The following is a 45882-nucleotide window of genomic DNA, read 5'->3' on the forward strand; positions in this document are numbered from 1 at the left end:
GTCGACGCGGCTCTGCGCGCCCTCGTCGACGGTGGCGTACCGCAGGAAGGCGTAGGCGAGCTTCTTGTTGCCGCTCGCCTCGGTGAGGGCCAGCGAGCTGCCGCCGTTCTCGGCGGTGACCTTGGCCCCGCTCTGCCACTGCGGCATGGGCGCGACGCGCCACTTGCCGGTGCCGCCCTTGACACCGGATTCCAGGGGGCCGGGCATCCAGGCGCCGGTGACCAGCGAGGCGATGGTGCCGTCACCCAGCCCCTGGTACCAGGCGTCGCTCCAGGCGGTGACCGGGGAGAGCAGCTTGCCGCTGACGAGCTGCTGCCAGGCGGCGGTGAACTTCTTGGCGCCGGCCTCCTCGAAGTTCACGCCGACCTGAGTGCCGTCGACGGTGTACGGCTTGCCGCCGGCCTGCCAGATCATGCTGGTGGTGAATCCGGCATCGCCGGTGTCACTGGTGAGGTACGCCTTGGGGTCGGCCGCGTGCAGCTTCTTGGCCGCGGCGAGGTACTCGTCCCACGTCGTCGGCACCGCGATCTGGTACTTGTCGAAGACGTCCTTGTTGTAGAACAGTGCCATCGGGCCGGAGTCCATGGGCAGGCCGTACACGCCCTTGGCGCCGGCGTGCACGGAGCCCCACGGGCCGGGCGTGAAGGTGGAGTTGAGCTGGTCCGCGCCGAAGGCGGTCAGATCGGCGACGGACTTGGCGAGGGTGAACTGCGGCAGGGCGTAGTACTCGATCTGCGCGAGGTCGGGCACGCCCTTTCCGGCCTTGACCGCGTTCTGCAGCGCCGTGTACTCGTCCTTGTTGGTGCCGGCGTTGACCAGCTTGACCTTGACCTTGGGGTACTTGGCCTGGAAGTCGGTGACGACCTTCTGCAGGGTCGGCTCCCAGGCCCACACCGTGATGCTGCCGCCGGTGTCCAGGGCGGCCTGGAGGTCGGCAGCGGACGCGGGCTTCGCGCCGGCCGAGTCCTTGGAGTCGGAGGAGCCGCAGGCGGTCGCGGTGAGAGCGACCGACAGGGCGGCCGCGCCCAGCAGGAGGGCGCGACGGCGGGCTATCGCCATGGAGGTGTTCCTTTTCATGAGGGTGTGGTCAGGCGTGGTCGGGGTGCGGGGGAGGGAGGGTGAGAGGGGGTGTGGGCCGGTCAGCCCTTGACGCTTCCGGCTGCCAGGCCCGACTGCCAGTAGCGCTGGAGCAGCAGGAACGCCACGATCAGGGGCACGATGGTCAGGAGCGATCCGGTGATCACGAGGTTGAACACCACATCCCCGCCGACGGTGGCGGCCTGGGCGTTCCAGCTGTTGAGGCCGAGGGTGAGCGGATACCAGTCGGGGTCCTTCAGCATGATCAGCGGCAGGAAGTAGTTGTTCCAGGTCGCGACCACGTTGAAGAGCAGCACGGTGACCATGCCGGGTGCCAGCATCGGCATGCTGATGGAGAAGAACGCGCGGAACTCGCCGGCGCCGTCGACCCGGGCCGACTCGAGGATCTCCTTCGGGACGGCGTCGGTGGCGAAGGTCCACATCAGGTACAGGCCGAAAGGTGAGATCAGCGACGGGATGATGATCGCCCACGGGGTGTCGGTCAGCCCCAGTTCGGAGAACATCAGGAACGTGGGGACGGCCAGCGCGGTGCCGGGCACCGCGACGGCGCCGATGACGGTGGCGAACACGGCCTTCTTGCCGGTGAAGTCGAACTTGGCCAGCCCGTACCCGGCGAGCGTGGCGAGCAACGTCGCGCCGCCCGCGCCGACCACCACGTACAGCAGGGTGTTGAGCAGCCAGCGGGTGAAGATCCCGTCGTTGTAGGTGAAGGTGTCGGCGATGTTGCCGAACAGGGCGAAGTCGCCGTCGAACCACAGGCCGAAGGAGTCGAACAGCCCCTGCTGGGTCTTGGTGGCGTTGACCGCCAGCCAGACCAGCGGCAGCAGCGTGTAGACCAGCATGATCGCCGTCAGAGCGGTGAGGGTGGCGCTGCGCCGCTTGGGGCGCGAGGAGGGGCGGGCGGCGCGGAGCGTGAGCGGGCCGGACGACCGGGCGTCGGGGCGCCGTGCCGGGCGGGGCCGGTGCCGGAGGCGGGGAGTGGTGGTCGCCATGGTCAGAGTTCCTTCCGCATGCCGCGCAGCTGGACGGCGTAGGCGATGACCATGGTGATCACGCCCATGACGATGGCGATGGTCGCCGCGTAGTTGAACTGCTGTCCGGCGAAGGACAGGGAGAAGGCGTACAGGTTCGGGGTGAAGTCCGAGGTGATCGCGTTCGGCGCGAGGTTCTTGAGGATGCTCGGCTCGTTGAACAGCTGAAAGCTCCCGATGATCGAGAAGATCGTCGCGATGATCAGGGCGCCGCGCAGCGCCGGGAGTTTGATCGCCCGGATGATCCGCAGCTGTCCCGCACCGTCGATCTCCGCGGCCTCGTACAGCGCCGGATTGACCGTTCGCAGCGCCGAGTAGAGGATCAGCATGTTGTAGCCGACGAACTGCCAGGTGACGATGTTGCCGATGGACGTGAGGACCAGGTCGGGGGAGAGCGGGTCCGGAAGGGTGATCCCGAACGCGTCGTTGAGGTTGCCGACCAGGCCGAAGCGCGTCCCGTACATGAAGCCCCACATGAGGGTGGCGACGACGGCCGGCACCGCGTAGGGCAGGAACACCGCGAGCCGGAAGAAGCTCGATCCGTACAGGCGGCCGCTGTCGATGGCCAGGGCGAGCAGGAGCGCGAGGAACAGCATGATCGGCACCTGCACGGCCAGGAAGGTCGCCACCCGCCCGAAGGACGACCAGAACTGCGCGTCGCCGAACGCCTCGGTGTAGTTGTCGGCGCCGACGAAGCTCGTTCCGCCGATCAGCCGGGTGCGGAACAGGCTCAGGTAGATCGAGTAGCCGATCGGTGCGAGGAAGACCAGCGCGAACACCGCCATGAACGGCCCCACGAACTGCCAGCCGGTCCATGACCGCCGTCCGGGGGCCGTTGGCCTCGCGGCGGGTCGGGCCCCCGCCTGGGGTGATGCGGCCACCATGTCGCTCCTTGCTCCTCGCTGCGGGGACACCGGCCGTCCGGGGGACGGCGGGTGTTTACGTAAACATCGTGCTGAGCACAAGGCGCCGACCCAAGCCGTGCGGGGAGGCCGAGCGACCGGGTGGCGCAATGTTTACGTAAACTTGTGCGGTAGCGTGGCACCCGTCACGGCGATCGGTCAAGGTTTCGCGGACGTTACGTTTCCGTGGCCCGCACCGGACGGCGACGAACGGACGGAAACAGGGGTGAAGGGGCGATGGGCCTGAGTGAGCGGGGAGCACAAGATCCTGTTCCTGCCGGCGGCGCGCAGCGCGGCGGCTCGGGCATTCCGGGCGGACGCCGCAAGCAGCGCGTGTCCATGGCCGACGTCGCCCAGCGCGCGGGCGTGTCGTCCCAGACCGTCTCCCGGGTGTCCAACGGCCACCCCGGCGTGATCGGCTCGACCCGCGAGCAGGTCCTCACGGCCATGCGCGAACTGGGCTACCGCCCCAACAGCGCGGCCCGTGCCCTGCGGTACGGGCAGTTCAACACCATCGGCGTGATCCTCCACGGCCTGTCCACCACCGGTAACAGCAACACCGTGGAGGCGATCGCGACCCAGGCCGCCGCCGAGGGATACGCGATCACCCTGATCCCCGTCGACACCCCGACCCAGGACAACGTGCTGGGCGCCTTCACTCGGATGGGTGAACTGGCCGTCGACGCCGTCATCGTCTTCATGGAGATCCACCTGCTCGACGCCGGCAGCGTGGCCCTGCCGCCCGGCGTGCACGTGGTCGTCGTGGACTCCGACGCCGGGGACCGCTACCCCGTGGTCGACACCGACCAGGCGGGCGGCGCCCGGCGTGCCGTCAGCCACCTGCTCGACCTCGGCCATGCGACGGTCTGGCACGTGGCCGGCCCGGAGTCGTCGTACGCCAGCGAGCGCCGGGCGCGGGCATGGCGCACGGTCCTGGAGGACGCCGGACGGCCGGTGCCGCCGCCGCTGCGCGGCGACTGGTCGGCCGATTCGGGCTACGCGGCCGGCCTCGCCCTCGCCGAGGAGCCGCAGTGCACCGCGGTGTTCGCCGCCAACGACCAGATGGCGCTCGGTCTGCTGCGCGCCTTCCACGAACGGGGCAGGGCCGTCCCCGGCGACATCAGCGTGGTCGGTTTCGACGACATCCCCGACGCGGCCCACTTCATTCCGCCCCTGACCACGGTGCACCAGGACTTCGCCGAGGTCGGCCGGCGCAGCGTCCAGGAAGTCCTGCGCCAGATCCGCGAACACGACGTCCCGCGCTCCGGCACCGACATCGTCTCCACCCGCCTGACCGTACGGAACAGCACGGCGCCCCCGCGCGGACCCGCATAGCCGACCAGGGCGCCGTGTGTGGTGGTGGGGGCGGGCGGGGCCCGCCCCCACCACCGGCTTGTCAGTGGTTGACCAAGGTGCGGTCGAGGAGCGGCAGCAGACGGTCCCAATGGTGCTGCAGTGCGGCGGGGTTGAACGCGTCGGTGTCGGACATCGTGAAGCCGTGGACGGTACCGGGATAGATCTCCGAGGTGTAGTCGACGCCCGCCGCGTCCAGCACCTGATGGAGCTCGCCGAGAGCCTCGGGCGTCAGGTCGGTCTCCGCGTGGCCGAAGTGGGCCTGGCCGGTGAGGCGGCGCAGGCTGTCGGGCCCGTCGACGCCCACCGGGCCGTGGAATCCGGCGATGGCGGCCACTTGGCCGGGATGGGCCACGGCGGTGCGCAGGGCCAGCAGGCCGCCTATGCAGTAGCCGGTCACCGCGACCGGTCCTGCGCCGACTTCGGACCGGGTGGTGAGAAACGCGAGGTAGGCGTCAGCGTCGCTCAGGACCCGTTCGGGGGTGTGTGCCTCGATCAAGGGCATCACCTGGGCGATGACCGCGGACCGCACCTCCTCGCCGATGTACGCGGGAAGTTCGATCACCGGTGTCGGGCCGTGCCGGTAGAAGAAGTTGGGGACGAGCACGTAGTACCCGTGCCGAGCCAGTTCGCAGGCCATCTCCCGCACGGTGGGCCGGATGCCGAAGGCGTCCGCGTACATCAGCACCCCTGGGTGCCGCCCGCCACCGTCGGGAAATGCGGCGAGGGCGTCGGCCTGGCCGTCCGCGGTGGGGATGTGCAGCATCTTGGTGGGCATGGGTTCTCCTGTCGTGGGTGACGTGTCGAGCTCTGCATCAGCACGACAGGAGGCGGAGCCCGCGCCGTAGCGCCGGCTCCTCGATCCCACAGCGGGCCGCTGTCGGCCCGTACGGCGCTCAGGGGAGCGCCGGGTCACCAATCCGTGTGTGGCGCAAGGCCGTCCCGGTAGTCATCGCCGCACAACCTAGCCCACGGGACAGGAGCGATGCCAGCCTCCTGGGAGTCCGCGGCGCAGGCCCGCCCCTCACGGGCACAAGGTCCTTGCCCATCGCCTGGGATTTGAGGATACGACTCAGCCCGGGCGGGCTTCGGCCTCGATCTGGGCGATCTGGGCGGCGAGGATCTCTTCGAACGCGGCGCGGCGGTCCGCTCCGAGGGGGCGGAGGTCGCGGGCGAAGTGGGCCAGGGCCGGGAAGCGTTCGGGGTCGGCGCCGAGTACCGCGACGCGGAACAGCTCCATTCCCTGTTCGTGCTCTTGGGGCGTGACGGTGCTGATACCGGCTTCGGAGGCGATCAGGGCGGCGATGAGGACCGCGGTGCGGTGGTAGCGCGCCGGGATCGCCTCGTCGGGCAGGCCCGAGGCGCGCAGCGCCTGCAGGGCCTCTTCCATGACCAGCCGGGAACCGGTGCCGCTCGACGCGTAGCGTCCCCAGATCGCGGCGAGCTGGGGCTGTTCGCCGAAGGCCCCTCTGACGTGCAGGGCCAGGGCCATGAGGCGCTGCTTCCAGTCGCCCTCGGCGTGGTAGCCGTTCATGGCGGCCAGGAGGATCCGGTCGGCGACCGCGCGCAGCAGTTCGGTCTTGCTGCGGAAGTGCCGGTAGAGGCTGGAGGAGTCGGTCCCGAGTGCCGCGGCCAGCTTGCGCACGCTGAACGTCTCGGCGTCACTCGTGCGCAGCAACTCCGCAGCCGCGTCCAGGATCTCTTCGGTCGACCAGCGCCTTCGGCCTGTCATGCGACCCCTCTCGTCGAGATTCACCCTAACGTATGCACTTGGTGTTGCACGCACCGCGTGCATAATGAGGGCATGGGCGTGCCGCCCGGCCCGGCAACAGGCGGGGCGGGCGTGCTGTTCGTGCCCGTTTCCCGGGTCGCACGGCCGACGAGGAGCCGCCCCCGGGGCAGACGAAAGGACGCATGTCGTGAGGAAACCGCTGGATCCCGCGGAGTTGGACGCCGCCATGGAGAACGTCCACCGCGCCGGAATGCCGGGCCTGTTCGCCGAGGTGCGGGACGGCGAACAGGTCTGGTGCGGCGCCGCGGGGGTCGCCGATGTCGCTACCGGTCGCGCCGTCACCGCCGACATGCGGCACCGCGTCGGCAGCATCACCAAGACCTTCACCGCCGCCGCGATTCTGCAGCAGGTCGAGCAGGGCCGGATCGGTCTCGACACGCCGATCGGCCACTACCTTCCGCAGTTGGTCCCCGGAGAACGCGGAAGCGCGATCACGATCCGGATGCTGCTCAACCACACCAGCGGCCTCGCCGAGTACCTCCCGTACGCCTACCCCTCCCTCAAGGCGTTCCCCGTCCTCGCGGACACCAGCCCCCAGAGCCTGGACGACAACCGGTTCACGCGGTTCCACCACGCCGAACTGATCGAGATGGGGGTCAGCGCACCTGCCGTCGGCGCCCCCGGCGGACCGTTGGGGGTGTACTCCAACACCAACTACCTGCTCCTGGTCGAACTCCTGCGACAGGTGACCGGCACTACGGCCGAGCGGTACATCACCCGCAACGTCATCGAGCGCGCCGGCCTTCGACACACCTCGTTCCCTGCCGACCCGTACGTCAAGGGGCCGCACTCGCAGATCTACGAGTCGTGGTTCGGCATGATCGACCCGCCACGCGACTACAGCGTCTACGACATGTCCTGGGTGGGGCCGGCAGCCTCGCTGATATCGACCGTCACGGACCTCAACCGCTTCTTCCGCGAGCTGCTGGCCGGCGAGATCGTCAGCCCGTCGTCCCTGGAGCAGATGCGGCGCACCGTCCCGGTCGTCTCCCAGGAAGGGAAGACGATCGACTACGGCCTCGGCCTGCACCCGACGGAAGCTCCCCATCAGGGCACCTTCTGGGGCCATGGCGGCACTGTCTGGGGTGCGGGAACGCTGAGCATGATCCGTGCCGACGGCAAGCGGCAGATGTCCGTCGCGGTGAACCTGCAACGGTGGAACAAGCTCGACTCCGCGAGCAGGCCGCAGCCCCACCCCATCGACGCCGCGCTGGCGGTCCTCCACCGCGTGGCGATGTACGGATGAACGGCCAGGGGCGCGCCGCCTTCACCTACGGCGCGCCGCAACCGGTCGCCACCTCAACCCAGTCGCCCAGGGCTTCAGTTGCTTATGGTCGGCGCCCGTGGCGCTACCCTGCTGTGTCGTGCAGACGACGCGCCTTGACCTTGCCCGGATCCGGGCGGCCCGCCGAGTGATCGACCCGCTCTTTCTCGACTCTCCGCTGTACCGCTGCGAGGCCCTGGAGCCCGACCTCGGGTGCGCGGTGAGCATCAAGCTCGAAACGGCGAACCCGGTCCGCAGCTTCAAGGGCCGCGGCACCGAGCTGGTTGCGAGCCTGCTCGCCGACCAGGGCTCGCGGGCCGCGGTGTGCGCCAGCGCGGGCAACCTCGGCCAGGCCCTCGCCTGGTCCGGTCGCGGCCGGGGGCTCGACATCACCGTCGTGGCGTCCCGCTTCGCGACCGTGGCCAAGCTCGATCGCATCCGTGCGCTGGGCGCCGGCCTGGAACTGGTGGACGGCGACCACGAGATGGCTCGCGAGCGCGCGGCGGCCATCGCGCGGTACGAGGGCATCCGGCTGCTCGAGGACAGCCTGGACATCGAGACCTGCGAGGGCGCGGCGACCATCGGCCTGGAACTGGTCGACACCCCGCCGTCGTTCGACACTGTCCTGATCGCCCTCGGCGGCGGGGCGCTGGCCACCGGCGTGGGTCACGTGGTGAAGGCCCTGGCTCCCGAAGTCGAGGTGATCTGCGTTCAGCCGCTGGGCGCGCCGGCGCTGACCCACTCATGGCGCCAACGGCGGGTCGTCACCACCGAATCCACCGACACCATCGCTGACGGCGTCGCCGGCCGCTATCCCATCCCGGCCGTCCTGGACGACCTTCTCCTGGTCGCTGACGACGCCGTCCTGGTGCGGGAGGCGTCGATCATGGCCGGTATGCGGATGCTCCTCGAGCATGCCGGCCTCGTGGTCGAACCATCGGCCGCGCTCGGCATCGCGGCGATCCTCGAGGACCGTGACCGCTACGCCGGCCGCCATGTCGTCACCATCGTGTGCGGCAGCAACGTCGACATGGACGCCTATCACCGCTGGGCCGGCGCGGCACCGTCCCGGGCGGCGGGGTCCTGGCCGAGCTGAGGGGGAACGCCCGCGTGGCTGCGCGCGAAGGCCCGCCGGGTCCGGCCGCGCGGGGGAGCGCGGCCGGACCCGGCGGGCCGGAGCTGCGAGGGTCAGCTCTTGGGCAGGGCGTAGGCCCGCGCGGCGGGCACCTCATGGGCCGGTTCGACGGTCACGAGGCCGCCCGGGGCCTGCTTGGAGGGCTTTTGGATGAAGGACTTGTAGGTGGACGGCTTGGCGCGGTCGGAGAAGTCGAAGGACACCCCGAGGATGGTGAGGCTGGACTGCTTGCGGTGGGCTGCGGCGATACCTTCCCGGGTGAGGTCCTTGGCCTTGCACGCTGCCTTGAGGTCCTCACCGAGGACGCTGATGGTGTCCCAGCCGCTGATGACCCCCGTGTCCAGCAGGTCGTTGGGGTACTTGGCCTTGTAGTCGGTGGCGAGCTTCTTGACGCCGGGTTCGTCGGAGCCGAAGGCCGGGCCGGGGCTCACCAGGTAAAGCTGCTTCTCCAGGGCGGGGCCGACCGGCGTGGCCAGCAGCTGCGGTGCGAATCCGGGCGCGTTGCTGAGCACCGGTACGGCGAATCCCAGCGCGGCGGCGGTGCCGACCAGAGCGGCGGTCTGCTTGGGGCCCGCGCTCAGCAGGATGGCCTTGACACCGGCCTGCTTCAACGCGGTGACCTGCGCGGTCAGATCCTGATCGGTGGGCTTGATCTTCTGGCCGACGATGGTCAGCTTGTGCTGCTGGGCGGCGTAGGTGGCGCCGGCGAGGGCGTTCTCCCCGTACTCGCCCTCGAAGTAGACATGGCCGATCTTGTCGCCCGGCTGGAGCTTGGCCGTGCGGACGATGAAGTCGACGCCGTTGATCATGTCGATGTCGTAGGTGGAACCGACCACCTGGATGTACTGGTTGCCCAACAGGCTGGAGGCCCATCCCAGCGGAATCGTCAGCAGGTGCTTGGCCTCGATGTCCTGCCGAAGGGAGGCCACGACCGGAGAGCCGATCACCTGGGACAGGGCGACCACGTTCGGCTCCGTCTCGGTGAACGCGGACACCGCCTTCTGCACGTCGTAGCCGTGGTCCTTGACGGTGATCCGCACCTGGCGGCCGCACACACCGCCGGACGCGTTGAGCTGATCGGCGTAGAGCTGCTGGGCGTTGACGATGCTCTTGCCGAGGGAGGCGTAGGGGCCGGTGAGGTCGGTCAGGGCTCCCAGGGTGATGGTCGTGTCCGTCACACCCGGCCCTGTCTTGAGGCCGTCGCTGCCCGCTGAGTTGGTTCCGGTGTCGCCTTTGGTGCTGCAGGCGGAGGCGCCGAGGGCGAGTACGGCCAGAGCGGCTGCTGCGGGGACGAGGCGAGGGTGTCTCACGGTGTCTGCTCCTTTGAGGAGGGGCCTCCGAGGCCCTGGGGCTCGGAGGTGGTGCGGCTGAGGAGAGGGAAGCGTCTGCTGCGGCGGGTGCTGTTGCCGCGGGGGCGCCGGTGTGCCAGTGCGGCGAGGCCGCCGGGTGCGAAGATCAGGATCAGGACGATCGCGGCGCCGTAGAGATAGCGCGCCGCGTCGCCCGGGGTCACGCCGGATCCGGCCGTCCCGGGGGCGGTGAGCAGCGGCAGGTGGTCGGCGTACTTGGTGAGGAGCTGCGGCATCAGAGCGACGAAGACGGCCCCGGCGACGGCGCCGCCGACCGACCCGAGGCCGCCGATGACGATCATCGCCAGGTAGTCGATGGAGAGCAGCAGCCCGAAGTGGTCAGGGACGACGCGCTTGAACACCAGGGCCAGCAGGGCACCGGCGGTGCCGGCGTACATGGAGGAGACGATGAAGGCGCCGGAGCGGTAGCGGGCGATGGGAACTCCCATGACGGCGGCGGCGATCTCGCTGTCGCGAATGGCTGCCATGGCCCGGCCGGGACGTCCGCGCAGCAGGTTGCGCGCGGTCACGATGGCCACCGCCACCAGCGCCAGGCCGAGGTACCACAGGCGTTCCAGCCCGCCGAAGGGGACACCGAGGACGGCGAGGGGTGTGGCGTCGGTGAAGGAGAACCCGAAGAGCTCCATCGCGGGTACGGCGCGGCCGTTGAATCCGCCGGTGATGTCACGGGCGTTGAGCATCACGTGGTGCCCGATGAAGACCAGGGCGAGTGTCGCGATGCCCAGGTACATACCGCGCAGCCGGCCGGCGATGGGGCTGAACAGCCCGCCCGCCGCGCCGGTGAGGGCGATGGCGAGGACGAAGGCGGCCACGGGTGGCAGGCCGAGCCCGGACAGGTGGGAGGAACCGGTGCCGGACGGGTCCCCAGCCAGCCACACGTAGCCGTAGGCGCCCACCGCGAGGAAGAAGGCGTGACCCAGTGAGAGCTGTCCGGTGGTTCCGGAGAGCAGGTTCAGGCCGATGGCGCCGATGACGGCGGCCATGGCGAACAGCCCGGTCTGCAGCCAGAACGACGAGACGTAGAGGGGGAGGGCGAGCAGCAGCAGTACGGCGGCGGCGAGGGTGCCCGCCCGGGATATGCGGCCGGTGCGGCGAGCGGGGGCGCCACCCGGGCGGGCGGGGGAGGCCGGCGCCGGGGGAGGGGAGACGTTGGGCGACAGTGTTTCAGACACGGGTCAGCTCCTTGGATCCCAGGAGACCGGTCGGCCGTACCAGGAGCACGAGCACCATCACGAGATAGGGCGCCACGTCGGAGATTCCGCCGCCCAGGGCGCTCAGTTCGCTCTGATAACCGGCGGCCATCGCGGAGGTGAGGCCGATGACGAAGCTTCCGATGAGGGCGCCGGCGGCAGAGTCCATGCCGCCGAGGATGGCGGCGGGAAAGGCGCTCAGGGCTACCTGGCTGGTGGTGCGGTCCAGTCCGGGGGCGGGAAAGGCGGCGAGGAACACCGCGGCGACGGCCGCCAGCGCTCCGGCGACGCCCCAGGCGATGAGCCGTACGCGGTTGAGCCGGATGCCCATCAGGGAGGCGGCCTCCGGATCGGCCGAGGCCGCCCTCATGGACAGGCCCCAGCGGGACCAGCGGAACACCGCGAAGAACACGCTGATGAGGACGAGGGCCACCGCGATGGCGGCGAGCCGGGATTCGGCGACGGTGACGCCGCCCAGCCGAACCACCTCGGAGCCCCAGGGATCTCCCATGCTGAGGAAGTCGGCGCCCACCCGGCGGTTGAGTTCGGTGCCGAGCAGGACGTCCACACCGATCGTCAGGATCGTCAGGGTGTGGATCTCCGCCCCGCGCAGCCCCCGCGCGGCCAGCACCTGCACCAGCGCCGCCAGCGCCGCCGCGAGCGCCGCGCCGACGATGACAGCCGCGATGAAGCCGATCCTGTCGTGCAGCCGTGCGACGGCGTAGCCGCCGAACAGCAGAAGCGAGCCGTGGGCGAAGTTCATGACGCCCGAAGCCTTGAAGATCACGACGAAGCCCAGGGCTATCAGAGCGTAGATGGCTCCCAGCGCCAGCCCGTTCAGCATGATTTCGGCCAGCTTGATCACAGGTGTGTCCCTTCGTCGTGCGCGCCGGTGTCCTGGGCGGGGGTGTCCGCGGCGGGTGTGTCCTCGTCCGTCCGGCCGAGGTAGGCGCTGATGACGGCCGGGTCGCGCTGGATCCGCTCGGGCGGCCCGTCGGCGATGCGCCGGCCGAAGTCGAGAACGGTCACCGCGTCGGCGATCCGCATGATCAGACCCATGTCGTGCTCGACGATGAGGATCGAGATGCCCAGGGCGTCGCGGACCATGGCGATGGTTTCGGCCATGGCGGCCCGCTCGGTGGGATGCATGCCGGCGACGGGTTCGTCCAGCATCAGCAGCTTGGGTTCCATACACAGCGCGCGCGCCATCTCCACGCGTTTGCGGTCGCCGTAGGCCAGCGAACCGACCGGCTTGTCGAAGACGGGGCCCAGGCCGAGGAAGTCCGCGATCTCGGCCGCACGCTCCCGGTGGCGGCGCTGTTCCCGTACCACCGAGGGCAGGCGCAGCGCGGTGGCGGCGAACCCCGCCCGGGTCAGACTGTGCCGCCCGAGCATGAGGTTCTCGGCCACGCTCCCGTTGGTGAGCACGATGTTCTGGAAAGTGCGGGCCACTCCCAGCCGGGCGATGCGGTGCGGCGGCAGGCGGGTGAGGTCCTGGTCCGCGTAGCGGACCGATCCGGCCGTGGCGCGGTACACCCCGGACACGACGTTGAAGCAGGTCGACTTGCCCGCGCCGTTCGGCCCGATGAGGGCGTGGATCGTGCCGGGCGCCACCGTGAAGGAGACGGCGTCCAGGGCCAGGAGGCCGGAGAAGCGGACGGTCAGCGCGTCGACCGTCAGGACGGGCACCTGTTCCAGCTCCGGCGCCTGCGCCGGGACCGCTGTCGCGGCGGCCTCGTGTGCCGTGCCGAGGGCGTCGTGGCTCATCCGTTCCACCTGCTCAGTTCGGTCAGTCCTGGTCCGGTCGGGGACAGGGCGCGCGCGGAGCCGGTGGCGGGGACCACGTCCTCCGCCTCCGTGCCGGGGTCGCTGACCTCGCCCAGGTACAGGCGGCGCACCTCGTCGGTGCCGGCGAGGTCGGCCGACGCCCCCTCCAGCCGCACCTGTCCCACGTCCAGCACCGAGGCGCGGTCGGACAGCTCCAGCGCCATGGAGGCGTTCTGCTCCACGAGCAGGACGGACGTTCCCTGGGCGTTGATCTCGCGGATGATCCCGGCGATGCGCTGGACCATCAGTGGTGCCAGCCCCAGGGAGGGCTCGTCGAGCAGCAGCAGCCGCGGGCCGGCCATGAGGGCACGGCCGATCGCGAGCATCTGCTGCTCGCCGCCGGACATCAGCCCGGCGGCCTGCCGTCGCCGTTCGGCCAGCACGGGGAACAGGGCGAAGACGCGTTCTCGGGCCGCCCGCCGCTCGGCCGCACCGCGGCGGCGGGCGCCGAGGAAGCCGGCCCGCAGGTTCTCCTCCACCGACAGGGCGCCGAAGACCCGGCGGCCCTCGGGTACCTGCACCACTCCGGCGGCCACGGACTGCGCGGAGTCGCCCGTCAGACGGGTGTCGCCGAAGTGGATCGTGCCGCTGTCCACCGTGCCCCGATGGAGCGCGAGCGTGCCGGAGACGGCACGCAGCAGCGTGGTCTTGCCTGCGCCGTTGGAACCCAGGACCGCGACGATCCGCCCGTGCGGGACGGTCAGGGACACCCCGTGCAGGGCGCGCACGGACCGTCCGTAGGTGACGTGGAGATCACTGACTGACAGAGATCCGGCTTGCGCCGGTGGAGGGCTCATCAAGGTCTCCTCGTGGGACAGCGGCAAACGAGCGGGGTCGGTGCCAACTGGGCGTTACGAGAGCACGGGCATGGTGGAGAGGTCCATGCCCGCCCGAAGAGCCACTGCCCGCTCCCATCCGGAGGCCTCCCGGCTTGTGACGGGACACAACCTGTCCTGCTCATGGCGCGGAATCATCACGGTTTGGTTGAGCTCTCGCCCCCAGGTAAGCAACTGCTTAGCATGTGGTTTTCGCGGTGTCTCAACGCCCTGTCCATCTGGAGGGTCCATGCAGCACACCAGTTCCATACCCCGCGGCGCCCACACCCCTGCGGGCACCCGCCCCGGCATCGGCCCGCACGCCGACGTCACCACTCTGGGAGAGGAGGAGTACCTGGCCCCGTCCGCCGTCCGGCTCCTCGACCATGCCTGCCGCCACCTTCTGCGGGAGGGCACGGACTTCACCGACTCCGTGGTGGCGAGGATCCGTGCCGAGGTGCCGTACTACGCCGACCCCGTGCTCGCTCCGCCGGACGTGCGGCGGACCGTGGGTCTCGGCGTGCGCCACGGACTCGCAGCCACGCTGGACCCGAGCGTCATCGTGGACATCGAGCGGCACACCAGGGAACTCGGCATCCGACGCGCGGAGCAGGGCCGCCCCCTCGACGAGGTGCTGCACGCCTACCGGGTCGCGGGATCCTGCGTATGGAGCGGGATCGTCTCCGCGGTGGAACATCACGGGCTGGGTGACATCCACCAGCTGGTCCACGTGGCCGAGCTGGTGTGGAAGAGCAACGACCGCGACGCCGTCCTGGTCGCCGACGCCTACCGCCAGGCCGCCAAAGGCGTCGCCAGCCGGCACGGCGAACGCGTCCGCCTGATCCTCGCCGCCCTGCTGGCCAGCCGTAACGAACCGGAGTTCACCCGGGACGCGGCCGCCATCCTCGACCTGCCCGTCGAAGGGCGCTTCGCGGTAGCGGTGGTGACTGCGACCGCCCCGTACGGTCGCGTGCCCACGACGCTTCCGGAGGTCCCAGGCGTCCGGATCCTGCGCCACGCCTACGGCGCCCGCGATGTATTCGTCGCCCACCTGGGCGACCACAGCCTGGACACGCTCGTGGCCGGCCTGTCCGCCGGTCCCGGGGTCCGCATCGGGATCAGCCCGGTCATCCAGGGACTGCAGTGCCTGGCCCGGGCCCGGGACATGGCCGAACTCGCCCTGCGCACCTGCCGGGCCGACGGCGAGATCGCCCGGCTCGACGCCCGTCTGCCCGACGGCCTGCTCATCTCGCGGCCCGATCTCTCCGCCGAGCTGGCCCACGGCATCCTGAGGCCCCTGTACGACCTGGAACCCGCCGATCGCGAGACGTTGTTCGACACCCTCACGATCTGGATCGAGAACGGTGGCTCCGCCGTCCAGGCCGCCCGGCACATGTTCTGCCACCGCAACACCGTGCTCAACCGGTTGCGCCGCTTCGAGCAGATCACCGGACTGGCCCTGTCCCGCCCCCGCGACCTGGTGCACCTCACCCTCGCCCTGGACGCCCACCGGCTGCTGGGGCCGGCCGCCGCGCTGGGGACCACCACCTACGAACCGGAGGTCACCCGCCGACTGCCTGACTGAATGTGCATCAGCACACTGACGCACCGGGGGTTTGGGACCCGGCAACGGCGTGCGCACCGCGCATGGACCGGGCCGACGGCACGTGTTCGGGTGATCCCCGCATGCCGAGGGACACACCCGCCACCCCGCCCGCCCAGGAGACCGTCATGGCCCAGCACTACGCACCCCGCCTCCATCACCGACCCCGGCCGCAGCGTCCGGGCCTGCTCTTCGCCCTGGTCAACGGAGTCGCGTTCGGCGCGCACCTACTGCTCGCGAGCTTCGCCGCAGACCTGCTGGCCACCCGAATCTGGGGACAGACCACCATCGGAATGCTGGCCCTTCTCGCTCAGGGCGCCCTGCTGCTGTTGACGGCGGCGCTGTACGACCGGAGTGCCGGCGCCCGCGACGACGCCCGGAAGGGAGACCGCGATGCGTCCTGAGGTCCTGCTCGCCACGCCCGGCGTCCTGGACCGGGACACCCGCGCCATCGTCCTCATGGCCTTCCTGGCGTTCATCGTCGCCATGTTGTTCATCTGCGTTCTCATCGGTCCGGAAACGGATCGGGTCCACGACTTCTACACCGCCGGTCGCAGGATGCCGCCCCTGCGCGGGGCGCTCGTACTGTCGGGTGTCTACCTGTCCGCGGCCACGGTGCTCGGCACCCCCGGAAGCGTCGCCGTCTTCGGCTACGACGGCCTGTTCATCGCCCTGTGCACTGTGCTGTCACTGGGCGTGCTGCTGCTCCTGGCCGCCCCGTTGCGCGAAAGCGGCCGCTTCACCTTGGGCGACACCTTCGCGCTGCGCGCTCCCGGGCCCGCGGTACGGATCGCGGTCGCCGTCGTGACCTTGAGCGCGTCCGTGCCCTATCTGGTGGTGCAGCTGTCCGGCGCGGGAGTTACCACCACCGTGCTGCTGGGGATCTCCGGGCCCGGCGCCGAACAGGCGGCGATGGTCATGGTCGGCGTGCTGGTCGTCGGCGCCACCGTGTTCGGCGGGATGCGCGGCACGGTCGTACTCCAAGTGATCAAGACGATCCTGCTGCTCGGCATGGCCCTGGCCGTCACCGCTGTGCTGTTCCACCGATTCGGCTGGAGCACCGACTCCCTCGTCGACGCCGCGAGGGACGGGAGCGGCCGTCCCGCCACCTATATGCGCCCCGGACTCCGTTTCGCCGACGCCAGCACCTCCGCGCCCACACTGGACTTCATCGGCCTGATGATCACCATTGTGCTGGGTGTGGCCTGCATGCCCCATGTGGCCCTGCAGCTCAACACCGCTCCCGACGCGCCCGCCGCCCGCCGTACGGTGCGCCACACCATCGCGATCGTCGGGGGATTCTGCCTGGCCACGACGGTCATGGGCCTCGCCGGATCGGCGTTGATCGGCGTTCCGGTGATCAACGCAGCGGATCCGGGGGGCAACAGCACCCTGCTGATGCTCACCGGCGAACTCGCCGGCGGCTCATCCACCCACACGATCGGTGCGTTGCTCGTCGTCCTGGTCGCCTCCGCGATCTTCCTCACCACCCTGGCGGTCGTGGCGAGCGTCACCCTGGCGGCCGCCGGCGCGATCGCCCACGACCTGTACACCCATGTCCTGGGGCGCGGGCGTACGACCGAGGGCCGGGAAGTGGCCGCCGCACGCTGGGCGTCCGCCGCGGTCGGGGCCCTCAGCATCGCGCTGGCGGTCTGGGCGCAGGGCTGGAACGTGTTGATCCTGTCGGTCCTCGCCCTCGCCGTCGCGGCCTCCTGCGTGCTGCCGGCTCTGGTGTACTCCTTCTTCTGGAAGCGCTACAACCGGACCGGACTGCTGTGGACGCTGTACGGAGGCCTCGGCTCCGCCGTCGGACTGCAGATCTGCGGCCCGACCTTCTCCGGATCGCCCCTGGCGCTGTTCCCCGACTGGCACCTCAACTGGTTCCCGCTGCAGACCGTGGTGCTCGTGTCGATGCCCACCGCGTTCCTGCTCGGCTGCCTGGGCAGCGTCATGGGAAAGACGGCGAGGACCGCTGAGCGAGGAGCGGGCCGACGGACGATGGTCGCCAGGGAATGACGGATACGCACCGGGCCGGCACACACCAACAGCGCCACGGCGCAACCGGGATGCGGTGCGGGGGCCGGGAGGTGTGCGGGGCCGGGAGGCCGCCAACCATCCACTTCGCCCCCAGGGCCGCGCGAGACCGCGGGCGCGCGGCCCTGGGGTGGTGAGCTCCCAGAAGATCAGCACGCCGTACTGTCCTCGCATGACGGAATCCTCCACACCGGCACACTCCCGCGGGGACGATACGAGCGTGGCACGCCTGGTCGCCCTGGCCGACGGGATCTACGCCATCGCGATGACGCTGCTCGTCATCGACGTGGCGATTCCCGAGAACCTGAGCGACGCCGCGTTCCACCGGGCCTTGCTGGACGCGCTCCCGAAGATCGGCGCCTTCGCACTGAGCTTCGCGCTCCTCTCCGGATTCTGGCGCGACCACCGCCGCATCCTGACCGGTCTGCCCGCCGCGACCACCGTGGCGACCCGCGTGACCCTCCTGGGTCTCGGCCTGGTGGCGCTGTTGCCGTTCCCGACGTCGCTGCTGGCGGAATACGCCTCGCAACCCGACGCGGTCGCCCTCTACGCGACGACCATGGCCGCGATCCACGCGGTGCATGTCGTCCTGCTGCGGATCACCCAGCACCGCATACACCCCTCGGCCGATTCCCTGGCCGCTACGAACCGCCGTCGCTTCGCCGCCCGGCTCGCCGTCAGCGTACTGATCTTCGCCCTCTCCGTGCCCCTGGCCTACGTCAACACGGCCGCCGCCATGTGGTTCTGGCTCGCACTCATCCCGGCCCAGCAGTTGATCCGCCTGCGGCGCCCGCAGTCGTGAGACGTGGCACACGACCGGACCCCGCCCGGGCCGGCCCGCGCGGGTTGCGGGTTTCGCCCGTCCACCTAAACAGGACTTGCCGACAGGGAAAAGGTGGTGCGTGCCGGCATCACGCCGGTCAGACTCGCGGACATGACTGAGAAGATCACCCGCATCAACCCCGAGCAACTGCACGCGACGCCCGGCTACCACCACATCACCGTGGTGGAGACAGGCCGTACGGCCTATCTGGCGGGGCAGTGCCCACTTGATCGGAACGGTGACCTCGTCGGTCCCGGTTCTCTCGAGACACAGGTCGACCAGGTTGTCGCGAACGCGCTCACTGCCCTGGCAGCGGTGAACGCCCAGCCAGGGCACGTGGTGAGGTCAGTGATCTACGTGCGGAGTGATGAGAGGGATGTTCTCGGAGCCGCGTGGCGTCGCCTCACCGGCTCTGCCCTCGGTCCGGCCTTCACCACCGCCAGCACGCTCCTGGGCGTCTCCCAGCTGGGCTTCCCCGGACAGCTCGTGGAGGTGGATCTCACCGCGGCGCTGCCTGACTGACTTCGCACACCTTCTCGGACTGCGTAGCTCAGCGTAGGAAGCCCGCCCGTACGACCACGTCGCGGAAACGCGGACGGCCTTCCGACCCGCGCTCCGCGCACGTCTTCGGGGCGCGTCGAGCGACGCCCGAACCGTAGGGCCGCGCAGACGCACCGGGGGATCAACGGACGCGGCGGATACGGATCGCACCGCGGACCTTCGTCGGCTCGACGGGCCGGCCGGCCTGGGTGATCTCCACCTCGCCTGCCGCGACCAGCCGCCCGGCCGCGCGGCGGGCGGGTTCCATGAGCTCGCGCCAACCGTCGTCGTCTCCGGCGTACACCGCACGCGCAGCGTCGGAGGGACAGATCGTCGCGGTCGGAGCGCGGTGCTCCAGCAGCTCCAGGATGGCTCGCTCCAGGAGCCTGTCCGTCCGTCGCCCGATGGCCGTCACCTTGCCAGTCTCGCACCGGCGCCACGAACCAGCCCGTCTCGGTCACGCTGTACGGCGCCGAGCGCCGCGTCGGTGTCGGCGCTCACCAGGTCGGCGTTGATGTGGGCCCCGGCCATGGCGCCGGCCGCGGCGGAGGCTCCCACCTGGGCGACCGGGTCGGCGGCGTTGCCCGCCACCCACACGCCCCGCACGTCCGTGGCGCCCGCCATGCCGGTCGCGAAATGGCGGCCCATGGTGTTCGGCAGATCCTGCATCGGCAGGCGCAGCCCGGCGAGCCCGTCGGCACGGGCCTGCATCGTGGTCGCGACCGCCAGGACCCGGCGGGCGACGAACCGGCCGTCTGTCAGCCGCACACCTGCGATGCCGCCGTCATCGGCGGACTCGACCGCGGCCACCGGGGTGTCCACGACACGGATGCCGCGCGCGGCGAAGCGTGCGCGGGTGTCCTGGTCCAGGTCGGTGTCGCGGGCGAAGTAGACCAGGTCGTCGGTCAACTGCCGGAACAGCAGCGCGTGGTGGACCGAGGCCGCGCCCACGGCAAGGACCCCGATGGGTTCGTCCCGTACCTCCCAGCCGTGGCAGTACGGGCAGTGCACCACACCGTGCCCCCAGTGCGGAGCCAGCCCCGGAACGTCGGGCAGTACGTCGCGCAGGCCGGTGGCGACCAGCAGCCGGCGCGCCCGCACGACGCTGCCGTCGGCCAGGGTCACGGCAAAGCGCGGATCGCCGTCGGGGGTGGGATCGGAGGCTGCTGCGGCGATCACCTCGCCGGCCACGATCCGCCCGCCGTACTGGCGCACCTCGTCCCGCCCCCGGCGCAGCAGCTCCGCCGGAGCGATCCCCTCCAGGCCGATCAGGCCGTGCACGCCTTCGGCCGGTGCGTTGCGGGGCGTGCCGCTGTCGACCACGACGACCGTGCGGCGCGAGCGGGCGAGCATCAGCGCGCCGTTCAGTCCCGCGGCGCCGCCGCCGATCACCACGGCGTCGACGGTCTCCCCGGGTGCGATGGTCGCGTACTCCTCAGTTGTCACAGACATGGACGTGGCCTTTCGTGAGGCGAACGAGCCCTGAGCGGGCCCTACGCGTCTCACGCTAGGCATGGTCTGCGCACGAGGCATACAATCTTGCCTATGACGCAAGACGATGGTGAGCTCGACAGCCTGGTACGCAAGCGGATCCGCGCCCTGCGGGTGGCGCAGGGCTGGTCGCTGGACGAGCTGGCTGCCCGCGCCCGGCTCAGCCCCTCCACCCTCAGCCGGATCGAGACAGGTCACCGCCGGCTCGCGCTGGACCAGCTCGTCACCCTCGCCCGTGCCCTGGACACCTCGCTCGACCAGCTCGTCGAGACGGCCGCGGACGACGTCATCATCAGCCCGGTCATCGACGCGGCCCACCAGCTGATGCGGTGGCCGGTGCGAGCGGACCCGGGCATGACGGTCGTCCGGCAGCGGATGACGGGACCGCCGCCCGACAACCCCGCGCGCATGCGGGCCCACCCCGGTCACGAATGGCTCGTGGTCCTGTCCGGCACCGCGATCCTGCTGCTGGGCAACCGCCGCTTTCGCGTCGAGACCAACCAGGCCGCTGAGTTCCCCACCATGCTGCCCCACGCCATCGGCGCGGAGGGCGGCCCGTGCGAAACCCTGGGCATCTTCGACCGAGACGCCCGGCGCGGGCACCAGGCCGGCGACAAGCCGGGAGGAACCAGCCGCCCGTCGCCGTAAGCGGAAGGGTCCGGGCCCGGCCCGTACGTGACCGCGAACGCACCGCTCGGCAGGCGGCAACCGTCCCTCCCCAACCCGGTCCCGCCAACCGAATCGGAACCGGGTTGGACGCGAAGGACGTGCTCATCGCCTGCGATCATCAAGCGATACGAGTCGAAGAAGAAGGGTCGCACGATGTCGCCACGGTTGCGCGCAGCAGGTCCCGAGGACGCCGAAGGGATAGCGCTGCTGCACGCCGACAGCTGGCGTCGGCACTACCGCGGCGCCTACAGCGATTCGTACCTGGACGGCGACATCCTCACCGACAGGTTGTCCGTGTGGTCTTCGCGGCTTGTCGCCCCGACCCACAGCATGACGGCCGTCGCCGAGGATCACGCCGGGCTGGCGGGCTTCGTGCATGTCGTTTTCGACGACGATGACCTCTGGGGCAGCCTCGTCGACAACCTGCACGTCGCCCACGATCGTCAGCGCACCGGTGTGGGCATGACGTTGCTCGCCCGCGCAGTCGAGGCCGTCGCCCAAGAGGCGACCGGAAAGTCCCTGTATCTGTGGGTGCAGGAGCAGAACGTCTCCGCACAGCGATTCTACCGGGCCATGGGCGGCAACTGTTCGGAAAGAGCACCGATTTCACCACCCGGCGGCGTGCCTTCCCGGCTGAACGGGAAGCCCGACAAGCTCCGCTTCACCTGGCCCGACACCTCCGCACTGGCTCGCACCACTGATCGCTGATTCCCCGGAGTCATCGAACAACACCTTGGCGGACGGACCCTCCCTCGCGGCCCACTACACCTCGTTCCCCGCGATGGACCGGGAGGTGCTCGCCTCCCACACCGCGCTGGGCCCCTTGGCCGAGCCGGATCACCGGGCTGATTCCGTCGACGAAAGCTGCGGCCTCCCAAATGCCGCGTTCAGAAAGCCAGTTGAGCGGTGAACTCCTGTGCGAGGATGCCGGGCATGATCGGCTATGTGGTGAGTTTCCTGCTCGGCCTGGGGGTGGGCGGGCTTTACCCGATGTTGCGCCGTCGCCGAGCCGCCGCCGTGGAACGGTCCGTAGCGGTGGCGGAAGAACTGCCGGCCGCGCTGCGGGAGGCGGTCGCCGCCCTTGCGGAGGAGGTGTCCGCCGTGGCGTTCGATGCCGACGACCCCCAAGCCACCCCCGCCGTCCTGAAAGAACACCGGGCGGCGTTGACGGCGTCCCGCCTGGCCGGTGCGGCGCGCACGGAAACCGACGCGCTGATCGCCCTGCATGGCGGCCGCGCCGCCATGATTCGTCTCGACGCCCGACTGCAGGGCCGGCCGGTCCCGATCGATGCCCTTCCCTCGGCCGCCGACGTCGGCCGTCCGCAAGCGGTCACCGGCACCGGAGAGCGATATGTGTTCACGGGCGCCGGTGAGGGGAGGACCGAGGTGCTCATCGACCGGCCCGAGCCCGGCCGCCCGGCCCTGTTGGATGCCCATGTCACCGGCAGCGGCTCCTTCAACCTTCAGACCATGACGCGCACCGAGCAGGAGACCGACACCGGCCTCCACCTGCTCATTGTCATCAACGAGTACCACGGCCGCCGCTACCTGCCCGTGGACGACGCCACCCATCTGCGTGTCACCACCACAGACCGGAACGACGACTGCCGGTGGTCGATCCGTCTCGTCCCGCTGTCGGCAGCGACCGCGCTCGACCCCGAACACCGAGGCTACGGCGAAGAGGTGCTCCGCTACGACGGCGGTCCGGCGGTACTCACCGTTCAGTTCCAGACCGACCACACGTGGGAGGTCCGCTACGTGTGCCAATGCCAAGTGTCCAGTTCATACTGCGATTGCCCCCCACTCGCATGGCCCAAGAACACCCCTGGTGACCACCGGAGCACCGACGTGTACTGCCATGGGGAAGGGCGCCGTACGCTGCGCCTGCCCCGCCCCGGCTTCCTGATCGTCAAGGAGACCCATGGCGGAGGCTCCTGGTACCTGACCACCCAGCCGGTGGACATCCCCCCGCCGCCCCCGCCCGGGCGCAGACGGCGCCGCTGACCCGGCCCGGTCATCACGGCGTACCCGGCGTCCGCCTCGGCCCCGGCACGGCAGCTCAGAAGAGGGACTTCGTTCGGGTGGCGTCGGCTATCGAGAGCGACACCCCATCGGTCAGGCATCTATGAGCCACCGTCATGTTCAGCACGCGTCCGCCGGTGACGGTGCCGACCAGGCCCCAGGAGCGTATGGCTGCGGACAGTTCTCGATACCAGTGGTCGGTCAGGGCGCGCTTTGCCTGCGGGAGTTGCTGCACGCGGGCGAGGATCTCCAGCCGTTGGAGCCGTTTCTCTGCGCGGTGGTACTCCTCACCGCCACCGCTGTACCGGCGACCGGCGCACCACCCGGTTCCCCGCACTCCGCCCGGCAGGGCGCTACCGTCGTACAGACCGACCACGGCCTGCTACGTGGTGTGTCACACGGCTCGTACACCACCTTCGACGGCGTTCCCTACGCCGCACCGCCAACCGGACCGCTGCGCTGGCGCGCCCCGGTGCCGGCCGCCACGTGGTCCGGTGTCCGGGATGCGACGACGGCGGCTCAGCGCTGTGTGCAGATGCCGACGCCCGGTGGGAGCGCGGTCCTCGCTTCGGAGGACTGCCTCTACCTCAACGTCACGATGCCCACACCGCCGACGCCGGTCGGGCACGGGCGGCCCGTGCTGGTGTGGATGCACGGTGGTGCGTTCCTGGGCGGTGCCGGTGAGTCCGCGGGTGCCCTCAGCATCTGCGCACACCTCACCTCACCGACGGCCGTCGGTCTCTTCCAGCGGGCCGTGCTCAGCAGCGGTTCCTGCCTGATGTCCTTCCCCCGCGGCGCCCTGGGACCGGGAACACCGGCGTACGAGCCGTTCGCCGCACAGCGCGAAGTCCAGACGGCCGGTGCACAAGCCGCCCGGCAACTGGGCTGCGCGGCCGGCGGCGGAGACGAGGTGCTGGCGTGCCTGCGCGGACGCGGCACGGATCAGCTCGCCACCGCGCAGCTGATGCAGTCCTTCAACCGGCCCGCCTTCGGCAATGCGCTGCTGCCTGTGGCGCCGGACCGGGCGCTGGCGTCGGGACGCTTCCACCGGGTGCCGGTCATCCAGGGCACCAACCACGATGAGATGCGGATGTTCGTCGGCCTGTCGCTCACCGCGTTCCCGATCCGCACCGAGAACGACTACCGCGCGCGTCTGGTGGACGCCTTCGGGTCTGCCGCCCCGGCCGTCGAGGCGCAGTACCCGGCAGCAGAGCACCCCACGCCCGCACTGGCCTGGGCCGCTGTGCTGACCGACCGATCCCTCACCTGCACGACCTTGGCAGCCGACCGGGGCATCGCCGCTCACGCCCCTGGCTTGCCTCTCTACGGCTATGAGTTCAGCGATCCGGACGCTCCCGTTCTCGCCGGTCTGCCGGCGAACCAAGGCTTCCCCTACGGTGCGGCGCACGGCTTCGAGATGCCGTACCTGTTCTCGTCCTTCCCCACTGAGCGGCCGCTGACCGACGCCCAGCGCGCCCTGTCCGACCGGATGGTCGACTACTGGACGAACTTCGCTCACACCGGCAACCCGAACACCCCCGACGCCCCGCACTGGCCCGCCCAGCGCTCCTCGTCACCCCTTGCGCAGCCGGTGCAGTCGTTGGCTCCCGGACCCGGCGGAATCCACCCCGTCGATGTCGGTGCCGCACACCACTGCTCGTTCTGGGACCGACTGCCTCAGTGATGGCTGATGCTCCCGTGTCGCGCCGACCGGGTCCCGCTGTCGGCACGACACGGCGGCCACCCCCTCGCTGACCGACGGCCGGCCGTGCTGCGGGCAGCGGGGGAGGGGCGTTCTCTGCGCAGTGGTCAGGCCTCAGGCCGAGGTCCTAGCCCTCGCCGATGACGTTGCTCTGGGAGGCCGGGAAGCAGGTGGGCTCGCCCTTGGCCAGGAGGACTTCCATGGAGCCCATGATGTTGGGGTGCTGGGCGCCCTTGAGGTTGGCCTGCACCAGGACCAGGCTGTCCCCGTGGGGGATGGCGCTGGGCCGGATCACCATGAGTCGTCCGTTCTTCGGATCCTCCATGGAGACCGTCTCGAGGTTGGCATTGTCGGTCTGGACCTTGGTGGGGCAGGAATCCGACACCCGCAGGACCACCGCGGGCACGCCCAGGCTGCGCAGCGCCGCCTGGAGCCCGGACACCTCTGCGCCCGTCACCAGGATGGTGACGGTGCCGTCCTTGCGGAGCGTCACGGTGTAGGCGGCGTTGCTCAGGACCGGCGCACCGCCGCCCTGCACCTGGGCGCTCGGGTCGAGTCCAGCCTGCGGGGTGGTGGTGGGGGCGTTGTGCGGGATCAGCATCACCGTGGCGGCGGCTGCGGCCAGTCCCAGCGCGGTGACCGCGATCCGCCGGGTGTGGCGCGCCCGTACGGGCACCGCCGCCGTGGGCGGCAGGGCTTCGGCGTGGGCGGTGAGCTCCTCGGCGAGCCGGTCCTTGAAGTGCACGGGGGTGGTCATGAATGGGCCTCCGAGACGGCGTGAAGAGATGTGGCGGACCGGGTGTCGACGCGTTGCAGGGCCATGCGGGCGCGGTGCAGGCGCACCCGGGCGGTGGCCGAGCTGATGCCGAGGGCCTGTGCGGCCTCGCGGGTGGTCAGTGCGTCCAGGACCACCAGGTCCAGGACCGCGCGCAGCGGCTCGGACAGGGCCGCGTGCCGTTCGGCCAGCTGCCGGGCGTCGCGGGCCGCGTCGATGCGGGCCTCGATCGCGCTGACGTCCTGGTCGTCCAGCAACCGCCGCCCGGCGAGCTTCGCGGCGGCCTGCCGCTCGCGTGCGCTGCCCCGGAAGTGGGCGGCCAGGACGTTGCGGGAGATGCCGTAGAGCCAGGCGACCGGTGCGCCGCGCCGGGCGTCGTAGGTGTGCGCCTGCTCCAGCGCGGTCACGAAGATGTCGGCTGTCAGATCCGCGGCCAGGTGCGGGCTGTCGGTGCGCCGGGTGACGAAGCCGAGCACGGCGTCGAACTGCTGCTGGTAGAACGCGGCGAACCCGACCGGATCACGCACGGGTGGCGCTGTTGAATGCTCCGCTTGCACGGACGACTCCTTGAACGGACGAGCAATGCCTTACATCTCTACTTGGCTCGGGCACCCGCAAGCGTTACACGCCTCCCTCCACGCCCCTCTCAGCCCTCCGCCGCCGGAGCGCGGCGGAGGGGGCGCGGGCGAGGCGGGTGCAGTGCGCACCCAGGCCGGATCATCGTCGGGAGATGTTCCGCCGGGCCCCAAGTCCCGTGCGAAGGCTGGCACGTTCAGGCCGGACCTGTTACTTTCCCCTCCCATCGATCATACATTCAGTCATGGCATGTATGAATGGAGGAAGTATGAGGGGAAAGACGGCCGTGGTGCTCGGCGGCAGCGTGGCGGGGCTGTGCGCCGCGGGAGTGCTCGCGCGGCATTTCGACGAGGTGATCGTCCTGGAACGGGACCGGCTGCCGCCCGACGCGCAGCATCGGCGCGGCGTGCCGCAGAGCAAGCACCCGCACTTCCTCCTCAACTCCGGACGGCGCGCGATCGGCGAGATCTTCCCCGGGTTCGAGGAGGCACTGATCGCCGCGGGCGGGATGCACCTGATGCCGTCGATGGACGCGGCGTACTGCGAGAGCAGCGGCTGGGCCCCCCGCAAGTCCGGGTCGATGACGATGGTCTACAGCTCCCGCGTGCTCATCGAACGGGTCCTGCGCGACAAGGTCCGCGAGGTGCCGGCCATCGAGATCCGCGAGGGCGTGACCGTCACCGGGCTCCGTACCGTCGGGGGCGGCACCGCGCGCGGACGCGTCGAGGGCGTCGAGTACCGCGCGGGCGACGGTGCGGGCCACCTGTCCGCCGACCTGGTCGTCGACGCGCTGGGGCGCGGCTCCTCCGTCGTGGAGTGGCTGAGCGCGGCGGGATGGCCGGCGCCGCCCGAGAAGACCCTCGACGCCAAGGTCACCTACACCTCGCGGTGGTACGACCTGCCGCCCGCCGGCCGGCGTCCGCATGCGTGGTGGTGGAAGCACCTGGTCGTCACGCCGACCCAGGACACCGGCGACCATCCCGAGGAGCACGAGTTCCTCAGCAACTTCTTCCCCATCGAGGGCGACCGCGCCATCGTGTGCATGGGGGCGTGGGGGCTGCGGATGCCGCGCGAGGTCGACACCTTCGAGGCCGCGGCGGACCGGGTGCGGGCCACGTCCTTCGGACAGGCGACCCGTGCCTGCACGCCGACCTCCGAGGTACACCTCACCCGATCGACCGGCAACAAGTGGCGCCGCTTCGACCTGCTCGACCAGCCCCCGCTCGGGCTGGTCTGCATCGGTGACGCGATCTGCGCGTTCAACCCGTTCTACGCCCAGGGGATGAGCTCGGCGGCCCGCTCCGCGCTCATCCTCGCCGACCTGCTGCCCGGCCACGACGTCCTGGACCTGGCCTTCTTCCGCGCGTTCCTCGGCCGGCAGAAGAAGTCACTCGACGTCCCCTGGATGCTGGCGATGGCCCGTGACCAGGCCTATGACTTCGCGACCGGGAGTGAGGTCGTCGCTCCCTGGCGCCGCAGGCTGGCCGCGCGCCTGAGCTGGCCGATCTTCAACGCCATCAACGCCACGAGCCGCGAGGACGCCTACGTCGAGAGGACGTTCGCCGAGGTGTTCAACCTCGACAAGTCCCTCCGGCAGATGACCACCGATGCGCGGTTCTGGTTCGGCATCGCGCGCTACAAGGTGCGGCAGCGGCTCGGACGCACGGTGGTGCCCGGCGGGTTCGACGACCAGCAGGATCCGCCCGGCACCGACTTCACCGACTTGGCCGACCCCACCGGCCGGCCCCGCGCCGACAGGTCGCCGTCCGCCGAGAGCGGCCTCGTCCATGACTGACCCGAGGAGCGAGCGATGAGCTATTCCTGTGACGTGACGGCCGAGCGCCTCGCGGAAAAGCTCGGTTTCTCCTGCCACGACGCCCATCCCGTCGCGGACTTCCGCAACCCGTTCGGCCTCGAGAACGGCACCATGCCGTTCCTGGAGCTGCTCATCATCGGCGGCGCGGTGTTCGCTCTCGTCCACGCGTGGCGGCGGTGGCGGCGCGACGGTGACCCGATCAACATCTCGCTGTGGTTCGCCTCGCTCGTCTACCTGGCGGTGATCGAACCGCCGCTCTACTTCCCCGGCTGGTTCGGCCTGCAGGAGCACGTCGGGTTCATCTTCTCCCACAACGTGTTCACCGTGCAGTTCATGTACGGCCGGCTGCCGCTGTACATCGTGGCGTTCTATCCGGCCCTGGCGCAGCTCGCCTACGAGGTGGTGCGCGCCCTCGGCGTCTTCGCGCGACGCGGGCCCCTTCCCGGATCGCTGGCGGTCGCGTTCGTCTGCCAGGCGTTCTACGAGATCTTCGATCAGCTCGGACCGCAGCTGAAGTGGTGGGCCTGGAACCCCGACAACAAGATGATCAACGAGCCGTCGCTCGCATCGGTCCCCATGAACAGCATGTTCCTGTTCGCCTCGGTGTCCTTCGGCGCGATGACCTACCTGGTCGTCCGGCTGGTCGGCGCCAAGGACGGCCGGGGCACGCTCACCGGCCGGCAGATCAGCCTGCGCGCCGTTGCCGCCGGCGCCCTGACGCCGCTGGCAATGGCGGTCGCGGGCGTCCCCAGCAACATGTTCCGCGGCGGGGACCACCTGGGGATCCAGCAGACCGTCATCGCCGCCGAGCTCGCGGTGGTCTGGTTCGCCGGCCTCTACCTGCTCGTGGACGCCTGGCGTGCGCGGCGAACAGATCCGGTCCCGGTGACATCGCCGCTGTTCGCGCGGACCTATCCGGCGCTGTACCTCGGTGTCCACATCGTCCTGTGGCTGCTCGCCCTGCCGGCCTACTTCGCGGCGACCGACGGCATCACCGAGCAGGGCGCGCCGACCGGCAGCCTCTGGTACACGGCGCTGTGCACCGTCGCCGCGACCGGGCTCGTCGTGGCGGTACTCCGCGCGACCACGTCCCGACGGACCGCAGAGCCTGTGCGATCCTAAGGCCATGGGGCATCACGGCTGGGGAGGCAGGCCTCCGGCATCGGACGCGGAGGCCCGGCAGCGCATCATCGACGCGACCGCCCGCTGCATCGATCGGCACGGCGTCACGAAGACGACCCTGTCCGACGTCGCCGGCGAACTCGGCGTGACCCGCCAGACCGTCTACCGCCACTTCGGCGGCATCAGCGACATCATCGGCGAGGTGGCGGCCCAGGGCGCCGAGTCGTTCGTCGACCTGATGATCGCGCACCTGCAGGGGATCACCGACCCGGCCGAAGCCGTCGTCGAAGGCATCGTCTTCTGCGTACGTACCATCCCCACCGAGCCCCGCCTGAGCCTTCTGCTGCAACGCGGCGACACCACCGCCTTCGGCCGCGGTGCCACCACCCGGGACACCATCGCCTACGGCGCCAGGATGCTTCAGCGCTTCCCGGTCGAGTGGGCCGCCGCCGGCATCGGTGAGGACGACCTCGACGGCCTCGCCGAGATCATCATGCGACTCCTGACATCGCTCCTGCAGCACCCCGGCGAGCCACCCCAGGACGAGGTCCGGCTCCGCGCCTTCCTCACCCGCTGGCTGGCCCCGTCCCTGTCCCGGCCGTCAGTGCCCGCGCACCGGTAGGTGCTGCCCGGCAGTGGTCAGTGACGGCGGCGGGCTGTGACGATCCAGGCGCGCGAGTCGAAGTACACGCCGCTGTCGGTGGTGTGGGCGTCGAGGGTGGTGCGCAGCCGTGTGCGTGCCTGTTCGGCCGCCGCGGTGTCGAGGTCGGCCAGCAGGTCTTTGACGTCCCATAGGCGCAGCACGGCGTCGAAGGCGGTGGCGCTGTCCGGGCCGTAGTAGACGGGCTCGTGCACGTCGGTGAAGCTGACGTCCGTGAAGCCGGCCGCGGTCAGGATGCCCCTCGTGACGGTCGGGTCGGCGAGTGAGAACGGGTCCAGGCCGCGGGGCACGGCTGGTGCGGCGGTGAGGGTCCGGCGGATCGCGGTGGCCCACTCGTTGCGGTCACGCTCCTGCCAGACCAGCAGCACGAGGCGCGCACCGGGGCGCAGAGCGCGCCCGATGTTGGTGAACGCGGCGACCGGGTCGGCGAAGAACATCGTTCCGAACCTGCTGATACCCAGGTCGAAGTGCGCCGGTGGAAAGTGGTGAACCTGGGCGTCGGCCTGCTGGTAGGTGATGTTGGCCGGCGACTGGTCATCGCTGAGCTGACGGGCCCGTTCGAGCATGGGTGCGGAGCGGTCGACGCCTACCGCGCTTCCGGTGACGGCGGCGCGGGCGGCCTCGCGCGTGGACTGGCCGGTGCCGCAGCCGATGTCGAGCACATGGTCGCCGGAGCCGACGTTCGCGGCGGCGCGGAAGAGTTCGTTGTGCAGACGCAGTTCCGCGTCGTAGTCGAACAGGTCGGATGTCACCGGCACTGGATCCTCTCGATGTCGATGTCGACCGGGCCGTCGCGCAGTACGCCACGCACCTGGTCCAGTGACACATGCTCCGGCGCGAACTCCGCCAGCCACCACGTGGCGCCCGCCTCGGCGTAGGGCGCCGGATCGGCGCCGGGTGGGAGGGCGACGGCGATGTCGTACCCGGTCGTCCCTTCCAGGCGCAGACCAGTGATGGTGGCGACGATCTCGGCAAGCTGGTCCGGGTGTTCGAGATTGACCGGGACGAAACCGTCGTGCCGGGCGGCGCGGTGCAGCGGTTTGACGTTACCGGCGAATCCCGCGGCCCACACCGGCACGCCGGGGCGCTGCACGGGCCGGGGAAGGAAGGACATGCCGTCGACGGTGTAGTCCTCGCTGTGATGGTGCACCGGCCTACCCGACCACGCGGCGGTGAGGATTTCCAGTGACGCGTCGAGCATCCGGCCCCGCCGCCGATCGTCGAGTTCCTCGCCGGTCGCACTCAGTTCGCCGGCGAAGCGATCGCTGCCGAGACCGACACCGAGGGTGAGGCGCCCGCCACTGAGACGGTCCAGCGTCGCGGTCTCCCTGGCGACCTTGGTCGGCCGGCGGCGGGCGAGGGGGGTGACCATGGGGCCGAGCCGGAGGCGTTCGGTGGCGGTGGCGATCGCGGCCAGCGTGATCCACGGGTCGGCCACGTGCCCGACCGGCGCCCGCCAGCGCAGGTGGTCCCATACGAACACGCCGTGCCAGCCGGCCTCCTCCGCCTCCGCGGCCAGCCGGGCGACCACGACCGGGTCGGCGAGATCGTCGAAGATCGGCAGCCAGAGCGCCGACCGCAGCGGGGTCATGGGCGGCCGCCCGCGGTGTGCTGGAGAAGAGCCGGGACGAACACGTCCCACAGCGGCTTCGGCAGGTCGTGTCCGGCGCCCTGGAGGATCAGCAGCCTCGCGCCGACGATCGCGTCGCGCAGCGCCTGCCCGTGGGGGAGCGGGAAGACCGGGTCGTGGTCGCCGTGCACGACCAGGGTCGGTGCCTTGATGGAGGCGAAATCGCGGGACGCTCCGTCGGTCGTCATCGCGTAGTGGTTGACGAGGGTGGCCGCGATGTCGCGCGTGCGGGCCACGTCCCGCTCGACCAGCGCGCGCGTGGCGGCCTCGTCGAAGTACGGCGAGCCGCCCGAGCACGCCTGTGCCGACGCGACGACAAAGTTCACGACCGCGTCGGAATCGGCGGGGTCCGGGTCGGCGGGGATGCCGTGGGTGAGCTCGTCCGACGGCGGCGGCAGTCCGTCCTGGCCCGTGGAGGTGGAGACCAACGTCAGCGACTCCACCCGGTCGGGGTGGTCCACTGCGATGACGAGCCCGATGTGGCCGGCCATGGACCGGCAGACGACGTGCGCGCGGCCGATGTTCAGGGTGTCCAGGATGCCGAGCGCGTCCCCGGCCAGGTCGGTGAACGTGTAGCCCGGCCGCCCGGGCGGGTAACTGGTGGATCTGCCGGTGTCCCGGTTGTCGTAGCGGATCACGAACCGCTCGCCGCGCGCGAGCTGTTCGCACAGCTCGGCTTCCCACCACAGCATCGAGGCGGTCGCACCATCGATGAGCAGGATCGCGGGGTCCGCGGGATCTCCGAAGGTCTCGAAACACAGCTCGGCATCACTGATCTCTGCGAGCTTCTCGCCGTGCGAAAGGTGATCGGTCATGAATGCCAAGCTAGACTCAGCGATCCATCGCGAAAAGCGATAGATTCCGATCAAAGCAATCGCCATGGACGATGGTAGCGACCGCTGGGGTGGGCTCATGTCCGACGTGGAGCTGCGGCATCTCGCCGCGATGGCCGCCGTGGCCGACGAGGGCTCGTTCGGACGGGCGGCCGCGCGGCTCGGGTACACCCAGTCGACGGTCAGCCAGCAGATCGCGGCTCTGGAGAAGGCCGTCGGCGGTGCCGTGTTCGACCGGCCCGGCGGGCCGAAACCGGTGCGGATCACCCCACTGGGCACGGTGGTTCTGGCGCACGGTCGGGATCTGCTGGCCAAGGCCCGGACGATGGCAGCAGCCGTCGACCGGTTCAAAGCCGGCGACGGCCGGATCGACATCGGCACCTTCCAAAGCGTGTCCAACGTGATCCTGCCGCTTCTCGTACGCGGGCTTCGGGACGAGCACCCCGGCTGCGACATCAGGCTGTTCGAGGAGGAGACCGACCAGCCACACGTCGATGAGCTCGACCTGATGTTCTTCGACGGCCGCGTCGAGGGCGACGTCGAACACCGCAAACTGCTCGACGACCCCTACCTGCTGGTGGCCCGCCGCGGCACTTTTCCCGATGGTCCGGTGCGCCCGACCCAACTGGACGGCGTGGCGATGGTGGCGCACCCGCCGATCTGCGACCAGGCCCGGATGGAGCGGGCGCTCGCTCGCCACGGCGTCCGGCCGCACATCGTATGCCGCACCGCGGGCAACGAAACCGTGCTGTCGATGGTGCGCGCCGGCATGGGCTCGGCGATCCTGCCGCAACTCGCCCTCCACGGGGCCGACGTCGGCTCCGACGCGTCGCTGAGCGTCCACGAACTCACGCCAGGACTTCCCCCGCGCGAGATCTTCCTCCTGTGGCAAGCGCATCGCACGCATTCCCCACTCGCGGCACGGGCGATCGAGATCGCCGTGGAAGTCGCCGGCAGGGTCGCCCAGCGCACGTGACACATGGCCCCGGGCCGCGGCAAATCATCGCCTGGGGGCGGTGAAGACGCCTCCGCGAATCCGTCGCAGCCATTTCAGCCAGTAGCACCCGCAGCGCCGTGCGACCTCACTGGGCGCCTCGGATTCACCGCCCGCCGTCGACGGAGCTGGGCGCCGAGGATGCATCCGGCGCTCGCCGGCTTCACGAGGGCCGGATGGGCCCTTCTCGAGGGGTCGTCCGGTCCTGGTCTCCCGGGGCCGCGTCGGACCATCGTCCCGATCTGATCGGTCAAGGGTCCCAGGTTCTGTTCGGGTGTCCTTTTCGGGCTGAGAAGGGGCGATTTTGGGCTGCTATACACGGGTCTGTTGCCCCTGGCCCGGCCCGTTGCCGTGCCCCCGAGAACCCCTGGAGGTCACGGTGCTCTCTGCCGAGTCCGCAGTACTGGTACGTGCCACCCTGCCCGCAGTCGGCGGCGCGCTGGACGAAATCACCACCCGCTTCTACAGCACGATGTTCCGTGAGCGGCCGGAACTCCTGGACGGGATGTTCAACCGGGGGAACCAGGCGAGCGGAGCCCAGCGCCGAGCCCTCGCCGGTTCGATAGCGGCCTTCGCCGGTGCGCTGCTCGCCGACCCGGAGACCCGACCGGATGTCCTGCTGGACCGCATCGCGCACAAGCACGCCGCAGTCGGTGTCACCGACGACCAGTACACGATCGTCCACAAGTACCTGTTCGCCGCGATCGCAGAGGTGCTGGGCGAGGCCGCGACGCCGGATGTGGTCGCGGCGTGGGACGAGGTGTACTGGTTGATGGCCGGTGCGCTGATCGTCCGTGAGACGCGCCTGTACCAGAAGGCGGGGACCGAACCCGGGGGCAGCTGGCGGCCGTGGCGCGTGGTGGAGCGCCGCGAGGAGACCCCGGACACGGTGTCGTTCCTGCTGCGTCCCGCCGACGGCGCCGCCGCCCCGAAGGCCCTGCCCGGTCAGTACGTCAGTGTCCGGATGACGATGCCCGACGGTGTGCGCCAACTGCGCCAGTACAGCCTGTCCGGTGTGCCGGGCAGTGAGGCGCGCCGGATCACCGTCAAGCGGGTTCGGGAGGCCGGGGCACCGGAGGGGGAGATGTCCAACCTCCTGCACGCCACGGTCGTCGCCGGCGATGAACTGACCTGCTCGGCGCCCTTCGGGGAGGTGGTGCTGGAGGAGTCCGACCGTCCGGTGGTCCTGGTCTCCGCGGGCATCGGCACGACACCCCTGATGAGCATGCTCGAACACCTCTGCGCTACCGGTGCGACCCGCCCCGTCCTGGCACTGCATGCCGACCGGTCGCCCGTCGACCATCCACTGCGGGACGATCTCCGCCGTTGCGTCGACAGCCTGCCGCACGCCCGCGCACTGGTCTGGTACGAGCGTCCGGACGCGGTGCGGGCGCCTGGGGCCCGTACCGGCCTGATGGATCTGGGCGGCGTGGACATCCCGTCCGACGCGAGTGTCTACCTGTGCGGCCCGCTGCCGTTCATGCGCGCGGTACGGGGCCAGTTGCTCCGTGCCGGCGTGTCCGCCCGGAACATCCACTACGAGGTCTTCGGCCCGGACCTGTGGCTGGCCGGCGGGGATTCCTGATCATCAACCCGTCCCTACGGACGGCGCCGCAGCCTGTTCGGAGGGCCGAACGAGCCCGGCGCAAGGGACCAACGGCCCCTGTCTGCCCGCTGCGGTGGCGGAGATCATTGCCATGGAGCGCGGCCGTGCGGGGGATGACCGCCTGGACCGGATCGGACCCTCGCCGGACTCGCCCGAAGGAGCCGAACGCCATGTCGAGCATGACTGCGCAAACACCACAGCCGACATCCCACACGGGTGCGGGGGCGCCGGCCGGCCGGGTCCTGATGCTCGCGCTGGCCACGATCGGCTTCGCGCTGAACTTCTGGGCCTGGGCACTGCTGAGTCCGCTCGGCCCGCACTTCAAGGAGAGCCTGCGGCTGACGTCCTTCCAACAGGCGCTGCTGGTGGCGGTTCCGGTGATCGTCGGATCGCTGGGCCGCGTCCCCGTCGGTGCGTTGACCGACCGGTTCGGCGGCCGAGTGATGTTCCCGCTGGTCTCCGCGGCCACCATCGTGCCGGTGCTGTATCTGGGGCTGGTCGGGCACACCTCGCTGATCGCCCTGCTGGCCGGCGGGTTCTTCCTCGGCATCGGTGGCACCGCATTCGCCGTAGGGGTCCCGTTCGTGGGCGCCTGGTTTCCCCCGGAGCGGCGTGGTCTGGCGATCGGCGTCTTCGGCGCCGGGATGGGCGGCACCGCGATCAGTGCTCTGACCACGGTGAACCTGGTCAAGGCAGACGGTGTGGCGGCGCCCTTCGTGGTGACCGCGATCGTGTTGGCCGTCTACGCGGTGGTCGCGGCGGCCCTGCTTCGTGACGCGCCCGGCCGCGTCGTGCCGACCGGGTCGATGGCCGGGCAGCTGCGGGCGACGGCGCGGCTGAGTGTCACCTGGCGGGCCTCGGCCCTGTACGCGGTCGCGTTCGGCGGCTATGTCGCCTTCTCGGTCTACCTGCCCACCTATCTCAAGACCGGTTACGCGCTGACGCCGGCGGACGCGGCCAACCGGATGGCCGGGTTCGTGTTGGTGGCCGTGGTGATGCGGCCGGTCGGCGGCTGGCTTTCGGACCGGTGGGGTCCCACCAGGGTGCTGTCCGCGGCCCTGACCGTGATCGTCCTCGGTGCGGCGGTCCAGTCGTTCACCCCGGCCCTGGCGGGGCTTGGCACAATGGCGTTCCTCGTCATGGCCGCGGCGCTCGGTGCGGCCAGCGGCGCCACCTTCGCACTGGTCGCACTGGTGGCCCCGGCCGGCAGGGTCGGCGCCGTCTCCGGTGTGGTCGGAGCGGCCGGGGGCCTGGGCGGGTTCGTTCCCCCTCTGGTCATGGGTTCCCTGTACGGCGCCTACGGCAGCTACGCCGTCGGCCTCGTTCTGCTCGCCCTGGTCGCCGCCGGTGCTCTCGCCTTCACTTTGACCAGCGTCCGACGGGCGGTCGGCCGGCTGGCGACGAGGCCGCCCACGTCCTTGGAGGCGAGCCACCATGTGTGAGTACTGCGGCTGCCAGAGCGTGGCGGTGATCGACGACCTGACCCGCGAACACGAGCTGGTCGTCAACCTGATCGGAGAGGTCCGTGCCGCGCAGCGCAGCGTGGACGTGCCGAGGATGGCTCGGGTGGCGCGGCGTATCGCGGCGATATTGGAACCGCACACGGAGGTGGAGGAGCAGGGCCTGTTTCCGGCGCTGGCCGACGAGTTCCCCGAGCAGATCGCCGCCCTGACGGTGGAGCACCGGCGGATCGCCGCGGTCCTCCATGAGGCCGCGCAGGACGACCCGGTCGACGCCGGCTGGCCCGCACGGCTGGTGGAGGTGGCGGAACTGCTGCGCAACCACATTCTCAAGGAGCAGGACGGTGTCTTCCCGGCCGCCCTCGTCGGCCTGGATGCTGAGCAGTGGGACACGATCGGTGCCATCCGCGCCCGGGTGGGGACCCTGCTCCCCGACCCCTCACCGTGATGCGCTCGTCCCGGACACCGCATGTTCCGACCCGGCCGCCGACCGCACGGGCAGCGCCGACCGCCCTCGGGCTGGCCGGCGATGACGATCGACTCGAGCAGTACGGGCCTACGTGCCCGGAAAGGCGGCACCGTGAGGGCCAAGCGTGACTCCCAGAAACATCAGGGCGGTCTGGACAGCGAACTGGCGGACGCTCTCGTCGCCACCCGCCGGTTCTTCACCCGGGCCGAGGTCTCCGAGGACCGGCGCGTCATGCTCAAGATCGGCGGCAGGCAGGGCGACGACTTCTACCGTGACCGCTGGAGCCACGACAAAGTGGTGCGCTCCACCCACGGCGTCAACTGCACCGGTTCCTGCTCGTGGAAGGTCTACGTCAAGGACGGCATCATCACCTGGGAGTCGCAGCAGACCGACTACCCCTCGGTCGGCCCCGACTCGCCCGAGTACGAGCCCCGCGGCTGTCCGCGAGGCGCGGCGTTCTCCTGGTACACCTACTCGCCCACCCGGATCCGTTACCCGTACGTGCGGGGGGTGCTGCTGGAGATGTACCGCGAGGCCAGGGCCAGGTTGGGTGACCCGGTGCTGGCCTGGGCGGATGTGGTGGGCGACCCGGAGCGGGCCCGGCGCTACAAGTCGGCGCGCGGCAAGGGCGGCCTGGTGCGGGCGAGTTGGGACGAGGCGAGCGAGATGATCGCTGCCGCGCACGTGCACACGATCAAGACGTACGGCCCGGACCGGCTGGCGGGCTTCTCGCCGATCCCGGCGATGTCGATGGTCTCCCACGCCGCGGGCGCCCGGTTCTACTCGCTGCTGGGCGGGGTGATGCTGTCGTTCTACGACTGGTACGCCGATCTGCCGGTGGCCTCCCCGCAGGTGTTCGGGGACCAGACCGACGTGCCGGAGTCCGGGGACTGGTGGGACGCCGGCTACCTGATCATGTGGGGTTCGAACCTGCCGGTGACCCGTACCCCGGACGCCCACTGGATGGCCGAGGCGCGGTACCGCGGCCAGAAGGTGATCGCCGTCGCCCCCGACTACGCCGACAACGTCAAGTTCGCTGACGAGTGGCTGCCCGCGGCGCCGGGCACCGACGGCGCGCTGGCGATGGCGATGGGGCACGTCATCCTCAAGGAGTTCTTCGTCGACCGGCAGGTCGACTACTTCACCGACTACGTCAAGCGCTTCACCGACCTGCCGTTCCTGGTCACTCTGGAGCAGCGGGGGCAGGGCACGGACACGGTGTACGTGCCGGGCAAGTTCCTGACCGCCGCCGAGTTGGGCGGCGAGCCGGCCCAGGCGGAGAACGCGGTGTTCAAGACGGTGCTGCTGGACTCCGCCACCGGTGAGCCGGTGGTTCCGGGCGGCTCGCTCGGGCACCGCTACGGCGAGGCGGGCATGGGCAAGTGGAACCTGGACCTGGGCGGGGTCGACCCGCTGCTGACGGTCGCCGGGGATGGGGCGAGCTCCGTCGCCGTGCAGCTGACGCGGTTCGACTCGGCCGACGGCGGTGCGGCCCGGCTGTCGCGGGGTGTGCCGGTGCGCGAGGTCGCCGGACACCTGGTGACCACGGTGTACGACCTGCTGCTGGCCCAGTACGGGGTGGTCCGTGATGGCCTGCCGGGAGTGTGGCCCACCGGTTACGACGACCCTGAGGAGCCCTACACCCCGGCCTGGCAGGCCGCCATCACCGGAGTGGCGGGGGAGACGGCGGCGCGCATCGCCCGCGAGTTCGCCACGAACGCGGAGGAGTCCAAGGGCCGCTCCATGATCATCATGGGGGCGGGGACCAACCACTGGTTCCACTCCGACACCATCTACCGCTCCTTTTTGACCCTGACGACACTGACCGGCTGTCAGGGCGTCAACGGCGGCGGCTGGGCCCACTACGTCGGGCAGGAGAAGGTCCGCCCGATCACCGGGTACTCCGCCCTGTCCACGGCGGCGGACTGGAACCGTCCGGCCCGGCAGATGATCCAGACCGCCTACTGGTACCTGCACTCCGACCAGTACCGCTACGACCCGTTCAGCGCCGACACCCTCGCCGCCGCGAGCGCGGGCGGCACCTTCGCGGGAAAGAGCACCGCCGACGTCATCGCGGCCTCGGCCCGCATGGGCTGGATGCCCTCCCACCCCACCTTCGACCGCAATCCGCTCACCCTCGCCGCCGACGCCGAGGCGTCCGGTCAGCAGGTCGGGGATTACGTCGTGGACGAGCTCAAGGCCGGCCGGCTCCGGTTCGCCGGCGAGGACCCGGACGCACCGGAGAACTTCCCCCGGGTGCTGACGATCTGGCGGGCCAACCTGCTGGGCTCCTCGGCCAAGGGCAACGAGTACTTCCTCAAGCACCTCCTGGGAGCCGACTCCGCCGTCCGCGCCACCGAGGCGCCCCCGGGCGCCCGCCCCCGCGACGTGAAGTGGCACGAGCAGGCGCCCACCGGAAAGCTGGACCTGCTGCTGACGCTGGACTTCCGGATGACCAGCACCACGCTCTACTCCGACATCGTGCTGCCGGCCGCCACCTGGTACGAGAAGCACGACCTGAACACCACCGACATGCACCCCTTCGTGAACTCCTTCAACCCCGCCATCGCCCCGCCGTGGCAGACCCGGACCGACTGGGACGCCTTCAACACCATCGCCACCGCCTTCAGCAAGCTGGCGCGCGATCACCTCGGCGTCGTCAACGACGTGGTCGCCGCCCCGCTGCAGCACGACACCCCTGACGCGATGGCGACCCCGCACGGCCGGGTGCTGGACTGGAAGGCCGGAGAGTGCGAACCGGTCCCCGGCCGCACCATGCCGAAGCTGATCACCGTCGAGCGCGACTACGGCGCGGTCGCCGAGAAGATGACCGCCCTCGGCCCGCTGCTGGACACCCTGGGCGCCACCACCAAGGGCGTCACCTTCGACGTCACCCGCGAACTGGAATACCTGCGCCACAAGAACGGCACCGTGCGCGGCGGCGTGGCCGACGGCCGCCCCTCCATCGCCCGCGACGTGGACGCCTGCGAGGCGATCCTGGCCCTGTCCGGCACCACCAACGGCCACCTGGCCACCCAGGGCTTCCACACCCTCGAGGCACGCACCGGCGTCCCACTGGCCGACCTGGCGGCCGAACACGAAGGCAAGCGCATCACCTTCGCCGACACCCAGAAGGGCCCGGTGCCGGTCATCACCTCCCCGGAATGGTCCGGCTCGGAGACCGGTGGACGCCGCTACTCGCCGTTCACCATCAACGTCGAGCGGCTCAAGCCCTGGCACACCCTCACCGGCCGCCAGCACTTCTTCCTGGACCACGACTGGATGGCCGAGCTGGGCGAGTGGATGCCCGTCTACCGGCCGCCGCTGAACATGCACGCCCTGTTCGACGAGCCCGAGATCGGCCACCAGGGCGAGCTGGGCATCACCGTGCGCTACCTGACCCCGCACAACAAGTGGTCCATCCACTCCGAGTACCAGGACAACCTGTTCATGCTCTCCCTGTCGCGGGGCGGGCAGACGATCTGGATGAGCAAGGAGGACGCGGCGAAGATCGGCGTCCACGACAACGACTGGATCGAGGCCGTGAACCGCAACGGCGTCGTCGTGGCCCGCGCGGTGGTCTCCCACCGCATGCCGCAGGGCACCGTCTACATGCACCACGCCCAGGACCGCCTGATCGACGTGCCGCTCACCGAGACCAACGGACGCCGCGGCGGCATCCACAACTCGCTGACCCGCCTTCTGGTCAAACCCAGCCACCTGATCGGCGGCTACGCGCAACTGACCTACGCCTTCAACTACCTCGGTCCCACCGGCAACCAGCGCGACGAGGTCACCGTCATCCGCCGCCGCAACCAGGAGGTGACCTACTGATGGCCCGCGCCAAGGACACCCGCCGCAAAGTGATGGCGCAGATGGCGATGGTGATGAACCTCGACAAGTGCATCGGCTGCCACACCTGCTCGGTCACCTGCAAGCAGGCGTGGACCAACCGCCCCGGCGTGGAGTACGCCTGGTTCAACAACGTCGAGACCCGGCCCGGACAGGGGTACCCGCGCCGCTACGAGGACCAGGAGCACTGGCGCGGCGGCTGGGAGCTCAACAAGCGCCGACGGCTGACCTTGAAGGCAGGAGGGCGGCTCAACAAGCTCATCAACATCTTCTCCAACCCCAAACTGCCCGCCCTCGGCGACTACTACGAACCCTGGACCTACGACTACGAGACGCTGATCAACGCGCCGCTGCAGGAGCACACCCCGGTCGCCCGGCCGAAGTCCCTGATCACCGGCAAGGACATGAAGATCACCTGGTCGGCCAACTGGGACGACGACCTGGGCGGCTCACCGGACCACGGTCACAAGGACGTGATCCTGGAAGCCGTGGGGGACAAGGTCAAGCTCGAGTTCGAGCAGACCTTCATGTTCTACCTGCCCCGCATCTGCGAGCACTGCCTCAACCCGTCCTGTGCCGCCTCCTGCCCGTCGGGGGCGATCTACAAGCGCGCCGAGGACGGCATCGTCCTGGTCGACCAGGACCGCTGCCGCGGCTGGCGCATGTGCGTGTCGGGGTGCCCGTACAAGAAGATCTACTTCAACCACCGCACCGGCAAGGCCGAGAAGTGCACCTTCTGCTACCCCCGCATCGAGGTCGGCATGCCCACCGTCTGCGCGGAGACCTGCGTCGGCCGGCTGCGCTACATCGGTCTGGTCCTCTACGACCCCGATCAGGTGCTGGAGGCCGCCTCCACACCTGAGGACACCGACCTGTACGAGGCGCAGCGGGCGGTCTTCCTCGACCCGGACGACCCGCAGGTCATCGCCGACGCCGAGTACGCGGGCATCCCCAGGGACTGGATCCAGGCCGCCCAGCGCTCCCCGGTCCACGCGCTGATCAACACCTACAAGGTCGCCCTGCCCCTGCACCCGGAGTACCGCACCCTGCCCATGGTCTGGTACATCCCCCCGCTGTCCCCGGTCGTCGACCAGGTCCGCGACACCGGCTACGACGCCGAGGACCGGGGGAACCTCTTCGCCGCCATCGAAGCCCTGCGCATCCCGATCGACTACCTCGCCCAACTCTTCACCGCCGGCGACCCCGCCCCCGTCGACGCCGTCCTGCGCCGACTGGCCGCCATGCGCTCCTACATGCGCGACATCAACCTGGGCCGCGAACCCGACCCTGCCGTTCCCGCCGAGGTCGGCATGAGCGAAGAGCAGATGTACGACATGTACCGGCTGCTCGCCCTGGCCAAGTACGAGGACCGCTACGTCATCCCGCCCGCCCACGCCGAACAGGCCCACAGCCTCGAAGAGCTCGCCACCGAGTGCAGCCTGGACTTCGAGGACGGCCCCGGCATGGGAGGGGACGGACCGTTCGGCGAAGCCTCCGGAGCGCCCACACCGGTCGCCGTGGAGAACTTCCACCTGCTGCGCGAGCGCCAGACCGCCGACACCCTCGCGGCCCCGGACGGCAAGGCGTCCCGTGTCAACCTGCTCAACTGGAACGGCCAGGGGCAGCCCGACGGCCTGTTCCCCACCTCACAGCAGCCCCGGGACGCAGCCGACCCGCAGAGGGAGCAGACCCCGTGACCCCCACCCGCGAACGCAACCACGTGGCCTGGCAGGTCCAGTCCCTCCTGCTGGCCTACCCCGACGCGCGACTCCTGGACCAGGTGTCCCTCCTGCGCGGCGCCGCCGACACACTCCCGGACCCCGTCGCCGCGCCGCTGTACCGGTTCCTCGACCATCTCACCCGCACCCCGCTCAGCGAGCTGACCGCCGACTACGTCGCCACGTTCGACCAGCGCAAACGCTGCTGCCTGTTCCTGACGTACTACGCCCACGGCGACACCCGCCGACGCGGTGTCGCCCTGCTGCGCCTGAAACAGGCGTACGCGGCTGCCGGCCAGCAATTGACCGACGAGGAGCTGCCCGACCACCTCGCCGTCGTCCTGGAGTTCGCCGCCGGCGGCGACTCCGCCACCGGACGCGCCCTGCTGACCGAGCACCGCGCCGGACTGGAACTGCTGCGGCTGGCACTGCGCGACGCCGACTCACCGTGGGCCGACGTACTGCAGTCGGTTTCGGCGACCCTGCCGGCGCTGGCCGGAGACGAACGGCAGGCGGTCGCCGTTCTGGCCGCCCAAGGGCCCCCTGAGGAACAGGTGGGTCTCGCCCCCTTCGCCCCGCCGGAGTTCATGCCACCGCCGTCGACGCACAGGCCCACTCCCCAGCCCCAGCATCCCCGAGGCCCGCGATGAACCCGCAAGCCGCGGCGGCCGCCGGCACCCGGGACCTGGTCCTGTGGGTGGCCCTGCCGTACATCGCGCTGACGGTCTTCGTCGCCGGCCACATCTGGCGCTACCGCTACGACAAGTTCGGCTGGACCACGCGCTCCTCCCAGCTCCACGAGAGCCGCCTCCTGCGGATCGGCAGCCCGCTGTTCCACTTCGGGATCCTCGCCGTGGTCGCGGGCCACGTCGGGGGCCTGGTCGTCCCCGAGAGCTGGACCCGGGCCGTCGGGATCAGCGAACACGCCTACCACATCACCGCCGTCTCGCTCGGCACGGTGGCAGGCGTCAGTACCCTCGCCGGACTGGTCATTCTCATCTACCGAAGGCGCACCGTCGGGCCGGTATTCAGCGCCACCACTCGCAACGACAAGCTGATGTACGTCGTGCTGGCCCTGACCCTGGCACTGGGCCTGGCCGCCACCATCGCCTCCAACGTCATCGGAGGCGGCTACGACTACCGCACGACCATCTCGCCGTGGTTCCGATCCGTCTTCTCCTTCTTTCCCGAACCCGCCCTGATGGGCGGCGCCCCATTGCTGTACCAACTGCACGCCCTCAGCGCGCTGCTGCTCTTCGGTATCTGGCCGTTCACCCGTCTGGTGCACGTACTCACCGCGCCGGTCGGCTACCTCACCCGCCCCTACATCGTCTACCGAAGCCGCGACGAGGCCCAGCAGGGCGCACGGGTCCCGCGCCGCGGATGGTGACCCCGAGCAGCGAGCGGCGGTTCCCCGACGCCGAGCGGGGTGGTCGCCCCCGGCCACCCCCGCGGACCCGGTGGCGGCGCAAGCGACCCGCCGCCGGCGGAACCGCGTTCACCACCCACCGTGACGGAGACTGGAACCCATGCAGAAACTTTCCCTCGACGCCCAAGCCCGCGAACACCTGGAACGCGCCGCGGCCGCCTCCTCCGGACGCAGCTCCGAGACCGTGTACGGCGGCCACGAGCACGTCCTGCGCCAGACCGTCCTCGCGCTGACAGCGGGCACGTCCCTCGCCGAGCACGAGAGCCCGGGCGAGGCCACTCTCCTGGTGCTGGCCGGCCGCGTACGGCTCACCAGCGGGGACACCTCCTGGGACGGCATGACCGGCGACCTGATCATCATTCCCCCGGCCCGCCACAGCCTCCACGCCATCGAGGACGCAGCGGTGCTGCTCACGGTCGCCAAGCTCCGCTGAACGCTGAACGCTGAACGCTGAACGCTGAACGCTGAACGCTGAACGCTGAACACGCCGGCGATGGGGCCGGTCGGACCTTCGACGGGTCCTGATGGGCCCTGCCGCTCAACCGCGGGCTGCCCCACTGTGGAGACGGGGGCGAATTCCCGCCGGGTCGTGCCGTATCCCCTGGCCCATCTGCCGAGGAGGCACGAGACCGTGCAGCACCGCACCGTACAAGACATGATGTCCCATCAGGTGGTGAGCGTCGCCGCAGACCGCCCCTTCAAGGAGCTTGTCGTCCTGCTGGCGCAGAACGACATCAGCGCCCTTCCGGTGGTCGATGACCAGAACAGGCCCCTCGGCGTCGTCTCGGAGGGGGATCTGCTGCGCAATCAGGCCTCACGGCCGGACCCCCTGGGGCACGGGCATCCCGCCGGCCCGTCGGATCCGACACGTATCCAGCCCGAGGTCGCCGCCGACTTGATGACCGGTCCTGCGGTCACCGCCCGGCCGGAATGGTCCGTGGTCGAGGCCGCCAGTGCGATGGAGCGCGCCGGAGTGAAGCGCCTCGTGGTCGTCGACGAGATCGGGCGGCTGGTGGGCATCGTGAGCCGGAGCGATCTGCTGCGCGTCTTCCTGCGCACGGACCGTTTCATCCGCGAGGAAATCGTCAGCGATGTCCTCGGCCGGATGCTGCAGATCGCCGAGGGCGCCGTCCAGGTCCAGGTGCGGGAGGGCGTCGTCACCCTCCGCGGGAGGCTCGGCCGGCGGAGCCAGGGGATGCTGGTGGTCTGGCTGTCGAAGGGTGTTGACGGGGTGGTCAGCGTCCACGACTTGTTGGCCTTCGACGCCGACGACGCCCCGGTCCTGCCGGAGCCCGTCACGCTTCCGGCTGCCCCGTGACGTTGTGCGGGCGCGCCGCCCCGCCGCGCGCCCGCGCACCGGGGCGGCGAACCCCCGTCTTGCCGTCGCGCACGCTGACCGGCCGCACGCCCCCGTTCATCGCACGTGCCCATTCCTGGACCCGGATTCAGCGCAGCCGACGCAGGTACGGATCGTGGACGCGGCGGGGCAGCAGGCGGATACGGGCGTTGAGCGTGGTGATGTCACGGGGTCCGGCGACGACCGCGTCGAGTACCGCTTCCGCGAGCTGCGGCAGGTCTTCGGCCATCCGGGACAGTCGCAGCAGTAGCGTCCTCAGCCCTTCGATCTCCGCGCCGGCACCTCGGCGCCCGAGCAGCGGGGAGCAGCGCGGGTCGGCGAGCAGCGCTCGCACATCATGCTCGGTGAGCGGGGCGAGCCGGGCAGCCGGTTCGGAGGCGGTACCACCGGGTCCGCACACGATGAGGGGACCGAACACGTCGTCCTGTGTGATTCCGGCGCTCAGTACGATTCCGCTTTCGGCCAGGCGGCGGGAGAGTACACCGGGCACGGCGCCACCGAAGCGCCCCTCGAGCTCCGCTCGGGCCCCGGACGGGCGCGGGATGCCGTAGCGGTCCAACAGCTCACAACAGGCTTCCGGATCCAGTCGGCCGCCGTGCGGGTTGACGGCCAGGAAGGCGTCGACGAGTGCGTGCGCTCCAGCGGTGTCGATGTCCGGCAGCTCCGGCATCGGGCCGGACGGTTGCGCGAGCCATCGGCCGCGGGCCGCGGCGTGTGCCAGAGCTCGGGCGGCGGCATGCGGCCCGGAGTACGCGGGCACCGCCCCGCCGGTCCCGTGCAACAGACGAACGGGCTCCGGCTGGTCGAGAAGGACGGCGGTCACCGTCCGCGAGCGTCGGATCGTCGTGGACTGCGTCAGTGCTCTGACGAGGTCGTCGCCGGTCGCCTCGGACCGGGCGGTGGGCACCAGGACCACCATGACG

At 70.4% G+C, this 45882-nt stretch carries 44 protein-coding genes; 25 read left to right on the top strand and 19 right to left on the bottom strand.

Features of this window, described 5'->3' with window-relative positions; genetic code table 11:
* The 3 genes from O3X23_RS36980 to O3X23_RS36990 form a co-directional block, all read right to left on the bottom strand.
* The coding region (locus O3X23_RS36980) for an ABC transporter substrate-binding protein (RefSeq protein WP_269277355.1) at positions 1-1059 on the bottom strand (1059 nt) is incomplete at its 3' end.
* A gap of 80 nt (positions 1060-1139) precedes the next feature.
* On the bottom strand, positions 1140-2090 hold the full coding sequence (locus O3X23_RS36985; protein WP_269277358.1) for a carbohydrate ABC transporter permease: 951 nt from the start codon (positions 2088-2090) through the stop codon (positions 1140-1142).
* Positions 2091-2092: 2 nt separating this feature from the next.
* Entirely contained in the window at positions 2093-3013 is a 921-nt protein-coding gene (locus O3X23_RS36990) for a carbohydrate ABC transporter permease (protein ID WP_269277361.1), read from the bottom strand.
* A 357-nt stretch (positions 3014-3370) separates the two neighbouring features.
* On the opposite strand from O3X23_RS36990, the gene O3X23_RS36995 reads away from it, so the two are divergent.
* The gene (locus tag O3X23_RS36995) at positions 3371-4366 is read left to right on the top strand and encodes a LacI family DNA-binding transcriptional regulator (RefSeq protein WP_269277364.1); all 996 of its coding nucleotides are present in this window, start codon (positions 3371-3373) and stop codon (positions 4364-4366) included.
* A 61-nt stretch (positions 4367-4427) separates the two neighbouring features.
* Here O3X23_RS36995 and O3X23_RS37000 read toward each other — a convergent pair whose 3' ends face one another.
* Positions 4428-5162: a dienelactone hydrolase family protein gene (locus tag O3X23_RS37000; RefSeq protein WP_269277366.1), complete on the bottom strand. Its 735-nt coding sequence runs from the start codon at positions 5160-5162 to the stop codon at positions 4428-4430.
* 294 nt (positions 5163-5456) lie between these two features.
* Positions 5457-6116: a TetR/AcrR family transcriptional regulator gene (locus tag O3X23_RS37005; RefSeq protein WP_269277369.1), complete on the bottom strand. Its 660-nt coding sequence runs from the start codon at positions 6114-6116 to the stop codon at positions 5457-5459.
* A 187-nt stretch (positions 6117-6303) separates the two neighbouring features.
* Here O3X23_RS37005 and O3X23_RS37010 point away from each other — a divergent pair, with 187 nt between their 5' ends.
* Positions 6304-7422: a serine hydrolase domain-containing protein gene (locus O3X23_RS37010; protein ID WP_269277372.1), complete on the top strand. Its 1119-nt coding sequence runs from the start codon at positions 6304-6306 to the stop codon at positions 7420-7422.
* Between the two features lie 118 nt (positions 7423-7540).
* On the top strand, positions 7541-8536 hold the full coding sequence (locus O3X23_RS37015) for a threonine ammonia-lyase (protein ID WP_269277375.1): 996 nt from the start codon (positions 7541-7543) through the stop codon (positions 8534-8536).
* A 92-nt stretch (positions 8537-8628) separates the two neighbouring features.
* On the opposite strand, the gene O3X23_RS37020 is transcribed toward O3X23_RS37015, so the two are convergent.
* From O3X23_RS37020 to O3X23_RS37040, 5 genes are read right to left on the bottom strand one after another with little or no spacing between them, the layout of a single operon-like run.
* Positions 8629-9885, bottom strand: a complete 1257-nt coding sequence (locus tag O3X23_RS37020) for an ABC transporter substrate-binding protein (protein WP_269277378.1) — start codon at positions 9883-9885, stop codon at positions 8629-8631.
* Entirely contained in the window at positions 9882-11117 is a 1236-nt protein-coding gene (locus tag O3X23_RS37025; RefSeq protein WP_443048090.1) for a branched-chain amino acid ABC transporter permease, read from the bottom strand. Before O3X23_RS37025 ends, O3X23_RS37020 begins: the two co-directional genes overlap by 4 nt.
* Positions 11110-12000: a branched-chain amino acid ABC transporter permease gene (locus O3X23_RS37030; RefSeq protein ID WP_443048091.1), complete on the bottom strand. Its 891-nt coding sequence runs from the start codon at positions 11998-12000 to the stop codon at positions 11110-11112. Before O3X23_RS37030 ends, O3X23_RS37025 begins: the two co-directional genes overlap by 8 nt.
* Positions 11997-12902 carry an ABC transporter ATP-binding protein gene (locus tag O3X23_RS37035; RefSeq protein WP_269277381.1) on the bottom strand — a complete coding sequence of 302 codons (906 nt, stop codon included), beginning with the start codon at positions 12900-12902 and terminating at the stop codon, positions 11997-11999. The genes O3X23_RS37030 and O3X23_RS37035 overlap by 4 nt, the downstream gene beginning before the upstream one ends.
* Positions 12899-13759 (bottom strand): ABC transporter ATP-binding protein, encoded by an 861-nt coding sequence (locus O3X23_RS37040; protein ID WP_269277384.1) that lies wholly within the window; start codon positions 13757-13759, stop codon positions 12899-12901. The genes O3X23_RS37035 and O3X23_RS37040 overlap by 4 nt, the downstream gene beginning before the upstream one ends.
* Before the next feature lie 268 nt (positions 13760-14027).
* On the opposite strand from O3X23_RS37040, the gene O3X23_RS37045 reads away from it, so the two are divergent.
* The 5 genes from O3X23_RS37045 to O3X23_RS37065 all read left to right on the top strand — a co-directional run bounded on the left by O3X23_RS37045 (position 14028) and on the right by O3X23_RS37065 (position 18759).
* Complete coding sequence (locus O3X23_RS37045; RefSeq protein ID WP_269277387.1) at positions 14028-15362, top strand: PucR family transcriptional regulator; 1335 nt, start codon at positions 14028-14030, stop codon at positions 15360-15362.
* Positions 15363-15463: 101 nt separating this feature from the next.
* The gene (locus O3X23_RS37050; protein ID WP_269277389.1) at positions 15464-15784 is read left to right on the top strand and encodes a DUF485 domain-containing protein; all 321 of its coding nucleotides are present in this window, start codon (positions 15464-15466) and stop codon (positions 15782-15784) included.
* The gene (locus O3X23_RS37055) at positions 15774-17396 is read left to right on the top strand and encodes a sodium/solute symporter (RefSeq protein WP_269277391.1); all 1623 of its coding nucleotides are present in this window, start codon (positions 15774-15776) and stop codon (positions 17394-17396) included. Before O3X23_RS37050 ends, O3X23_RS37055 begins: the two co-directional genes overlap by 11 nt.
* Positions 17397-17634: 238 nt before the next feature.
* Complete coding sequence (locus O3X23_RS37060; protein WP_269277394.1) at positions 17635-18216, top strand: TMEM175 family protein; 582 nt, start codon at positions 17635-17637, stop codon at positions 18214-18216.
* Between the two features lie 132 nt (positions 18217-18348).
* Positions 18349-18759 (top strand): RidA family protein, encoded by a 411-nt coding sequence (locus O3X23_RS37065; RefSeq protein ID WP_269277515.1) that lies wholly within the window; start codon positions 18349-18351, stop codon positions 18757-18759.
* A gap of 160 nt (positions 18760-18919) precedes the next feature.
* Here O3X23_RS37065 and O3X23_RS37070 read toward each other — a convergent pair whose 3' ends face one another.
* Both O3X23_RS37070 and O3X23_RS37075 read right to left on the bottom strand, forming a co-directional pair.
* A complete protein-coding gene (locus O3X23_RS37070) occupies positions 18920-19192 on the bottom strand; it encodes a DUF3253 domain-containing protein (protein ID WP_269277397.1) in 273 nt (90 codons plus the stop codon).
* Entirely contained in the window at positions 19189-20229 is a 1041-nt protein-coding gene (locus O3X23_RS37075; protein ID WP_269277401.1) for an NAD(P)/FAD-dependent oxidoreductase, read from the bottom strand. The genes O3X23_RS37070 and O3X23_RS37075 overlap by 4 nt, the downstream gene beginning before the upstream one ends.
* Positions 20230-20322: 93 nt before the next feature.
* On the opposite strand from O3X23_RS37075, the gene O3X23_RS37080 reads away from it, so the two are divergent.
* The 3 genes from O3X23_RS37080 (at position 20323) to O3X23_RS37090 (ending at position 22941) form a co-directional block, all read left to right on the top strand.
* A complete protein-coding gene (locus O3X23_RS37080) occupies positions 20323-20916 on the top strand; it encodes a helix-turn-helix domain-containing protein (RefSeq protein ID WP_269277405.1) in 594 nt (197 codons plus the stop codon).
* Between the two features lie 27 nt (positions 20917-20943).
* Positions 20944-21645 (top strand): GNAT family N-acetyltransferase, encoded by a 702-nt coding sequence (locus tag O3X23_RS37085; protein WP_269277408.1) that lies wholly within the window; start codon positions 20944-20946, stop codon positions 21643-21645.
* 225 nt (positions 21646-21870) lie between these two features.
* Complete coding sequence (locus O3X23_RS37090; RefSeq protein ID WP_269277411.1) at positions 21871-22941, top strand: hypothetical protein; 1071 nt, start codon at positions 21871-21873, stop codon at positions 22939-22941.
* Positions 22942-22996: 55 nt separating this feature from the next.
* Here O3X23_RS37090 and O3X23_RS37095 read toward each other — a convergent pair whose 3' ends face one another.
* Positions 22997-23194 carry a hypothetical protein gene (locus tag O3X23_RS37095; RefSeq protein WP_269277414.1) on the bottom strand — a complete coding sequence of 66 codons (198 nt, stop codon included), beginning with the start codon at positions 23192-23194 and terminating at the stop codon, positions 22997-22999.
* Between the two features lie 21 nt (positions 23195-23215).
* Here O3X23_RS37095 and O3X23_RS37100 point away from each other — a divergent pair, with 21 nt between their 5' ends.
* The gene (locus tag O3X23_RS37100) at positions 23216-24643 is read left to right on the top strand and encodes a carboxylesterase family protein (RefSeq protein WP_269277443.1); all 1428 of its coding nucleotides are present in this window, start codon (positions 23216-23218) and stop codon (positions 24641-24643) included.
* A 145-nt stretch (positions 24644-24788) separates the two neighbouring features.
* On the opposite strand, the gene O3X23_RS37105 is transcribed toward O3X23_RS37100, so the two are convergent.
* Both O3X23_RS37105 and O3X23_RS37110 read right to left on the bottom strand, forming a co-directional pair.
* The gene (locus O3X23_RS37105; protein ID WP_269277446.1) at positions 24789-25418 is read right to left on the bottom strand and encodes a hypothetical protein; all 630 of its coding nucleotides are present in this window, start codon (positions 25416-25418) and stop codon (positions 24789-24791) included.
* Positions 25415-25963, bottom strand: a complete 549-nt coding sequence (locus O3X23_RS37110) for an RNA polymerase sigma factor (protein WP_269277449.1) — start codon at positions 25961-25963, stop codon at positions 25415-25417. Before O3X23_RS37110 ends, O3X23_RS37105 begins: the two co-directional genes overlap by 4 nt.
* 317 nt (positions 25964-26280) lie before the next feature.
* Here O3X23_RS37110 and O3X23_RS37115 point away from each other — a divergent pair, with 317 nt between their 5' ends.
* Genes O3X23_RS37115 through O3X23_RS37125 form a run of 3 tightly spaced genes read left to right on the top strand, consistent with a single transcriptional unit; the run spans position 26281 to position 29572 of the window.
* On the top strand, positions 26281-27807 hold the full coding sequence (locus O3X23_RS37115) for an FAD-dependent oxidoreductase (RefSeq protein ID WP_269277452.1): 1527 nt from the start codon (positions 26281-26283) through the stop codon (positions 27805-27807).
* Positions 27808-27822: 15 nt separating this feature from the next.
* On the top strand, positions 27823-28950 hold the full coding sequence (locus tag O3X23_RS37120) for a hypothetical protein (RefSeq protein ID WP_269277456.1): 1128 nt from the start codon (positions 27823-27825) through the stop codon (positions 28948-28950).
* 4 nt (positions 28951-28954) lie between these two features.
* A complete protein-coding gene (locus O3X23_RS37125; protein ID WP_269277458.1) occupies positions 28955-29572 on the top strand; it encodes a TetR/AcrR family transcriptional regulator in 618 nt (205 codons plus the stop codon).
* 17 nt (positions 29573-29589) lie between these two features.
* Here O3X23_RS37125 and O3X23_RS37130 read toward each other — a convergent pair whose 3' ends face one another.
* The 3 genes from O3X23_RS37130 to O3X23_RS37140 are packed head-to-tail and all read right to left on the bottom strand — an operon-like array spanning position 29590 to position 32056.
* Positions 29590-30363 (bottom strand): class I SAM-dependent methyltransferase, encoded by a 774-nt coding sequence (locus O3X23_RS37130; RefSeq protein WP_269277462.1) that lies wholly within the window; start codon positions 30361-30363, stop codon positions 29590-29592.
* Positions 30360-31202 (bottom strand): LLM class flavin-dependent oxidoreductase, encoded by an 843-nt coding sequence (locus O3X23_RS37135; protein WP_269277465.1) that lies wholly within the window; start codon positions 31200-31202, stop codon positions 30360-30362. The genes O3X23_RS37130 and O3X23_RS37135 overlap by 4 nt, the downstream gene beginning before the upstream one ends.
* Positions 31199-32056, bottom strand: coding sequence for an alpha/beta fold hydrolase (locus O3X23_RS37140; RefSeq protein ID WP_269277468.1), 858 nt, complete (start codon positions 32054-32056; stop codon positions 31199-31201). Before O3X23_RS37140 ends, O3X23_RS37135 begins: the two co-directional genes overlap by 4 nt.
* A 97-nt stretch (positions 32057-32153) precedes the next feature.
* On the opposite strand from O3X23_RS37140, the gene O3X23_RS37145 reads away from it, so the two are divergent.
* From O3X23_RS37145 to O3X23_RS37190, 10 genes are all read left to right on the top strand, one after another.
* Positions 32154-33050, top strand: coding sequence for a LysR family transcriptional regulator (locus O3X23_RS37145; RefSeq protein ID WP_269277471.1), 897 nt, complete (start codon positions 32154-32156; stop codon positions 33048-33050).
* 397 nt (positions 33051-33447) lie between these two features.
* A complete protein-coding gene (locus O3X23_RS37150) occupies positions 33448-34653 on the top strand; it encodes a globin domain-containing protein (RefSeq protein ID WP_269277475.1) in 1206 nt (401 codons plus the stop codon).
* Between the two features lie 200 nt (positions 34654-34853).
* Positions 34854-36116, top strand: a complete 1263-nt coding sequence (locus tag O3X23_RS37155; protein WP_443048094.1) for an MFS transporter — start codon at positions 34854-34856, stop codon at positions 36114-36116.
* Positions 36109-36582 (top strand): hemerythrin domain-containing protein, encoded by a 474-nt coding sequence (locus tag O3X23_RS37160; RefSeq protein ID WP_269277482.1) that lies wholly within the window; start codon positions 36109-36111, stop codon positions 36580-36582. Before O3X23_RS37155 ends, O3X23_RS37160 begins: the two co-directional genes overlap by 8 nt.
* A gap of 81 nt (positions 36583-36663) precedes the next feature.
* Positions 36664-40437, top strand: coding sequence for a nitrate reductase subunit alpha (locus O3X23_RS37165; protein WP_443048093.1), 3774 nt, complete (start codon positions 36664-36666; stop codon positions 40435-40437).
* Entirely contained in the window at positions 40437-42152 is a 1716-nt protein-coding gene (gene narH, locus O3X23_RS37170) for a nitrate reductase subunit beta (RefSeq protein ID WP_269277488.1), read from the top strand. The genes O3X23_RS37165 and narH overlap by 1 nt, the downstream gene beginning before the upstream one ends.
* Complete coding sequence (gene narJ / locus O3X23_RS37175) at positions 42149-42823, top strand: nitrate reductase molybdenum cofactor assembly chaperone (protein WP_269277492.1); 675 nt, start codon at positions 42149-42151, stop codon at positions 42821-42823. The genes narH and narJ overlap by 4 nt, the downstream gene beginning before the upstream one ends.
* Positions 42820-43563 carry a respiratory nitrate reductase subunit gamma gene (gene narI / locus O3X23_RS37180; protein ID WP_269277494.1) on the top strand — a complete coding sequence of 248 codons (744 nt, stop codon included), beginning with the start codon at positions 42820-42822 and terminating at the stop codon, positions 43561-43563. The genes narJ and narI overlap by 4 nt, the downstream gene beginning before the upstream one ends.
* 139 nt (positions 43564-43702) lie before the next feature.
* Positions 43703-44035 carry a cupin domain-containing protein gene (locus tag O3X23_RS37185; protein ID WP_269277497.1) on the top strand — a complete coding sequence of 111 codons (333 nt, stop codon included), beginning with the start codon at positions 43703-43705 and terminating at the stop codon, positions 44033-44035.
* A gap of 222 nt (positions 44036-44257) precedes the next feature.
* Entirely contained in the window at positions 44258-44920 is a 663-nt protein-coding gene (locus tag O3X23_RS37190) for a CBS domain-containing protein (protein WP_269277500.1), read from the top strand.
* A gap of 127 nt (positions 44921-45047) precedes the next feature.
* Here the strand turns inward: O3X23_RS37190 and O3X23_RS37195 are convergent.
* Positions 45048-45882, bottom strand: an 835-nt coding sequence (locus O3X23_RS37195) for an acetate--CoA ligase family protein (RefSeq protein WP_269277505.1), incomplete at its 5' end; no start/stop codon positions are given.

Origin of the sequence: Streptomyces sp. H39-S7 (genome assembly GCF_027158205.1) — a bacterium.
Lineage (GTDB): Bacteria > Actinomycetota > Actinomycetes > Streptomycetales > Streptomycetaceae > Actinacidiphila.

Bases quoted from the DNA above. Each gene is read 5' to 3' on its own strand.
- O3X23_RS36985 (WP_269277358.1), bottom strand. From the start codon at position 2,090: ATGGCGACCACCACTCCCCGCCTCCGGCACCGGCCCCGCCCGGCACGG.
- O3X23_RS36990 (WP_269277361.1), bottom strand. From the start codon at position 3,013: ATGGTGGCCGCATCACCCCAGGCGGGGGCCCGACCCGCCGCGAGGCCA.
- O3X23_RS36995 (WP_269277364.1), top strand. From the start codon at position 3,371: ATGGCCGACGTCGCCCAGCGCGCGGGCGTGTCGTCCCAGACCGTCTCC.
- O3X23_RS37000 (WP_269277366.1), bottom strand. From the start codon at position 5,162: ATGCCCACCAAGATGCTGCACATCCCCACCGCGGACGGCCAGGCCGAC.
- O3X23_RS37005 (WP_269277369.1), bottom strand. From the start codon at position 6,116: ATGACAGGCCGAAGGCGCTGGTCGACCGAAGAGATCCTGGACGCGGCT.
- O3X23_RS37035 (WP_269277381.1), bottom strand. From the start codon at position 12,902: ATGAGCCACGACGCCCTCGGCACGGCACACGAGGCCGCCGCGACAGCG.
- O3X23_RS37040 (WP_269277384.1), bottom strand. From the start codon at position 13,759: ATGAGCCCTCCACCGGCGCAAGCCGGATCTCTGTCAGTCAGTGATCTC.
- O3X23_RS37045 (WP_269277387.1), top strand. From the start codon at position 14,028: ATGCAGCACACCAGTTCCATACCCCGCGGCGCCCACACCCCTGCGGGC.
- O3X23_RS37050 (WP_269277389.1), top strand. From the start codon at position 15,464: ATGCCGAGGGACACACCCGCCACCCCGCCCGCCCAGGAGACCGTCATG.
- O3X23_RS37055 (WP_269277391.1), top strand. From the start codon at position 15,774: ATGCGTCCTGAGGTCCTGCTCGCCACGCCCGGCGTCCTGGACCGGGAC.
- O3X23_RS37065 (WP_269277515.1), top strand. From the start codon at position 18,349: ATGACTGAGAAGATCACCCGCATCAACCCCGAGCAACTGCACGCGACG.
- O3X23_RS37075 (WP_269277401.1), bottom strand. From the start codon at position 20,229: ATGTCTGTGACAACTGAGGAGTACGCGACCATCGCACCCGGGGAGACC.
- O3X23_RS37080 (WP_269277405.1), top strand. From the start codon at position 20,323: ATGACGCAAGACGATGGTGAGCTCGACAGCCTGGTACGCAAGCGGATC.
- O3X23_RS37090 (WP_269277411.1), top strand. From the start codon at position 21,871: ATGATCGGCTATGTGGTGAGTTTCCTGCTCGGCCTGGGGGTGGGCGGG.
- O3X23_RS37105 (WP_269277446.1), bottom strand. From the start codon at position 25,418: ATGACCACCCCCGTGCACTTCAAGGACCGGCTCGCCGAGGAGCTCACC.
- O3X23_RS37115 (WP_269277452.1), top strand. From the start codon at position 26,281: ATGAGGGGAAAGACGGCCGTGGTGCTCGGCGGCAGCGTGGCGGGGCTG.
- O3X23_RS37120 (WP_269277456.1), top strand. From the start codon at position 27,823: ATGAGCTATTCCTGTGACGTGACGGCCGAGCGCCTCGCGGAAAAGCTC.
- O3X23_RS37125 (WP_269277458.1), top strand. From the start codon at position 28,955: ATGGGGCATCACGGCTGGGGAGGCAGGCCTCCGGCATCGGACGCGGAG.
- O3X23_RS37135 (WP_269277465.1), bottom strand. From the start codon at position 31,202: ATGACCCCGCTGCGGTCGGCGCTCTGGCTGCCGATCTTCGACGATCTC.
- O3X23_RS37140 (WP_269277468.1), bottom strand. From the start codon at position 32,056: ATGACCGATCACCTTTCGCACGGCGAGAAGCTCGCAGAGATCAGTGAT.
- O3X23_RS37145 (WP_269277471.1), top strand. From the start codon at position 32,154: ATGTCCGACGTGGAGCTGCGGCATCTCGCCGCGATGGCCGCCGTGGCC.
- O3X23_RS37155 (WP_443048094.1), top strand. From the start codon at position 34,854: ATGACTGCGCAAACACCACAGCCGACATCCCACACGGGTGCGGGGGCG.
- O3X23_RS37160 (WP_269277482.1), top strand. From the start codon at position 36,109: ATGTGTGAGTACTGCGGCTGCCAGAGCGTGGCGGTGATCGACGACCTG.
- O3X23_RS37165 (WP_443048093.1), top strand. From the start codon at position 36,664: ATGACGATCGACTCGAGCAGTACGGGCCTACGTGCCCGGAAAGGCGGC.
- narH (WP_269277488.1), top strand. From the start codon at position 40,437: ATGGCCCGCGCCAAGGACACCCGCCGCAAAGTGATGGCGCAGATGGCG.
- narI (WP_269277494.1), top strand. From the start codon at position 42,820: ATGAACCCGCAAGCCGCGGCGGCCGCCGGCACCCGGGACCTGGTCCTG.
- O3X23_RS37185 (WP_269277497.1), top strand. From the start codon at position 43,703: ATGCAGAAACTTTCCCTCGACGCCCAAGCCCGCGAACACCTGGAACGC.
- O3X23_RS37190 (WP_269277500.1), top strand. From the start codon at position 44,258: ATGATGTCCCATCAGGTGGTGAGCGTCGCCGCAGACCGCCCCTTCAAG.